The 57,671-nt window shown below is 63.6% G+C and carries 45 protein-coding genes, 2 tRNA genes, 1 other RNA gene and 1 pseudogene (1 of these 49 running past the window's edge); 26 read left to right on the top strand and 23 right to left on the bottom strand.

Features of this window, described 5'->3' with window-relative positions; all coding sequences use genetic code 11:
* The 7 genes from purS to HMPREF2874_RS00225 all read right to left on the bottom strand — a co-directional run.
* On the bottom strand, positions 1-75 hold the start of the coding sequence (gene purS / locus HMPREF2874_RS00255; protein WP_070648323.1) for a phosphoribosylformylglycinamidine synthase subunit PurS. 177 nt of this gene lie to the left of the window's left edge; 75 of the gene's 252 nt are visible here — the first part of the coding sequence; its start codon is at positions 73-75; its stop codon lies beyond the left edge, outside the window.
* Between the two features lie 122 nt (positions 76-197).
* Positions 198-1,148: a 3-methyladenine DNA glycosylase gene (locus HMPREF2874_RS00250; protein WP_070648322.1), complete on the bottom strand. Its 951-nt coding sequence runs from the start codon at positions 1,146-1,148 to the stop codon at positions 198-200.
* 43 nt (positions 1,149-1,191) lie between these two features.
* Positions 1,192-1,704 carry a PIN domain-containing protein gene (locus HMPREF2874_RS00245; RefSeq protein ID WP_246823725.1) on the bottom strand — a complete coding sequence of 171 codons (513 nt, stop codon included), beginning with the start codon at positions 1,702-1,704 and terminating at the stop codon, positions 1,192-1,194.
* Positions 1,705-1,828: 124 nt separating this feature from the next.
* On the bottom strand, positions 1,829-2,299 hold the full coding sequence (locus HMPREF2874_RS00240) for a helix-turn-helix domain-containing protein (RefSeq protein ID WP_070648571.1): 471 nt from the start codon (positions 2,297-2,299) through the stop codon (positions 1,829-1,831).
* A gap of 243 nt (positions 2,300-2,542) precedes the next feature.
* Complete coding sequence (locus HMPREF2874_RS00235; protein WP_049333969.1) at positions 2,543-3,838, bottom strand: aspartate kinase; 1,296 nt, start codon at positions 3,836-3,838, stop codon at positions 2,543-2,545.
* Positions 3,839-4,030: 192 nt separating this feature from the next.
* Complete coding sequence (gene recR, locus HMPREF2874_RS00230) at positions 4,031-5,170, bottom strand: recombination mediator RecR (protein WP_070648320.1); 1,140 nt, start codon at positions 5,168-5,170, stop codon at positions 4,031-4,033.
* Between the two features lie 222 nt (positions 5,171-5,392).
* Complete coding sequence (locus HMPREF2874_RS00225) at positions 5,393-8,077, bottom strand: DNA polymerase III subunit gamma and tau (protein ID WP_070648319.1); 2,685 nt, start codon at positions 8,075-8,077, stop codon at positions 5,393-5,395.
* Positions 8,078-8,314: 237 nt separating this feature from the next.
* On the opposite strand from HMPREF2874_RS00225, the gene ffs reads away from it, so the two are divergent.
* The 3 genes from ffs to HMPREF2874_RS00210 all read left to right on the top strand — a co-directional run bounded on the left by ffs (position 8,315) and on the right by HMPREF2874_RS00210 (position 9,237).
* An RNA gene (gene ffs / locus HMPREF2874_RS00220) (signal recognition particle sRNA small type) lies at positions 8,315-8,411 on the top strand.
* A gap of 290 nt (positions 8,412-8,701) precedes the next feature.
* Positions 8,702-8,790, top strand: a tRNA-Ser gene (locus HMPREF2874_RS00215).
* 117 nt (positions 8,791-8,907) lie between these two features.
* Positions 8,908-9,237, top strand: a complete 330-nt coding sequence (locus tag HMPREF2874_RS00210) for a type II toxin-antitoxin system VapB family antitoxin (RefSeq protein WP_049333972.1) — start codon at positions 8,908-8,910, stop codon at positions 9,235-9,237.
* A 166-nt stretch (positions 9,238-9,403) separates the two neighbouring features.
* On the opposite strand, the gene HMPREF2874_RS00205 is transcribed toward HMPREF2874_RS00210, so the two are convergent.
* Positions 9,404-10,102, bottom strand: coding sequence for a TetR/AcrR family transcriptional regulator (locus HMPREF2874_RS00205; RefSeq protein ID WP_070648317.1), 699 nt, complete (start codon positions 10,100-10,102; stop codon positions 9,404-9,406).
* A gap of 108 nt (positions 10,103-10,210) precedes the next feature.
* On the bottom strand, positions 10,211-11,179 hold the full coding sequence (locus tag HMPREF2874_RS00200; protein WP_070648315.1) for a hypothetical protein: 969 nt from the start codon (positions 11,177-11,179) through the stop codon (positions 10,211-10,213).
* Between the two features lie 281 nt (positions 11,180-11,460).
* Here HMPREF2874_RS00200 and HMPREF2874_RS00195 point away from each other — a divergent pair, with 281 nt between their 5' ends.
* From HMPREF2874_RS00195 to HMPREF2874_RS00170, 6 genes are all read left to right on the top strand, one after another.
* Positions 11,461-12,189, top strand: a complete 729-nt coding sequence (locus HMPREF2874_RS00195; protein ID WP_070648313.1) for a queuosine precursor transporter — start codon at positions 11,461-11,463, stop codon at positions 12,187-12,189.
* A gap of 111 nt (positions 12,190-12,300) precedes the next feature.
* Positions 12,301-13,758, top strand: coding sequence for an amino acid permease (locus HMPREF2874_RS00190; protein ID WP_070648311.1), 1,458 nt, complete (start codon positions 12,301-12,303; stop codon positions 13,756-13,758).
* Between the two features lie 216 nt (positions 13,759-13,974).
* Complete coding sequence (locus tag HMPREF2874_RS00185) at positions 13,975-15,480, top strand: amino acid permease (RefSeq protein ID WP_070483347.1); 1,506 nt, start codon at positions 13,975-13,977, stop codon at positions 15,478-15,480.
* A gap of 322 nt (positions 15,481-15,802) precedes the next feature.
* Positions 15,803-16,327, top strand: a complete 525-nt coding sequence (locus HMPREF2874_RS00180; RefSeq protein ID WP_070648309.1) for an acyl-CoA thioesterase — start codon at positions 15,803-15,805, stop codon at positions 16,325-16,327.
* 134 nt (positions 16,328-16,461) lie between these two features.
* Entirely contained in the window at positions 16,462-17,592 is a 1,131-nt protein-coding gene (locus HMPREF2874_RS00175) for a phosphoglycerol transferase (RefSeq protein ID WP_070648308.1), read from the top strand.
* 164 nt (positions 17,593-17,756) lie between these two features.
* Positions 17,757-18,443: a hypothetical protein gene (locus tag HMPREF2874_RS00170; RefSeq protein ID WP_070648306.1), complete on the top strand. Its 687-nt coding sequence runs from the start codon at positions 17,757-17,759 to the stop codon at positions 18,441-18,443.
* A gap of 117 nt (positions 18,444-18,560) precedes the next feature.
* On the opposite strand, the gene HMPREF2874_RS00165 is transcribed toward HMPREF2874_RS00170, so the two are convergent.
* From HMPREF2874_RS00165 to HMPREF2874_RS00145, 5 genes are all read right to left on the bottom strand, one after another.
* The gene (locus HMPREF2874_RS00165; protein ID WP_070483353.1) at positions 18,561-19,064 is read right to left on the bottom strand and encodes an SRPBCC family protein; all 504 of its coding nucleotides are present in this window, start codon (positions 19,062-19,064) and stop codon (positions 18,561-18,563) included.
* A 42-nt stretch (positions 19,065-19,106) separates the two neighbouring features.
* Positions 19,107-20,417: a tRNA guanosine(34) transglycosylase Tgt gene (tgt, locus tag HMPREF2874_RS00160; RefSeq protein ID WP_070483355.1), complete on the bottom strand. Its 1,311-nt coding sequence runs from the start codon at positions 20,415-20,417 to the stop codon at positions 19,107-19,109.
* 114 nt (positions 20,418-20,531) lie between these two features.
* On the bottom strand, positions 20,532-21,470 hold the full coding sequence (locus tag HMPREF2874_RS00155; RefSeq protein ID WP_070648304.1) for a Dyp-type peroxidase: 939 nt from the start codon (positions 21,468-21,470) through the stop codon (positions 20,532-20,534).
* 66 nt (positions 21,471-21,536) lie between these two features.
* Positions 21,537-22,802, bottom strand: a complete 1,266-nt coding sequence (locus HMPREF2874_RS00150; protein WP_083298875.1) for a glycoside hydrolase family 76 protein — start codon at positions 22,800-22,802, stop codon at positions 21,537-21,539.
* 86 nt (positions 22,803-22,888) lie between these two features.
* The gene (locus HMPREF2874_RS00145) at positions 22,889-24,097 is read right to left on the bottom strand and encodes a pseudouridine synthase (RefSeq protein ID WP_083309796.1); all 1,209 of its coding nucleotides are present in this window, start codon (positions 24,095-24,097) and stop codon (positions 22,889-22,891) included.
* A gap of 382 nt (positions 24,098-24,479) precedes the next feature.
* Here HMPREF2874_RS00145 and HMPREF2874_RS00140 point away from each other — a divergent pair, with 382 nt between their 5' ends.
* Positions 24,480-25,181 carry a TetR/AcrR family transcriptional regulator gene (locus HMPREF2874_RS00140; RefSeq protein WP_246823724.1) on the top strand — a complete coding sequence of 234 codons (702 nt, stop codon included), beginning with the start codon at positions 24,480-24,482 and terminating at the stop codon, positions 25,179-25,181.
* Positions 25,182-25,510: 329 nt separating this feature from the next.
* Here the strand turns inward: HMPREF2874_RS00140 and HMPREF2874_RS00135 are convergent, their stop codons facing one another.
* Positions 25,511-30,943 (bottom strand): DEAD/DEAH box helicase, encoded by a 5,433-nt coding sequence (locus HMPREF2874_RS00135; protein WP_070648302.1) that lies wholly within the window; start codon positions 30,941-30,943, stop codon positions 25,511-25,513.
* A 135-nt stretch (positions 30,944-31,078) separates the two neighbouring features.
* Between HMPREF2874_RS00135 and HMPREF2874_RS00130 the strand changes: the two genes are divergently transcribed.
* Positions 31,079-31,666, top strand: coding sequence for a malonic semialdehyde reductase (locus HMPREF2874_RS00130; RefSeq protein ID WP_070648301.1), 588 nt, complete (start codon positions 31,079-31,081; stop codon positions 31,664-31,666).
* A gap of 128 nt (positions 31,667-31,794) precedes the next feature.
* On the opposite strand, the gene HMPREF2874_RS00125 is transcribed toward HMPREF2874_RS00130, so the two are convergent.
* The 5 genes from HMPREF2874_RS00125 to HMPREF2874_RS00105 all read right to left on the bottom strand — a co-directional run bounded on the left by HMPREF2874_RS00125 (position 31,795) and on the right by HMPREF2874_RS00105 (position 36,586).
* Entirely contained in the window at positions 31,795-32,742 is a 948-nt protein-coding gene (locus HMPREF2874_RS00125) for a DUF4232 domain-containing protein (protein WP_070648299.1), read from the bottom strand.
* 2 nt (positions 32,743-32,744) lie between these two features.
* Positions 32,745-33,065 (bottom strand): 2Fe-2S iron-sulfur cluster-binding protein, encoded by a 321-nt coding sequence (locus tag HMPREF2874_RS00120; RefSeq protein WP_049333989.1) that lies wholly within the window; start codon positions 33,063-33,065, stop codon positions 32,745-32,747.
* A gap of 346 nt (positions 33,066-33,411) precedes the next feature.
* Positions 33,412-34,689, bottom strand: a complete 1,278-nt coding sequence (locus HMPREF2874_RS00115; RefSeq protein WP_070648297.1) for a cell wall biosynthesis glycosyltransferase — start codon at positions 34,687-34,689, stop codon at positions 33,412-33,414.
* Positions 34,689-36,278 carry a DNA repair protein gene (locus tag HMPREF2874_RS00110; RefSeq protein ID WP_070648295.1) on the bottom strand — a complete coding sequence of 530 codons (1,590 nt, stop codon included), beginning with the start codon at positions 36,276-36,278 and terminating at the stop codon, positions 34,689-34,691. Before HMPREF2874_RS00110 ends, HMPREF2874_RS00115 begins: the two co-directional genes overlap by 1 nt.
* A 232-nt stretch (positions 36,279-36,510) precedes the next feature.
* Positions 36,511-36,586, bottom strand: a tRNA-Arg gene (locus HMPREF2874_RS00105).
* A gap of 522 nt (positions 36,587-37,108) precedes the next feature.
* Between HMPREF2874_RS00105 and HMPREF2874_RS00100 the strand changes: the two genes are divergently transcribed.
* The 3 genes from HMPREF2874_RS00100 to HMPREF2874_RS00090 all read left to right on the top strand — a co-directional run bounded on the left by HMPREF2874_RS00100 (position 37,109) and on the right by HMPREF2874_RS00090 (position 41,427).
* Entirely contained in the window at positions 37,109-38,959 is a 1,851-nt protein-coding gene (locus HMPREF2874_RS00100) for a phosphoenolpyruvate carboxykinase (GTP) (protein WP_070648294.1), read from the top strand.
* A 326-nt stretch (positions 38,960-39,285) separates the two neighbouring features.
* Entirely contained in the window at positions 39,286-39,759 is a 474-nt protein-coding gene (locus HMPREF2874_RS00095; RefSeq protein ID WP_049333993.1) for an RrF2 family transcriptional regulator, read from the top strand.
* Between the two features lie 486 nt (positions 39,760-40,245).
* The gene (locus HMPREF2874_RS00090; RefSeq protein WP_070648293.1) at positions 40,246-41,427 is read left to right on the top strand and encodes an FAD-binding oxidoreductase; all 1,182 of its coding nucleotides are present in this window, start codon (positions 40,246-40,248) and stop codon (positions 41,425-41,427) included.
* A gap of 137 nt (positions 41,428-41,564) precedes the next feature.
* Here the strand turns inward: HMPREF2874_RS00090 and HMPREF2874_RS00085 are convergent, their stop codons facing one another.
* Positions 41,565-42,971 carry a phosphomannomutase/phosphoglucomutase gene (locus HMPREF2874_RS00085; protein ID WP_070648291.1) on the bottom strand — a complete coding sequence of 469 codons (1,407 nt, stop codon included), beginning with the start codon at positions 42,969-42,971 and terminating at the stop codon, positions 41,565-41,567.
* Positions 42,972-43,108: 137 nt separating this feature from the next.
* On the opposite strand from HMPREF2874_RS00085, the gene manA reads away from it, so the two are divergent.
* The 3 genes and pseudogenes from manA to HMPREF2874_RS00070 all read left to right on the top strand — a co-directional run bounded on the left by manA (position 43,109) and on the right by HMPREF2874_RS00070 (position 46,224).
* On the top strand, positions 43,109-44,296 hold the full coding sequence (manA, locus tag HMPREF2874_RS00080; RefSeq protein ID WP_070648290.1) for a mannose-6-phosphate isomerase, class I: 1,188 nt from the start codon (positions 43,109-43,111) through the stop codon (positions 44,294-44,296).
* A gap of 292 nt (positions 44,297-44,588) precedes the next feature.
* Positions 44,589-44,858, top strand: a complete 270-nt coding sequence (locus HMPREF2874_RS00075) for an ACT domain-containing protein (protein ID WP_049342690.1) — start codon at positions 44,589-44,591, stop codon at positions 44,856-44,858.
* Positions 44,859-44,867: 9 nt separating this feature from the next.
* Positions 44,868-46,224 (top strand): annotated as a pseudogene (locus HMPREF2874_RS00070) (PFL family protein).
* A 158-nt stretch (positions 46,225-46,382) separates the two neighbouring features.
* On the opposite strand, the gene HMPREF2874_RS00065 reads toward HMPREF2874_RS00070, so the two are convergent.
* Together HMPREF2874_RS00065 and tmk are read right to left on the bottom strand one after the other, a co-directional pair.
* Positions 46,383-47,522 (bottom strand): DNA polymerase III subunit delta', encoded by a 1,140-nt coding sequence (locus HMPREF2874_RS00065; RefSeq protein WP_070648288.1) that lies wholly within the window; start codon positions 47,520-47,522, stop codon positions 46,383-46,385.
* Positions 47,519-48,256 (bottom strand): dTMP kinase, encoded by a 738-nt coding sequence (tmk, locus tag HMPREF2874_RS00060; RefSeq protein WP_070648286.1) that lies wholly within the window; start codon positions 48,254-48,256, stop codon positions 47,519-47,521. The genes HMPREF2874_RS00065 and tmk overlap by 4 nt, the downstream gene beginning before the upstream one ends.
* A gap of 183 nt (positions 48,257-48,439) precedes the next feature.
* Between tmk and HMPREF2874_RS00055 the strand changes: the two genes are divergently transcribed.
* From HMPREF2874_RS00055 to rlmB, 9 genes are all read left to right on the top strand, one after another.
* Positions 48,440-49,642 (top strand): trans-sulfuration enzyme family protein, encoded by a 1,203-nt coding sequence (locus HMPREF2874_RS00055; RefSeq protein ID WP_070648284.1) that lies wholly within the window; start codon positions 48,440-48,442, stop codon positions 49,640-49,642.
* Between the two features lie 73 nt (positions 49,643-49,715).
* Entirely contained in the window at positions 49,716-50,033 is a 318-nt protein-coding gene (locus HMPREF2874_RS00050) for a DUF2516 family protein (protein ID WP_070648282.1), read from the top strand.
* A gap of 209 nt (positions 50,034-50,242) precedes the next feature.
* Complete coding sequence (locus HMPREF2874_RS00045) at positions 50,243-50,980, top strand: phosphoglyceromutase (protein ID WP_070648280.1); 738 nt, start codon at positions 50,243-50,245, stop codon at positions 50,978-50,980.
* A 148-nt stretch (positions 50,981-51,128) separates the two neighbouring features.
* Complete coding sequence (locus tag HMPREF2874_RS00040; RefSeq protein WP_049334004.1) at positions 51,129-52,265, top strand: sensor histidine kinase; 1,137 nt, start codon at positions 51,129-51,131, stop codon at positions 52,263-52,265.
* Positions 52,266-52,304: 39 nt separating this feature from the next.
* Positions 52,305-52,988, top strand: coding sequence for a response regulator transcription factor (locus HMPREF2874_RS00035; protein ID WP_070648278.1), 684 nt, complete (start codon positions 52,305-52,307; stop codon positions 52,986-52,988).
* A gap of 22 nt (positions 52,989-53,010) precedes the next feature.
* Positions 53,011-53,832: a 2-C-methyl-D-erythritol 4-phosphate cytidylyltransferase gene (gene ispD, locus HMPREF2874_RS00030; protein WP_080974969.1), complete on the top strand. Its 822-nt coding sequence runs from the start codon at positions 53,011-53,013 to the stop codon at positions 53,830-53,832.
* A gap of 47 nt (positions 53,833-53,879) precedes the next feature.
* Complete coding sequence (gene ispF / locus HMPREF2874_RS00025; RefSeq protein WP_070648276.1) at positions 53,880-54,362, top strand: 2-C-methyl-D-erythritol 2,4-cyclodiphosphate synthase; 483 nt, start codon at positions 53,880-53,882, stop codon at positions 54,360-54,362.
* Between the two features lie 71 nt (positions 54,363-54,433).
* Positions 54,434-55,852, top strand: coding sequence for a cysteine--tRNA ligase (cysS, locus tag HMPREF2874_RS00020; protein WP_049334007.1), 1,419 nt, complete (start codon positions 54,434-54,436; stop codon positions 55,850-55,852).
* Positions 55,853-55,949: 97 nt separating this feature from the next.
* Entirely contained in the window at positions 55,950-56,939 is a 990-nt protein-coding gene (rlmB, locus tag HMPREF2874_RS00015) for a 23S rRNA (guanosine(2251)-2'-O)-methyltransferase RlmB (protein ID WP_049342682.1), read from the top strand.
* Positions 56,940-57,671: the final 732 nt, after the last annotated feature.

Below are 57,671 nucleotides of genomic sequence, written 5' to 3'. Positions count from 1 at the left end.
CTCGTGAGAAATAGCCTTACCCTGCGGGTCAAGAATTTCGGGCTTGAGCATAACATCAACAACAATACGGGCCATGTGTGGGCACTCCTTGGGTGCGTGGGTTCTGTATGAGCCGTATCTCATCTTACCGTACTAACGACCGTAACGGGGGTATGCGTTCGGTTGGTGGATGCCCTAAGAGGCTCGAATCACGTCTTTTACGCCTCGAGGGGCGGAAGATAGCGCTCGCACACCGCAAGCAGGCGCTCGCGCAGGCCAATCGAACGCTCGGACAGCTCACGCTGAATACGCACGTACTCTGCCTTACCCTCGGCAGTCTCCACGGGAATCGGCTCGTAGCCCCACGCTCGAATCTCGTAGGGGGCCGCGCGCATGTCCAGCTCGCGAGCGTCCCAGGCCAGGTCGAAGCAATCCATGACCAGAGTTGAATCAACCAGCGGCAGCAGCTTGTACGCCCACTTGTACACGTCCATGTTCGCGTGCAGGCACGCCGGCTGCTCCAACACGCGCTGCGTCTCACGGGTGGGCTGCAGCTCGTTCATCGGCGCCGCCTGCGGCATGAAGAAACGGAACGCGTCAAAGTGCGAGCAGCGGATGCGGTGGCTTTCCACCACCCGGTCCGTGCCCTCCGCACCCAGGCGCAATTCCAAGTAGTCGTGGCGGATATTGTTCTCCACCGACTTGTACGCCATCGCCCACTCGTGCATGCCGAAGCAACCGAACTGGCCCTTCTTTGCGGCCGTATTGCGCAGAATCTCGTGGGTGAAGGCGAGGGCGGTGGCACGGCGCTCCACGAAGTCGGTGACGTCCACGGTGACGGCGGAGGCGGACTCCGCCTGGGCGCGCGCCTGCTCGGGGGTGCAGCCAGCGTCAAGGAGCTCCTGTTCGGTTGCGGGTCGGTAAAAACGCCAGGAGGCGCGCTCGGGGGCGTCCAGCAGAATGATGCCGGCGCCGGGGTGCCAGCGCTTGAACTGGCCGGGCTTGAGAGTGTAGTAGGTGAAGAGGAAGTCCTCAACGGGGTGCACCTCGTGGAGGGCGCGACGCTGCGCAAAGGGGTCGGCGTAGCGGCCGGCGCGCACCTCGTGGGCGGCTGCGGCAGCACGCCATTGACGGGCATCCATCACCTGGGAAAACACAACACTACTCATGCTTCTAGCCTAAACGATGCCGCGACAAGGTATGGCGTGGAATCTACCCACCGGAAGGTGGTGCGTAAAACTCACGTTCAAAATCGACAAACTGTGGGCTATTAATCACCACAGTCCGGAGATAACGGGCAAATTGACCCGCCCCAGCCCGTTCAAGTGCGCGAGGAATATCAATCTCCGTGAACCCCTTAGAACGAGCATAAGATTCCTGGACGAGATAAACCTGTGCGAAGAGAGAAGGGTGGGTGTATTCGGTAATCTGCATCAGAAAATCATCAGCGCTGAGCGTCTCGTAATTTTGGACATTCTGAGCTTCTTCCGTTGAAGCATAGCCGAGCAGTTTACGGTCATCGGTGACCAGCGCGTGCATGCCGCCATGTTGGGCTGCGGCATGCACGTGAAGATCGTCCGTATCGGGGAAGGAAGCAGGAGCTTCAACAGGAAACCCGGAGATGCATGAGATGCAGGACTTAATGATTTGTTGCTTCCAGTTTTCAATGACGGCGTCGCTTATCGCTGGATTGGCTCGACGAACGTGGTAGCCAAACTCATCCATAATTCCGCTGGAGACGTGAGGCGTAAAGAACTCGTATTCACTCTTCACCGCCAACAATAAAATCCAATCCCGAGAGTCTTGGACATCAGAATATTTGTACCCAGCAAAACAGGGTATTCGGCGGCTACCATGCGGGCCCTCCGAGGGTATCAACAAAGCCGTGTTCCTCCTCGAGCTCCCAGAGCTCTTTGAGGGCTTGCTCCTTCTGTGAAACAGTCTTTTTGAGTAGCTCCTTGCGGAAAGCGTCAGCATCCTCAGTACGGATACGGAAATGGGTACCCACCTTATGCGCCGGAAGGTCACCAGAACGAATAGCCTTCATGAGTGTCGGGCGGGAAACACCGATGCGCTGCGCCGCAATCGTCGTCGTCAAATCGTGAGGGACAACCTGAACATCGATACTTTGCCCGTTAGCCAGGGCATGCAGGACATGCTGAATGACCTGGTTGAGGGCATCGCCAAGCTGCTGGCTTTCTCGGCCCGAAACGGTCAGCTCAATGGTGGTTTCTTCAGAGTTCTTAAGGATTTCCCGTGCCTCTGCGCGAGCCTGATTGAGGGTATCTTCCTCCAGAGGGGTGGTTAGGGTTGTGGTCATTATCTTCTCCTTGGTGCTGTTGCCGGCAGAGCCAACGTCCGAAGATGCCACGCCGGTGGGGTGAATATCATTCGGTGAGAGGCTCATCCACGGTTGATACAACCCTACCCCTATCTGAAATAACTGTAAAGCATTTCAGTTATTTCACCTGTGCACTGATAAAAGGGAGGGGCGGCGCCGGACCAAACCGGCGCCGCCCCTTACCGAAGCGTACAGCTCGCGAACGAGCTAACCCTCTCAACCCTAGCGGCCGGTGCCACCGTACACGGTAGCCTCGCCCTCGGTGTCCAGGCCGAACGCGGTGTGCACCGCGCGAACGGCCTCATCCAGCTTGCTCAGCTCAGTAATCACCGAAATACGAATCTCAGAGGTCGAAATCATGTCGATGTTCACGCCCGCCGAGGACAGCGCCTCGAAGAAGGTGAACGAAACGCCGGGGTTGGTCTTCATGCCCGCGCCAACCAGCGACAGCTTGCCGACCGACTCGTTGTAAATAACCTCCTGGAAGCCCAGCTCAGCCTTGGCATCCTCCAGCGCCTTCAGCGCGGTGGGGCCCTGCGCCTGGTTCAGGGTGAAGGAAATATCGGTCACGCCGGGGCGGTCGGTGGGAACGTTCTGAACGATCATGTCCAGGTTTACCTTCGCCTCGTTAATCAGGCCGAACACCTTAGCGGCCGAACCGGGAACGTCCGGAACGCCAACAACGGTAATCTTTGCGCGGGTGCGATCGTGCGCGACACCGGAAATCAGGGGCTGCTCCAAGGGAATCTCCTTCAGATGAATGGGGGTCAGTTCCGCGGACTCCTCCGGAACCACGATAGTGCCTTCAAGGTCCGAGAACGAAGAACGCACGTGAAGCTTCAAGTTAAAACGACGAGCATACTCGACGCTACGCAGGTGCAGAATCTTTGCACCGTTCGCCGCCATCTCCAGCATCTCCTCGCTGGTGATGGTATCCAGCTTGTGCGCGGTCGGCACGATGCGCGGGTCGGCGGTGAACACGCCGTCCACGTCCGAGTAAATCTCGCACACATCGGCGTTCAGCGCGGCGGCCAGCGCAACGGCGGTCGTATCGGAACCGCCGCGGCCCAGGGTCGTAATGTCGCCACTCTGACGGTTCATGCCCTGGAAACCGGCCACAATCGCGATATTTCCGGCCTCGACGGACTCACGGATGCGATCGGGGCGAACCTCCACGAGGCGCGCCGAACCGTGCACGCCGTCGGTAATCATGCCAGCCTGCGAACCAGTGAAGGACTGCGCCTTAGCGCCCAGGTCGTTAATGGCCATCGACAGGACGGCGGTCGAAATGCGTTCACCGGCGGTCAGCAGCATGTCCAGCTCACGCGAGGGAACGACATTGCTGGTGACCTCTGCGGCAAGGTCGAGCAGCTCATCGGTGGTGTCACCCATAGCGGACACCACGACGACCACATCGTTACCTGCCTTCTGAGTGTCCACGACGCGGCGGGCTACGCGCTTGACGCCCTCCGCATCCGCTACGGAGGAACCGCCGAACTTTTGGACGATCAGGCTCATAGAATTCTCCAGGTCTGTTATATCTGTGCCGCCGGCAGAGCGCCGGCTCCTCACCTATAGTAGACGGCGTTCAGGCCGGGCGGCTAACTTGCCAGCCGTGTGTATTGACTTGTGGAATATTACCGAATGTTACGCGGGCCGTGGCGGGCCCGGGAGCGCGAACCCTACCGCGCACGTACTAGTGGTGGAAGGCTAGGTCCACGGGTTCACGTAAGTCACGCCCGGCAGCGGCGGGACGTCCGGCTTCGGGGTGCGTAACGGGGCGTTCTGAATCGAGCGGATGCGCTCCTCGTAGTCGGCGCTGCGGAACACCTCGTGAGCCTCCTCGGGCTCTTCGGGGTTCTCGGAGGCAGCGGAAGCGGCGGGGCCCTTGGAAACGGTGGGGTCCTCGGGGCTTTCGGGCGTTTCGGCGTTCTTTGCTGCGGGTTCCTTGGCGGTGGGTTCGGCCTCGGGGGCCTCAGCCTCGCCGTTTTCGGCGGCCGGAGCCTCCCCGCCGTCCTGCAGGACCCGCTCGATGAGCTGCTCATCCACCGTGGCCTGCACTCCGGCGGGCGCGGGAGCCTCACCGGCGGGAGCGCCCGGTGCCTCCAGGTCGTCGAACATACTGGAGTTCCAGCGGCGGCGGCTCTGCTTCGCCTCCTCGGCACGCACCGCGGCGGCCTGCTCGCGCTCCTGTTCTTCCTCGCGGTTAGCCCGCTCAAAATCCTCGGCGGCGGTGTGAACCGCGGCGGTGCCCTCGCTGATCACGCGGCGACCCTCCAGCGCGCGACCCAGGGTGATTTCGTCGGCATACTCCAGGTCGCCGCCCACCGGCAGACCCGAGGCGAGGCGCGACAGGCGCACACCCAGCGGCACGAGCATGCGCGACAGGTAGGTCGCGGTCGCCTCACCCTCAAGGTTCGGATCCATGGCCAGAATGATTTCTTGGATACGCTCATCGGCCAGGCGGGATACCAGCTCGCGGATGCGCAACTGCTCCGGGCCCACGCCCGCCAGCGGGTTAATGGCCCCGCCGAGCACGTGGTAGCGGCCGGTGAAGGAACGGGTACGTTCGATGGCCACGACGTCCTTGGACTCCTCGACCACGCACAGCACCGACGGGTCGCGGCGCTCATCGCGGCAGATGGGGCACAGCTTCGTCTCGGAAACGTTGCCGCACTCTTCGCAGAAGCTCACGCTGGTCTTCACCGTGGAAATCGCGTTGGCCAGGCGCGCCATATCGGCGGCGTCAGCGTTCAGGATATGAAAAGCGATGCGCTGAGCCGACTTGGGGCCCACGCCGGGGAGGCGTCCGAGCTCGTCAATGAGGTTTTGTACTGCACCCTCGTACATGCTTCTCCAATCTGCCGTGGTCCGCGGTGAGTGTCTAGGATACTCCGCGTTGGGGCCGCTTCGGTACCAGTGTGGCCCAACCCCCTGACAGCTTAACGGGGATTCGGGCAGAAAAATGCCCGCCGGCGCCGAAAATTCCTGTCATTCTCGGCGCCAGCGGGTGCGTTGGACGCGTTGGGCGGCTCATCGGAACGACGGACCGAAACGCGTGCCCTTGGGGGTCTAGCCCTGGTGCAGGGGGCGCTCGTCGATGACGGTGCCGCCAATAATCTTCTCGATGGCTCGCAGGCCGATGAAGGTGCTGTTTTCGACCTTCTCGTCGTCCTCCGAGATGTAGTCCTCCTCGGTCACGACGTGCACGGGCTTCGCGGGCACCACCTCGGATGAGGCGGGCTCGGCGGGAGGCTCGGGCTCGGTAACCGGTTCAGCAGCCGACTCATTGGCCGGCGCCGGGGCCAGCGGTCCCGCCGCCAGAGGACCGGCGGCCAGGGGGCCGGCGGGTGCAATCGGCTCAGCCGCGGGGGCCGCTACGGAGGTTTCGGGAGATACCGCCTCGGAGGTCGCCGCCTCGGGAGCCGCGGGCATTGCCTCGGCCGGTTCGTCGTAAGAGGGATCCGCATCATAGGGCGGCTCGTCCTCGAACGGAGGCTCCTGCGCATCGCTACGACCGGGGACCTCCTGCGGAACCCGGCTGCCGGAGGCCGCGAAGGAATCGCGCTCACCAAAGCCGCCGGCCGGAGCATCCGTGCCGGGCTGAGAGAGCGGTCCTGCGTGGGGGCTCGACTCAGGCTGGGCCGGAGGCACCTGGGCGGGGAAAGGCTCTGCGGGGGAGGGCCCCACGGCGGCCGCGGGCGTAGCCTCCTCGCTCTGCGGGATGGGTGCCACGTCCCAGGCGCCCAGGGGCGCATCCACGCTGGTGGCTGCCGGAGCCGCGGCGTCGTTCACTGGCTGACCGTGGCGACGCCACGCATCCTCACCGCCGCGGGGACCTTCCGCCAGGGGTGCGGTGGGCTGCTGGGGAGCCTGCGGCGCGGCGGGCTGAGCCTCCCGCTGGGGTACAGGGGCGCCCGGCTTGAGGGGCTCGCCGGGCTTGACGACCTCGGCGTGAATCGTCACGGGGCCGCGCAGGAACTCGCTCACGCGGGCGGTCAGCTCGGGGACGTAGCCCTTGACCGCGCGCAGGGTTGCGATGTCGGCGCGCACGTAGAGCACGGTGCCCTCCATGCGGGCGGGGTAAACCTTCGCCAGCTGCTCCGCGGAACCCGGAACGCTCATTCGGTTAAGGATGGCACGCCAATTGCCCTGGACCGCCGACAGCGGGTCATTCGGATTAAGCTTCAAAGGTGCTGAGGGAGTGCCCTCCGGAGCGGCATCAGCTGCAGGGGAAGCCGGGGCACTCGGCGCCACCGGAGCATTAGGTGCCGCCGGGGTGGTGCCCGCCAGGGGCGCACCAAGCGGAGCGGCAGGAACCCGAGTCGAAGGTGCCTGCGTTGCCGGGGCCAGGGGCGCAGAGCTAAGCGGCCCACCGGTCAGTGGGGGAGCACCCGCCCCCGCCTGCTGAGAAACGCCCTGCTGAGCCGCCTCCTGATCCGGGGCGCTAGGAGCCTGCGCATTAGGCGCCTGAGTCTTAGGGGTCAGGCCTGCCGCAGCCATGCCCGCCGCACGCGCGGCCGACATACCCGCCGGGGCCTGAGAACCGGTCTGCGCGCTCGCCGGGGCAGAACCACCGGCGGCCACGCGACGCTCCAACACCTGCAGGCGCGAGGCCAGCGCCGCAACCTCCGCGCCGTTCGCCGAGCCCTCCTCCACCGGCAGAAGCAGGCGGGCGCACAGCAGCTCCAGCTGAAGCTGCGGGTTAGCGGTGCCCGTCATACCGTTCAGCGCATCGTTGACGGTTCCCGCCGCCAGGGTCAGCTCACGCTCGGTCAGCGCCTGAGCCTGAGCGGCCAGGCGCTCCAGCTGATCCTGCGGAACACCCTGCAGAATCTGCGCGGCCGATTGCGGAACGGCCTTCACCACGATCAAATCGCGCAGACGCTCCAGCAGGTCCTCCACAAAACGGCGAGGATCCTGACCGGTTGCCACCACGCGAGACACCGCGCCAAACAGCGTTGACGCCTCCCTGGCACCCAGCGCCTCTACGACCTCATCCAGTAACTGGGCGTGCGTGTAGCCCAGCAGGGCCACCGCAAGGTCGTACTCAATACCCTTCTCGGAGGACGCACCAGCCATCAGCTGATCAAGAATCGACAGCGAATCACGCACCGAGCCACCGCCGGCACGAATCACCAGCTGCAGCACGCCCGGCTCCACCGCCACCTGCTCCTGGTCGCACAGGGACTGCAGATACGGCAAAAGAATCTCCGGCGGCACCAGGCGGAACGGGTAGTGGTGGGTACGCGAACGAATCGTGCCCAGCACCTTATTCGGCTCGGTCGTCGCGAAGATGAACTTCACGTGCTCCGGCGGCTCCTCCACAATCTTCAGCAGGGCGTTAAAACCCTCGCGGGTGACCATGTGGGCCTCGTCAATAATGAAAATCTTGTAGCGGTCACGCACCGGCGCCAGGGTCGCGCGCTCGCGCAGGTCACGGGCGTGGTCCACACCGCCGTGGCTCGCCGCGTCCATCTCAATCACGTCGAGGGAACCGCCGCCGTCACGCGAAAGCTCACGGCACGAATCGCATACGCCGCACGGGGTGGGGGTCGGGCCCTGCGCGCAGTTCAGGCAGCGCGCCAGAATACGGGCCGAGGTGGTCTTACCGCAGCCGCGCGGTCCGGAGAAAAGGTAGGCGTGGTTGACGCGGTTCTTCTCCAGGGCCGTCATGAGGGGCACGGTAACCTGCTCCTGCCCGATGACCTCGGCGAAGGTCTCGGGGCGGTAACGACGATAAAGGGCAGTGCTCACGGCAACCTCTTAAGCTCGGGGATGCGGATAGGACAGTCCCTACCATTTTAGACGCTTTACCCCGCGCCCGAGCGGCCCGCCGTCACCGCCCGGCGAACCCCCGCCGGAGGTTCGGGTGCGGTGTTTGCACGGGCTCTGTTCAAGGGTGCGCGACCGGGTGCCGCGAGGATGCGCCGGCCCGCAACCACCGCGCGTTCGCCCCGAGTTCCCAACGCGCCAAAAATCCGGTACACTGGTTCTTGCCTCTTACGTGGCGTTATCTTGGAAAACTCCCCCAGGACCGGAAGGTAGCAAGGGTATTCGAGCTATGACGGGTGCGTAAGAGGTTTTTCTATGCCCGAAAACAAGCCTTTCTCCTGAGAACGCGCACCCGTCATGTCCGTCTCACTGTCGTTCGACGGCTTCAACCCAGGATTTATATCCTCGCTCGCTCGGAATCCTGGGTTTCAGCGGGTGCGTAAGAGGTTTTTTCATGCCCAAAAACGGGTGCGTAGGCAGTCGGATACCCGCCACGCTCAGCAGTAATGTGCTTTCTATTACTTTTCCCTCATAAAGCTTGCGCGGCATCGCAAACCTGTAGTAAAGTCTTATTCGTTGCCTACGCAATGCGCAGGGAACATAGCTGGAGGATTCGCCTAGCGGCCTATGGCGCACGCCTGGAACGCGTGTTGGGTTAACAGCCCTCGGGGGTTCAAATCCCCCATCCTCCGCCACCGATCCCCGGTCTTAGATTCTAAGGCCGGGGATTTTTTGCACCCTTGCTACTATTTCCTCAGAGCCCCAACGGGCCCGCGCCGCCGGGCGCCCGCAAACCTGCAGAAAGCACCACCATGATTTTCAAAAAAGTAGGCGACAGCCGCCCCTATCCCCAGCACGGCATGACCCACGCCGACTGGGGCGGTATCGCGCCGCAGCAGGTGCGTCTCGACACCCTCATCACCACCCAGAAGACCCTCAACCTTGAAACGCTCCTGGCCGAGGACTCCACCTTTTACGGCGACCTCTTCCCGCACGTGGTCAAATGGGGCGGCGAACTCTACCTGGAGGACGGTGTGCACCGCGCGCTCCGCAACGCCCTGCACCGCCGCGCCGTCATGTACGCGCGGGTGCTCGACCTGGACTCCATCTCACCGGCGCTGTTGCCCGGGGCCCGCAACTAGGCAACGCCGGGCGGCTTTCCGAGCCCGGACCGCGCGGTTGCCCGCAGAACCGTACAACGCAGGTGCCGAGCCATTCTATGAACGGCTCGGCACCTGCGTTTTAAAGTTTTAACGTATATCTGCGCGACGGAACTCCGTCGAACACGCCACCGCGGTAGAAAGGGGCCTACGCGGCATCCTTCTGGCCGGAGTCGTCCTGCGCGAGGGCCAACTGGGGCGCGAGTTCCTCGGAGTCCAGGCGTACCGGGTTGCCCTCGGTATCGAAGCGGGCGCCCAGACCCATCTGAATAAAGCGAATCGTGTTGAGAATCTGGTGCTCTCGGGTCTGCTCGTCCGGCGCGTCCTCGGTGCGTCCCGCGCTCGAAGAAAGCGAGCCGTGCACCAGCATCGCCAGCTCGCGGATATCGTTCTGCGGAATGTACTTCTCGGCGATGGCCGCCGAAAGGATGTTCGCCAGGACCATCTGCAACTCCTGCACGTGCTTGCCGAGCTTCGCGTAGGACTCGGGGGAGAGCATGGAGCGCATGGCCGGGCCCGGGGGCAGGTGGCGGCGCGCCAGGTCGTTGATCTGCAGGCGGATGTACACGGCCAGTTGGTCGATGGGGTTCTCGATGCCCTCCAGACCTTCGCGTAGCTCCTTGAGGAAGCGTTCGGTCTCGTCCAGGGCGTAGGCGACCAGTAGTTCACCCATGTCGGCGAAGTAGTTGTACACGGCGGTGCGGCCGATGCCCGCGTTCTTGGCGACGTCGGTCATGGTCAGGCCGGGCAGGCCTCGGGTGTAAAGAATCTCGCCGAAAGAGTCCAGGATGGCGCGCTTGGTGTTCTCGCGCTGGGCGGCGTTGGTGGCTGCAGAAATACGTGGCATAGTGACACCTTACCGCAGAATGTCAGCAAATGACGAATATATCGAATGTGTCACCAAGAAATTTGCATAATCCATGCGAATTTTCGCGTTTATGACAAAAACAAGCCCCTACAGGAACCCCAAACGCGTCGCCGTCGCCAAATCCGCACCCACCAACGACGCAATCGGATACCCCGTATGGCCACGCCCCGGAGTCACCTGCAGGGCCGTGCGCGCGCCGAGCGCCTCGTAGAAGGCGATACCCTCCTGCGCCGCAATACGCGCCGACCAGCTACCCTCAGTGCTCGTCGCCATGCGCCGCCGAGCCGAAGGGGAACGCCCATCCAAAACACCCACGTGCCAGCTCATCAGCAGATCCTCATGCGAGGAAGGACTCAGCGCAGCCTGTTCACGCACCCGCGCAGGTATGCCGTCAGCGCCGCCTCCACCAATGAAGGTGGCACCGCCACCGTGAAGCCAGTCAATATCGTGCGACAGCAGCTCATAGCTGAGGAACTCCGCACCACCCGAATAGCCCGCAAGCCAGACGCGGCTCATATCCACCCCGTACGCCAAGGAAATCTCCTCAATCAGGGCGCGAACCATCCTGCCGTTTGAGCGGGCACGAACCCACCAGTTATAGGTCAGCGGAGGCGCATAAGAATCGGTGTCGGTAAGGCGCGGCTCCCGCAGACTACCCGGCGACAGCACCGGCACCGACAGCATATTGAACTCAGCCGCCACCTGCGCCAGTTCAGCGCGCAGGGAAGAGCGGCGGCGAAGCAGGCGGCTTCCGGCGCGTGAGATGTGGTCGCCGTCGAAGTAGAGGAGCAGCCCGGGCGCCCGGCCGGTAGCGGGGTTGCTGAGCAGGTTGAGGTTATCCACGCGGTAGTAGATAGTGCGCCCTCGGTGCGAGAACGGGCGGTAACCCACAATCTCCGAAGAGGCGAGTACGAGCGGCTCAAATACCGTGGCGGCCGCTCGAACCAGGCGCGCCGCGCGGGGGAGGAGCGGATGCAACCGCGGAATGTGCGCGCTGAGCCGCCGCTGGTTGCGGTGGATCAGCGGACGACGCAGGCGGTGGCTCAACCTCTTCATGGCTCCATTGTAGGCAGAGCCTCGAAGCCGGACGCCACCTCTCGCCGCGGGCCGAGACGCCCCGGAGGCGCATGGCGCGGCTGCGCCCGAGCGTCCGAACTTTAGCGCGGGCGGCCCCCAACCTGCCCGGCGCACGGTATATGGGTACTATTAGAGAGGCTCGGGTGGCAGACGAGCCCACCGAACGCGGTCCACGTGCCGCATTTGAAGTTTACGGTGGTCAACCCACCACACAACCACCACTAGAAACACAACGCATGAGAAAGAACCTGGGGAGAGTTATGGCTAAACCCGTTAGCGAGTCGAAGGCTCAGACGAGCACCGTGAAGGTGCCGTGGGCCGGTCGTCGCGGCTACTTTGATCTGTTGCTGGCTGCATCCTGCGTCATCCTGATTATCTCGAATATTGGCGCAACCAAGGGCGTGGAGTTCGGCCCGCTGCCCTTCGATCTGCCTGTCATCGGTAACACCATCGTGACCGACGGCGGTTTCTTCCTCTTCCCCCTGGCCTACGTGATTGGCGACCTGCTCTCCGAGGTGTACGGCTTCAAGCGCGCTCGCCGCGCCATCGTGGCTTCCTTCGTGGCAGCCGCCTTTGCCGCCGTGTGCTTCCTGGTCATCATGTACCTGCCGGCCGCGGGATTCTACGAGAACCAGAAGTCCTTTGAGGCCGTTCTGGGTCCTGTGTGGCAGATTTACGCCGGCTCTCTGCTCGGCTACCTGTGCGGTCAGACCCTGAACGCCTGGGTCATGGTGTCCATGAAGAAGGCTACCAAGGGTCGTTTCCTGTGGCTGCGCATGATTGTCTCCACCCTGGTCGGAGAGCTGGTTGACACCTTGATTTTCTGCTCGATTGCGGCTCCGGTGCTCGGCATCGAGACCCCCGAGGCTTTCGTGAACTACGTGCTGGTCGGCTACGTCTACAAGTGCCTGGTTGAGGTTATCCTCATGCCCATTAGCTACCCGGTCATCGGCTGGTTTAAGCGTCACGAGCTGGAGTACGTGGCCTAGCCCCGACACCGGACTGACGCACGGGGCCGCTCGATCGTTTTGTTCGGGCGGCCTTCCTCTATTCACACTTCATTTTTCGATACACAGCATTCCTAACGAAAGCGACACGTTATGTCTATACTGCGGGAGAATACCTCTGAGCAGTCGAAGGGCGACTCCCTGAGTCGTTCCCTGTCCCACGGTCAGCTGACCATGATTGCGATGGGCTTGGCGCTGGGTACGGGTCTGTTCCTGGGCTCATCCTCCGCGATTAAGATTGCGGGCCCGGGCGCTATTGTCTCCTACGCGATTGGTTCGATGATTGCGGCGATTATCGCCGCCTGCGCGGGCGAGATGTCCGTGCGTCACCCTGTTCAGGGTGGCTTCGGAACGATTGCGAGCCGCTACCTGAACCCGTTTAGCGGCTACATCACCCGCTGGGCCTATTGGGCCTGCACCGTGCCGCTGGCCGGTGCCGAGCTGGTGGCCGTGGGTCATTACGTGGCGTTCTGGTTCCCGCAGATTCCCCTGTGGGCTTCTGTGACGTTCTTTGGCGTGCTAATCCTGGTACTGAACCTGGTGAGCGTGAAGTCCTTCGGCGCGTTGGAGTTCCTGCTCTCCTCGATTAAGGTATCTGCGGTCATCGTGTTCATGGTGATTGGCCTGCTGCTGGTGTTCGTGGGCCTGCCGAACCACGGCGCTGCGGGCGTGCAGAACCTTGTCAACGACGGCGGTTTCCTGCCGAACGGCCCCATGTCGATTTGGATTTCGATGGCCGTGGTCATGTTCTCCTTCGGCGGTGTTGAGATGATTTCGCTCTCCGCCGCGGAGGCGAAGGATCCCGCCCGCTCGGTGGCCTCCAGCGTGAAGGCGATGATTTGGCGTCTGTCCACCTTCTACGTGGTGTCCATGGCGATTATTCTGTGCCTGGTGCCGTGGCAGACGGCGGCGCAGAACTCTGACCTGACCGAGTCCCCCTTCGTGATGGTCTTCTCAGAGATGGGTATTCCCTTCGCGGCCGACATCATGAACTTTGTGGTGCTGGTGGCAGCCCTGTCGGGTGCGAACGCCTCGCTGTACGCGGCAACCCGTCTGATGCACGCCCTGGGTGCCGATAAGATGGCCCCCTCGGTTGCGGCCCGCACGACCTCCCGCGGCGTGCCGATGGTGGCCCTGCTGATTTCCTTCACCGGCGTTGTCGTGGCGACCGTGATGGCCGTGGCCAAGATCGGTAACATCTTTGCCCTGCTGATGGCTCTGGTGACCCTGTGCATACTGATTGTGTGGATTATGATTCTGCTGACCTACCAGGCCTACAAGAAGGACCAGGGGGATGCCTCCTCCTTCACGGTGCTGGGCGGCCGCTTGACGGCGGGGCTGGCCCTGGTGGGCGTGCTGGGCACCCTGGTGGCCCTGTTCATGCTGGACGGCTCGGGCGTGCAGGAATCCATCATGGTGGGCGTGGTCTTCTTCGTGCTGATTTCTATCGGCTACGTGATTGCCTCGCGCCGCCTGGGCGGGTTCAAGCGCCCCGACCTGGATGCAATGCACGAGGCCGAGGAGCTACAGACCCGAGCCACCGAGTCTTAGTCTCAAGTTGAGGTTATAGGATGGGGCGTCGCGGGCAAGAGCCGCGGCGCCCCGTCGCATCCGGTAGCTCCCGCCTCTGCCGCAGGACGTGCGAACCGGCACCCGTACAATGGAATTATTCGCGCCCGCGACCCAGCGGTTTTGACCCCTCGGTTTCTGCAGCGCGAGCACACAGCACACATCACGCCCTCGGGCGTACTGAAGGAAGGCACAGCCGTGTCCCACAATGACAGCACCCGCGGCCCCGTCGCCGCGGGAACCGCCGAGCCTCGAACCCTTAAGCGTTCCCTGTCCCACGGGCAGATGACCATGATCGTGATGGGTTCGGCTCTCGGCACCGGCCTTTTCCTGGGGTCGGGCACCGCGATTGCCATGGCCGGCCCCGCGGTTATTCTGACCTACGCCATCGGTTCGGCGCTCGCTTCGGTGATTGGCGCGGCGACCGGTGAAATGGCGATTCGCTACCCGGTGCGTGGCGGCTTCGGCACGATCGCGACCCGTTACCTGGGGCCCTTCGCGGGATTCCTGACGCGCATCGCCTACTGGACGGCGACGGTGCTGATTGCCGGCGTGGAGCTCGTGTCGGTGGCGACCTACCTGAATTATTGGTGGCCGCAGCTGCCGCTGTGGGTGGGCATCGCGGCATTCGGCGCGGCGCTGATTGTGCTGAACCTGACGAGCGTGAAGTCCTTCGGCATGCTGGAGTTCTTCCTCTCCTCAATTAAGGTCATTTCGATTGTGGCCTTCCTGCTGGTGGGCCTGTGCCTGATTTTCTTCGGCCTGCCCGGCCACGCCGCGGTGGGTACCGCAAACCTCTTCAATGACGGCGGTTTCATGCCTAACGGCCCGGAGTCGGTGTGGCTGTCGCTGGCCGTGGTGATGTTCTCCTTCGGCGGTATTGAGATGATCTCGATCTCTGCTGCGGAGGCGAAGGATCCCTCCCGTTCGGTGCGTTCCTCGGCGAAGGCGATGATGATTCGCCTGGCGACCTTCTACGTGCTGGCCGTGCTGATTGTGGTGGCCGTTATTCCGTGGCGTTCGGCATCGGGCCTGGGCGACGCTGTGGATGCTTCCCCGTTCGTTCTGGTCTTTGAACAGCTGGGCGTGCACGGCGTGGCGCACTTCGTGAACTTTGTGGTTCTGATTGCGGCCCTGTCGAGCGCGAACGCGAACCTGTACGCCGGCGCGCGTCTGCTGCACTCCCTGGCGGTTGACGGTATGGCTCCTCGACCGCTGGCCGGGGTGAACCGCGCGGGTGTGCCTGCGCGTGCCGTGTGGCTGTCGACCAGCGGCATGGTGATTGCTATTCTGCTGGCGCTGTACAGCCCCAAGGAGGCGTTCCTCTCCATGATTTTTGTGATTATGGTGTGCGCGCTGACCGTGTGGGTTCTGATTCTTTTCGCCTACATCGTGTACAAGCGCGTTGAGCCCGCCGCGCACGGGTTCCGCCTGTGGGGTGGACGCTTCACCGCCGGCGTGGGCATTGTTCTGCTTTTCGCGGTGTGGGTGGCGCTCTTTAGGGTGCGCGGTTCCGCGATTCCCTCCGTGGTGGGCGTGGGCTACTTCGTGGTGCTGAGCGTGCTGTACTTCGCTCGTATCCGTCACAGCCACACGATTGACGACCAGACGTTTGCGGAGGCGCAGCGGGCGACGGAGGGCTACGACGCGGCGCAGCACGACGCCGACCACGCCCTCGAGACCGCGGCAAAGCTGGGACGCTAACCCCCCTCGCGGTTCTCCCGCGGCGCGAACGTCAAGAAACGAAAAATACGGAAGATTAAGGCTTCTGCCGTAATATAACCGTAAAAATAACGCAGGCCCTCGAAAGAGGTCTATTATAAATAGTGAACCGTATGATCTTGTATGCGTTCAAATGTCTGTGTGTTGGATGAGGCCTGAAAGCATCGTAGCTTTCGGGCCTCATCGTTTTAATTCGAGCCAATATTTTTAGTAGTGAAATTTCCGAAGAACATAGATTTTAATGTAAATATGTGTTTATGTGTGAATTTTCCGGAGTATTTCCGAAAGGAGTAGAGTTAAAGCCATGCAAAGCCACGAAAACCCTCAGAAAACCACTTCTGCGGCCGGCGCCTCCGTCGCCACGACCGCGGCCGATGAGCTGACCGTGTACGTCCCCGCCCGCTGGGGCGACATGGACGCCTACGGACACGTCAACAACGTTGCCATGCTCTCGATCATGGAGGAGGCCCGCGTGGCCCTCTTCGGCCCGCCGCCCTCCTCGGGACAGAAACCGACCGTGGCACCCAACCCGCCCATCCCGCTTTTCGACCTGGTGCCCGAGGGCGTTCAGGCCCTCATCGCCGAGCACGGCATCCGCTACCTCGCGCAGCTGCCCTACACCGGTGAGCCCGTGCCCGTACGTGCACGCGTGGAAAAGGTGAGCGCCGCATCCGTGCGTATCGGCTACTCGATTATCTCCCCGGTGGATCAGCGCGAGTGCGTGCGCGCCTTCACCGTGCTGGCCTTCTGGGACTCCGTGGCGGGGCGACTGACTCGACTCAGCCCCGAGCAGCGAGAGCTGCTCAAGTCCTTCCTGCCGAAGGAATAAACGCGGGAGGGTACGGGCCTGCGCAGCCCGGATGGCTTGCGCGCAGGCCCGTATTCAGGCGGTGTTCACGGGAAACGCGTATGCTTAAGGTACCTTCTGCAAAGGGTGCAAAAGGTACAGCCCAGGAGAGAACAATGTCGTTTCACCACACTCAGGTAGCCCCCGCAGGCTGGGGTCGCCGCACCGTGCGCGCCACCGGATGCGCCGCCGTCCTACTCCTCGCCCTGACCGGATGCTTCGGCGGCTCCCAGAGCACCGCCGAGTCCTCCCCGAACCCCACCGCCACGGCCTCACCCACCCGCCACCCGCTGCCTTCCTCCACGGCCACGCCGACTCCGAACACGCCGACGCCGCACGCAACGACCAGGCCGACCGTCACGGAAACTACGGCCCCCGCCTCAACCGCTGATTCCGTCCCCTCCGCATCCTCGGCGGTTGCTGAGACAAAGGCAACCCCCGTCGCGGATGCCAGCCCCGCCGCCGCTGAGACGCCGCGCGCGCCCGAGAAGGTGGAGGCCGAACGCGCCTCCGCCGGCGAGCGCTGCGGGCACATTGGCCGCAAGGGCTACCTGAAGACCGGCGCGGAAATCATGGTGCTGCGCGGCACCGTGGACTGCGCCCACGCCCTGGACGTGCTGACCGAATACGTCACCACCCCGCGGGCTGACGACAACCTGACTCAGAACCAGATCGCGAAGGTGCAGGACGCCACCTGCTACTGGAACCCGCAGTACGAGATGGTCGAAAACCGCCGCGAGGATCGCGGCGCCCCCGAGTGCGCCATCGGTGAGGACACCGCCTTCGTGGCTCGCCTGCAGAACCCGGATGCCCCCGAGATTCCGTTCCTCATGGAGCCTGCCCGCTACGATTCCGGTGCCGGCTACTACCGCTTCAAGAGCTACGACGAGCGCACCGTCTGCGAGCTGAACCCCGCCGAGTCCACCCTGGCCTGCGAGCGTCGTCTGGGCGGCCAGCTCACCGACGGCAACGGCGCGGTGGGCCGCACCTTCTCGGCACCGGTGCGCGTCACCCGCATGAACTTTGCCACGGGAGCCTACGACGAGCGCGTGGAGGATGTCGCCCCCGCGACCCTGCACGCCGAGAGCACGACCGCGAACACCCTCATGCTGCGACCGAATAACGTGACGGTGTTCCCCACCGATTCCGGCAAGCAGATTACCTGCTACGGTGAGCCGGAGGAGGGCGTGATGACCTGCCACGACGGCGGAACCTACTCGGTGCCCATTGGCGGCGGCCAGTTCTAGGTCGGAGTGAGATCCCGGGCGTGACGAATCGCGGAGGGGGCTCCCCGCAATGACGGGAGCCCCCTCCGCCCATACATAGCTTGTGGAGGTGCGGCATAGCCCCCGCACAGGCGGCGTTCTAGAATGGTTAAGGAACCCGGAACCAAAGACGCAGAAAGGTCACCATGCAACCGGCACAGACCCCTCACCCGCATCGCCGGACGAAACGATACGCCCCCGCAGCCCTTGGCGCGACGCTCCTGCTCGCCCTCGCGGCCTGCTCCGGAGGCGGCGGAACCTCGGCCTCGCCGAGCACCACCGCGACCCCCAGCCCCAGCGCGACGAGCGCGAAGGCAACTCCCACCCCCAGCCCCACTCGCACCGTGACCGTCACAGAAACCACCCCGACCCCCGGAACGGTGCAGACCGCGACCGCGGAGGCGACCGTCACCCCGGGCACCATCACGACCGCAAGCGCTACGGCTACCGCGAGCGCGCAGACCGGCGGTCAGGCTCAGGCTTCTTCGACGGCCCGAGCTTCTTCGGCCCCCTCGAGCACCGCCTCGCTCTCCTCCTCCGAGGTGAAGTCCGCGGGAGGCACCTGCGGCACCCTGGAGGCCACCGGATACCTGAAGCACGACGCCACGATTCAGGTGGCTTCGGGCGCGGTGGATTGCCTCTTCGCCAAGGAACTGATTCGCCAGTTCGTAGTACAGAACCCCGCCGAGGTCACCGACAAGGCCAATGGCGAGCGTACCGTCATGTCGGCACGCTGCTACTGGAAGCCGGGCGACGGCGTGGACCGCGCGACCCCCGAGTGCGTGTCCCTGGACGGCGGTAACACCGTCATCACCGCGAAGCTGACCAACTAGCCGGCATCTCAAAGCCCGCGCGATTCAAGAGACGGACCCTACAACACGAGCGCCGCGCTGACGATTGAATCGTCAGCGCGGCGCTCATGTTATTTCGAGAAGCCCGTGCGGTGGGGTCTACGCCTCGCCGCGGGTGGCGAGCACGTCGTCCAGGCGGGCGAAGGTCGAACGCCAGGTGGTGCGCACCTCCTCGTGAACCGAGGGAGGCATGGGGCCAATCTCCACGACGATACGGGTTCCGGACCCCACGCCGTCGGCGGTAATCACGGTCTCGGGGAAGAAACGGTGACGCTGGTAGACCAGCACGCTGCCGGGGTTGCCCAGGTGATCGGGCAGCTGCTCGGCGTACTCAATCTCCTTGAAGGGCTCGATGGCCAGAAAGCGGCTCTGCAGGATGCAAGACACCGAGGGGTCCACCTCGTTGATCATGGACAGGCGCTGCATGCCGCCCACCACGGGTTCAAGCACCACGTCGGTGGGGCGCACGTGCCAGCCGGCCGGGCCGTACCAACGGACCAGCAGCTCGGGGTCCATGTACGCGCCGAAGACGTCTTCGATGGGTGCGGCAATCTCGTGGTCGAAGACGAGGAGCTCCTCGTCGGGGACGCGGGTGATGCTCATGGTTTTCTCCTGATGAGGTCGTGGGCTGTGCGGTCGGCGGGCTTAGGGCTTCTTACCGGAGTAGTAGTTACCGAGGAACTCGTCGCGGTACTCGAAGTAGGTGCCGTCCTTGATGGCCTCGCGGGCGTCGTCCACCATGCGCACGATGAAACGCTCATTGTGGATGGAGGCGAGGGTCGCCGCCAGGCGCTCGTCGGCCTTGAAGAGGTGACGCAGGTAGGCGCGGGTGTAGTGGGTGCAGGTGTAGCAGTCGCAGCCCTCGTAGATGGGCGAGAAGTCCGCCTTGAAACGCGCGTTGGTGATGTTGTAGCGGCCGGTGGGGGAGTAGACGGCGGCGTTGCGTGCCACGCGGGTGGGGGAGACGCAGTCGAAGGTGTCTACACCGTTTTCGATGCCGACGAAGATGTCGTCGGGTTCGGAGATGCCGAGCAGGTGGCGGGGCTTGGATTCGGGCAGCTCTTCGGCGCACCAGCGCACGATGGTGCCGAGGTTTTCCTTCTCGAGCGCACCACCGATGCCGAAGCCGTCGAAGGGCATGGAACCGAGGTCCTGGCAGGCCTTGCGGCGCAGGTCTTCGTACTGGGCGCCCTGAATCACGCCGAACAGCGCCTGGTAGGGCTTACCCACGCGCTCTTTGGTGAGGCGCTGGTGCTCGGCGATGCAGCGCAGCGCCCACAGGCGGGTGCGTTCGAGCGCCTCCTCCTGGTAGCCGCGGGAGTTGTAGAGGGTGGTCAGCTCGTCGAAGGCGAACATGACGTCGGCACCGATCTGGTGCTGAACCTGCATGGACACCTCGGGGGTGAAGCGGTGAATCGAGCCGTCAATGTGCGACTTGAAGTTCACGCCGTCGTCGTCAATGTGGGCGAGGCGTTCCTTACCCTTTGCCACGTCGTCGTCACCGAGGGGGCGACCGTCGGCGCCCTTAGCGTCCGCGACGGTACCCATGTCGATGACCTTCTTGAAGCCGGAGCCCAGGCTCATGACCTGGAAGCCGCCGGAGTCGGTGAAGGTGGGTCCGTCCCAGTTCATGAAGGCGCCCAGGCCGCCTGCCGCATCCAGGATTTCGGGGCCGGGCTGCAGGTACAGGTGGTAGGCGTTGGAGAGCAGAGCCTGAGCGCCGAGCTCCTTCATGGATTCGGGCAGGACCGCCTTGACGGTTGCCTTGGTGCCCACGGGGGTGAAGGCGGGGGTCTGGATCTGTCCGTGCGGGGTGGTGATGACACCGGTGCGTCCACGGAACTGTCCGCCGTTGGCTTCTACACGTTCAGCGCTGGGAGAGGCGGTGTCCGCCAGGCGGCTGGTGATGGTGAAGCCAAAGTCCTCGGTGGGGAAAGAGTTATCTAGAACGCTCATTCTTCTCTCGATTGTTTGCTTTCCGTCTGAATGTCTACACCCTAGCCTACCGGAAAACCCCGCCTCTCTTGCCGGAGGCGGGGTTCACGAGAATTTAGCTGAGGGTAGCTGATTTTAGCCGGCGAAGTCGCCGAGCATATCCACAGTCGGCACGAAGAAGAGGGTGCCGGTCACCGCGGTGCTGAAATCCAGCAGTCGGTCGTAGTTGGCGCCATCCACTCCCATGAACATGTTCTTCAGCATCTTCTGAACGGTCGAGAAGGTGCTGGCGTAGCAGATGAAGTAGGTGCCCAGCTCGTTGTTACCCACGGTGCCGAAGGGCATGTTGTCGCGAATAACCTTGAAGTCGTCACCGATATTGGCGATAGCGGAGTGCGAGTTGGCGGGCTTTTCGTCCTCGCTCATCTCGATGTCGTCGTGCTTGGAGCGGCCGATGACCTTCTCCTGCTCGGAGACAGGCAGGGCGTTCCACGCGGTCATATCGTGGATGTACTTCTGTACGAACTGGTAGCTACCGCCCCTGTACATGGGATCGCTGTCACCGATGATGCCGAAGTATTCGCGTGCCGCGGGGGTCTGCGGGTTCTCGGTGCCGTCCACAAAACCGATGATGGCGCGGCCGTCCCAGTAGCGGAAGCCGTGTACCTCATCCAGTACCTCGGCAATATCGCGCAGAGCCGCGGTAATAGCGGACGCCATATCGTAGGCGACCGAAGGCTGAGTCGCGCGGATGTGGAAGTGCAAATCACCGGGAGTGGACACCGCGGTGTGCTTATGGCCCCTAATCTCCTCGAACTCCACAAGCTCCTGCGGCAGCGGCTTGGGCAGATCCAGGGTCAGCCACGCGCTGTGGCTGATACCCAGCACAATGCTGGCGTTCTCGGGCGAGTAGCGGTTTGCGGCGGTGTGGTTGAGGTTAATGACGAGCCCGCAGAGGTTCTGGAACCCCTCAATGAGCGCATCCTGGCTGAGGCCTTCCTTGAACTTCCACACCATGAAAATGGTGTTAGCGTTCGGGCTGGCAGTGACCTGTTGTGATTCTGAAGCAAGCATAAAATTCACCGTACGCCCGCGCGCACGCCCCCGCAATGAACCCAGCCCTAACATACCGCCCGGTCTCTAGTAGCCGCGGTGCGAAGCGATATCGCGAGCATGGGCCAGGCGCGCGGCGGTCTCGAGAATAATCCAGGCCTGCAGCTGCGTGGAGAACTCTACGGGCACGCCGGGCTTGAGCGCCTCGCTCGTGGCCTGCGTGAAGCGCGGGGAGAACTGCACGAGCGCCCGACCGCGAATCTCGTTGGGGTCGATGCCCAGCTCGTTCATCGGCAGGTTCGGGTCGAATTCGCGGCGGCCCTCCCACAGGGCGCGGGCGGTCGAGTAGATAAGGCTGGAGGCCAGGGCGCGGGCCTCGTCGCTCAGCAGGGGCGAGGATGCCGCCATGCCCAGGTAGCGCACCAGGATACCGGTGAAGAGGCCGCCATCGCCGTCGCCGTGCGAGATGAGGATGCGGCGGCGCGCTCCGGAGACAAATTCGACCTCCTCGGTCATGTGCTTCACGATGCCCACAATGAGGCGCTCCGCACGCTCGATAGGGTCCACCTCGCAGGGCACGCCGGAGGCGGCCAGGGTTAGCAGGGCACCCAGTGCGGTGCCCTGGTTGTAGGTGTACTCGCCGCGTTCGAGCTCGTACTCCTCGCCGCGAACGTTCACGCCGTCCATATAGAGCGAACGTTCTGCGTCCCAGAGGGTTGCGTTCATCCAGTCAATGAGGGCGGCGGCGGTGTGCGGGTCACCCGCGCGAGCGTATGCGATAGCTGCCGGTGCGGTGGCCGCGGCGTTCACGAAGTCGCGCTTGGACTTGCGCCAGCTCATGCCTCCGCCGGGCGCGAAGCCCTTGGCGAGCTGCTCGAAGAGGGCGGCCCCGGCGTCCTGTGCGGCCACGTCGTTTGCGCCGGTCAGCTCAATCGAGAAGGAGTTCATGCGGCCCACCGCGAGGGTCAGCCAGGCCATGTCGTCAAAGTAGTCGTTGGCGTAGCGGCCAAGGTTGCGCACGTTGATGCCGCGCAGCAGCGAGCGGGCACGGTGCAGCTGCTCCTGAGCCTCAGTGATGCGACCCTCGCGCAGGTGGCGCTGGCCGGCGTCGATGATGCACTCGAGCAGGTGGGCCTGCCACCAGTAGTGCCACGTGTTCAGGCGCTGGCTCAGCGGGCGGGGGTCGGGTACCTGAATGGATCCGATGAGCGCTCCGGGCACGCCGAGGATGCGGTGCACGAAGGTGTCGGTGACGCTGACGGCTGCGGCCTCGGCGTGGGAGGAGGTGCGTTCCGCGTACTCGCTCATAGATGCCGGGGAGTGCGCGGTGTGGGAAGACGGCTGGGAATTCACGGTGCCCTCTATATGTGTACGGTGAAGTCTTACTTCTGCATTATCGCATTTTTTGGTGCCGGGTCATCACCGGTCCCTCCGGGGGTTCAGCTTGCCTCCCACACCGCACTGTTCTTGCTCTCCCATGCACTTAATGTGCGACCGCTACGCAGGCTGATGGGCTCGCCGGTGATGGGATGTTCGAAGCTCAAAGTGTAGGCCAGCAGTTGCAGCGGGCGCTCGGGGCGGTCGGGTCCGTCGGGGAGCACACGCGGGTAGAGTACGTCCCCAAGAATCGGGGCGCCCAGCAGGTTCAGGTGCGCTCGCAGCTGATGGGTCTTACCGGTGTGCGGGGCGAGGTCGTAGAGGCCCCACGGGCGACCGGATTCGACGCCCCAGGCCTCGGCCTCGGCCGGGTTGGGGGTGAAGGTTTCCAGGATGCGCGCGGTGGTGAGGGTGTTCGGCTCCACGCCCCGCGCCACGCACTCCGTCTCTGAGAGCTGCCGGACCTGCAACACGTCGCGCACCTTCTGAATGTGTGAACGCACCCGCAGCCCCTCCGCGCTCAGGGCTTGTTCGGCGGCGGTGGGGTCGGCGGGCACCGGGGCCACAGCGCGGTAGGTCTTCGATACCAGGCGGTGCTGGAACATCATCTGGAAGGGGCGGCGCGCCTGAACGGTTTTGGCGAAGAGTAACACCCCGGCGGTGGGGCGGTCGAGTCGGTGAATTGGGATGAGCAGCGGGTTGCCCTCGCGCACGCGTAGCTTGGTCAGCGCGGTCTGCGCGATATAGGAACCGCGCGGGGTGGTGGGCAGAAAGTGGGGTTTGTCGATGGCCAGCACGTGCTCGTCCTCGTAGAGTACCGGCATGTCGGAGGGGAGTTCGGGCTCATCGGCGAGCTCGCGGAAGTACCAGATGCGCTCGCCGGGCGCGTAGGGGCTGGAGGCGGTCAGCACCGTGCCGTCATCCAGGCGCACCTCGCCGGTTTCGAAGCGGGAGTGAATAATCTGCGGGTCGTTCGGGTAGAAGCGCGCGATGAGGTAGTCGGCAATCGTAGCGGGGGCGCGTCCGCCGGGGGCGAGTTCCTCCGGGAGCTCCTCGGGGTGGGGGAGCACGAGCTGGATGGGGTCGATGCCGTTCTTCTGCGCCAGCGGAGGGGTCAGCAGGCGGCGATGCGTGCGGCGGGCGGGCTTGGCATGCCGCGCGGAGGTTTTCTGCACGGAGGTTTTCTGCACGGAGGCGCTCCGAGCAGAGGTGCTCAGCTCCGGGATGTTACGGGCCCTCGGCGTGTCGCGGTGGGAATCGTGGGTGGGCATGGCTCTACTGTACCGGTTGGTGCGGTGGCCTAGAGGAATCGCAGATTTATCTGACACTCATCTGCGCTTGTGGGAATAGGTGGGGATAAAAACGAAATACTCACACATTTTTGAAAATATTCGGGATTTAATTTAAAAAAATAAAGCTAATTTTACAAAAACAAATGAATATATACGTTATTTTCGAAAACCCTGTCAAACCATCAGTAATAAATACTTCATTTAGAGTATATAGCCCATTGCAGATTAAAAGATGTGAAGCGTATAGAGACCTGGTAGGCTGAATAGCCTACGTCATAAATACTTTTAAAAAGGCTGAGAAGCGCATTAAAGCGTTACGATTAAGACACAGAAGTTCGAAAAATCGAACGAAGGGGTCGAAATGGGACAGAAACAGCGTAAGGAAGCAGAGATTAAAGGAACTCCCCCGGTTGCACCGGTACAATCTGACACTTCACACGCACCTCAAGGCACAGTCGCCGAGGCTAAAGTTTCTGCGCCGTTCACCGAACAGGGCGCAGAACACCGCACCACGGGTGCGTTGCGAATGGAACCGCACGAGCGTGAAGAGCAGATTCTTCAGGTGGCTTCGGAACACTTTGCGCGCAAGGGCGTGCTCGGCGCGTCCATGAGCGCCATCGCCCGCGATGCGGGCATCACCCGCGCGCTACTCTACCACTACTTCCCCGGCAAGGACTCGCTCGCCGCGGCGGTCACCCGCCGCGAGGCCAAGGCGGTTCTCGAGGCGTTGGGCGAGCATCACGAGAACCCCGAAGAGGCTCTGCGCAACGCACTGCGCACGTACTTCCTCGTGGTGGCGGGCGTCCCCACCCCCGGCGGTGAGGACTTCCCCAATAACCCCACGGACTACCTCGAATGGATGCTCAAGCGTACCGGCATGCCGATTAACGACCGCACCCGCGTCATTCTCGGCGGCTGGTTGCAGCTCGTGGATTACTTCGCCCTGCACGTGGTGCAGCTCAATCCCCGCGACCAGCGCACCGTGCGCACCCGCGGTCTGGGGCTGGAAGAAGCCATTGACCTGTGCCTGGGTGCCGTCGATACCCTCACCGGAGGCTACTAGCCTCACGGTCCGCAAACTTCCCTCTCCGATGTTTGGTTGCAGGATTCGACGACAATGGGGCCGCGGATCCCCGGACGGATATTCCTCCGCCGGGCCCCCGGGCTCGAGCCGGTGGGCCGAGGTATCGCGCCACGGCCCACCGTCTCGAGGACCCCGAGAGCGCGGCGGATTCCGGGAATACCATCCGGTTTGTGAGTAGGGAACGCAGAGCGCCCCGCACCTCCCTCATGGGGAGGCGCGGGGCGCTTTGTCGTGCGCGGAAGGCCCCCTGCGGATGCCTCGCCGCGTCGGGGAGCTTAGGAGCCTAAACCGGTACGGGCGAGCCGGCGCTAGAGAGGTCGGCGCATGGAGAGCCCGCGCACCGTGGCGTAGAACCCCTGATGCTGCAGGGCGCGGCGCAGAATCTGCACCGGATCCTCACCCTGCCGGTTGAGGGTGGGGGAGTCGGTGAGAAGCTCCACGTCGTTGACCTTCTCAATCGAGATCTTATCCATGCCGCCCGAGTCCATCATGCGCGCGATGGCCGGGGCGGCCGCCTCGAGCAGAACCGGGTCGGTCGTAAAGATGAGCAGGGTCTTCGCGCCGCGCTCCAGGTAGAGCACAGGTGCACCATCCACGAGCACCACGCAGGCGCCGGCCTTGCGAGCCGGGCGGTGCCGCAGGGGTGCCGAGCCCTCCGAGAGCTTCGACAGCTCGGGCCAGGCGAGGGCGGCACCGTAGGGGTTGGCCGGGTCCGTGGTGGCCAGAAGCGTCACCGTGAACGTGCCGAACACCTCCTCGGTCGCGGTGCGGCGCGGTCGCTCATCGCGCGGGCCGAGGCGGTCGGCCGCCGAGCGTAGCGCATCCACCGTGGCGGGGGCCGCGAACTGTGCGGCGCCCAGGCCCTCGATAAAGTAGCCGCGGCGCACGAGCGCACGGTCCTCGGCCTCGGAGTAGATGCGGTAGAGCTGGCTGAAGCCGCCGGGGGAGTCCTCGCCCTGCAGGCAACCGCGCGTAAGCACTCCGTAGCGGTCCAAGAGCAGGTCGGCGCGCGCCAGAGCAGCCACCGTGGGGTCCAGAGGCTCGCCCAGTAGGGAGTCTATGCGAGAGAAGCGGCCGCTATCCTGCGGGGCCACCGGCGAGGGACCGCCCCCGGCGTACCCGCCGCGCAGGGAACGGCCCATCGAGGCTCGCGCCGCCGCGATGCGGCCGGCTCCGCGGCGACCCACCCGCGAGAGGCGAGGGGCGGCCGCCGGGGTCGGATGCGCGCTCCTGACCCCCGCAAGCGTCGCGCGAACCGGGCCGAAGGAATCGTTCGTCAGCACGCCGGCCCACACGAGGCGCCACAGGGCGCTCGAGAGCTCGGCGGCATCCGGGAAGGAGACCGTCTGGCCGGGGGCCGCCGCCCCACCGAGAATCTGAACGACCCGCTCGCGCAGGGCCGGCACGAAGAGGCCGCCGTGGGCGAGCGCTTCGTGGATTGCGTGCTCGAGGGTGCCGGGGGTCTGCAGGCGCTCGAGGAGCTCGGGCTCCTCCTCCCGCAGAAAATCCGCGGGGTAGCCGGGGCCCAGGGTGAGCGGCGCGCTCTCGCTCAGGTGCAGGCGAATCCAGCCGTCGGAGCGCTGGGAGGCGCCGCCGAGTCGACCGGCCCCGGTGAAGAAGACGCGGCCGGTCATCATGAGCTCGTCGAGCAGGTGCGGGCGGTAACCCTTCACACGGGCCGGCAGGATGAGCGTTTCCAGGGCGGAGGCGGGCATGCGCACGCCGGCCAGCTGGTCGATGGCGGTCAGCAGCTCCTCCTGCAGGGCGGGCTCGTCGAGGCCTTGTGCGCCGTTCGGCGCGCCGGCCTGTTCCTCCCGGGCGCTCTCGGGCGCGGCGGAAGTGAGGGGCGCGGGCGCCTCGTCGATAATTCGGGCCGTGCGTTGCGGCTCGAGGTATGCGCCGTAGGCGCTCGCCTCGGCCAGGGGTCGGGCCACGCGCACCGATAAAGAACGAACGTTCTGCCATGCGGGTAGGAAGAACCCGTAGGCCCGCGCGGGGACCGGTTCAATCTCCTGCCGTAGCGCCGCCAGCGAGCGGGCGCGAATCGTGCGCAGAACCTGCACATCCACCCACTCGGGGGAGCCGTCCGGCCCCTCGGCCCGCTCGGAGGCGCCCCGCAGCACCTCGGGCAGGAACTCGCCGGAGGTCACGCGCCGCTGGCGCTGCAGGCGCAGCAGCACGGGGAGAAGCACGCCGGTGCCCATCGGGGTCAAGCGCGAGAAGTGGGCCGCAGCCTCGTGCACTCCGAAGGGAATGTGGGTGCGGGCAAAACGGGAGACCAGGTCCTCGAGCGGTTCGGCCACCGGCTCCAGGAAGGCGAGCGGTAGCGCCGCGGCGGGCATAATGCCCAGGCCGTCGCGCAGGCGGGCCGCATCCTCAACCGCGGCGTAGTAGAGCTGCGGGCCGCTTTCCGGGGTCCCCGGCCCCTCGAAGGAATAGGCGCGCCGCGCGTGCACGAGTCGCTCGGCCAGCTCGCGGGCGTACTCCTCGCTCACCGGGGGTTCCGCGGGGCGGTGCTCGTCGGGTCGATCCGGAGTTGCTGGCTCGGGCTCGGCAGACTCCGGGCGGAGTCGCTCGGCCAGCTCGCGGGCGCTCAACGGGCCCAGCTGTCGCAGCAGGTCCGCCGCGCCCTCCACCCCGGAGGCCCGGTAGCGTTCGCCCGTGCGCTGCAGGCGGGCCAGGGTCTGCGTCAGCACCGCAGGGTCCAGCAGCTCGCGCAGCCCGGTTGTGCCCAAAAGCTCCGCGAGCATGGCCGGGTCCAGGGCTAGGGCGGCGGCGCGGCGCTCGGCGGCGGGCGCATCCGCATCGTAGAGGTGCTCGGCCACGTACTCGAAGAGCAGGGTGCGGGCGAAGGGCGAAGGAGCCTCGGTCTCCACCTCCATCAGGGCAATACTGCGAGACTCCAGGGCGCGGTGCACCTGCAGTAGGGCCGGCAGATCGTACACGTCTTGCAGGCACTCGCGGGCGGTCTCCAGCAGGATGGGGAACTCGGGGTACTTGCGGGCCACGTCCAGAAGCTGCGCGGCGCGCTGACGCTGCTGCCAGAGCGGCGTGCGCTTGCCGGGATTACGCCGGGGCAGTAGCAGGGCGCGGGCCGCGTTCTCGCGGAAGCGCGAGCCGAAAAGAGCCGAATCGGCCACGCTATCGGTGACGATGCCCTCCAGCTCTTCGGGGTCGAAGAGGAAGAGGTCGGCCCCTGGCGGAACGTCCTCCAACGCGGGCAGACGCAGGATGATGCCGTCGTCAGCCGCCATGACCGAGGCGTCCACGCCGTAGCGTTCGATAATGCGGGCGCGCACCGCGAGGGCCCAGGGGGCGTGCACCGAGTAGCCCAGGGGCGAGTGGAGAATCAGCCGCCAATCGCCCAGCTCGTCGCGGTGACGTTCCACGATGAGGCGCCGGTCGGAGGGAACGGCACCCGTGGATTCGCGCTGCTCGCGTAGGTAGGCCAGCAGGTTGTCCACGGCCCAGCGGTCCAGGCCGAGCTGCTCGAGCTGCCGGCGGGCGGCGGGTGCATCCGCGGCCTCCAGAGAGGCGAGGGCTCGGGTGAAGGCACCCGTTTGCAGGCCCAGGGCGTAGGGGCGTCCTGCGCGGTCGCCGTGCCAGAAGGGCAGGCGCGCGGGCAGGCCGGGGGCGGGGGTGACACGCACCGCGTCGTGGGTGATTTCCTCGATGCGCCAGCTGCTGGCGCCGAGGGTGATGACCTCGCCGGCCCGGGATTCGTAGACCATTTCCTCGTCGAGCTCGCCGACGCGCTTGGGGCCGCGTTCCTCGTCCCCGCCGACGAGGTAGACGGGAAAGAGACCGCGGTCGGGGATGGTTCCACCGCTCGTGACGGCGAGGCGCTGAGCCCCGGGGCGGCCCTCGATACTGCCGGAGGGTGCCTGCTCGGTGGGGGTTCGATCCCAGAGGATGCGCGGGCGCAGCTCGGCGAACTCGTCGGAGGGGTAGCGGCCGGCGAGCATTTCGAGCGTGGCGTCGAAGAGGGCGCGGGGCAGCTCGGAGTAGGGGGCGCTGCGGCGCAGGGCCTCGTACCAGGAGTCAACGCTGATGGGCCCAAGGGCGCAGGCGGCCACGGTCTGCTGGGCGAGCACGTCCAGGGGGTTGGCGGGGATTGCGAGCGGCTCGAGGGTGCCGCTGCGCATGCCCGCGAGGGTCACGGTCGCCCCGAGGAGGTCGCCGCGGTGCTTGGGATAGAAGACGCCGCGGGAGATATCGCCCACGCGGTGGCCGGCGCGGCCCACGCGTTGCAGGGCGGAGGCGACGGAGGGAGGCGCGGCCACCTGAATAACGAGGTCCACGTGGCCCATATCGATACCCAGCTCGAGGGAGCTGGTGGCCACCACGCAGCGCAGGGTTCCGCCTTTGAGTGCCTCCTCGATGAGGGTGCGCTGTTCCTTGGAGACAGAGCCGTGGTGGGCGCGGGCCAGGGGAGGCACGGCCTCGGGGGAGTTCACATCGGTCTGTGCGGCGTACTCCTCGGGGTCGACGCCGCGGCGGGCGAGCTCTCGGCGCAGGTGAATGTCGTTGAGCGCCGCGGTGAGCTTTTCGGCGAGCCCGCGGGAGTTCACGAAGACGATCGTAGAACGGTTGTTCTCGATGTGGTCGACGATGCGTTCCTGAACGCGGGGCCAGATGGAGGTCTCGGCGCGGCCCTCCGTCCCGCCTGAGGCCTCCGCGTAGGCCTCTGCGGGGTCAAGAACGGCGTTGAGGTCGAAGGATGCGAGCTCCTCCGCGCCCGTTCCGCCCGTTCCGTCGGTTTCATCCCCGGGCGCTCCGGGGGCCTCGGAGCCGGCCGAGGGCGCGGTGGGGAAAACCCCGATGGCATCCTCGAGGGTGTAGCCGGAGGGGCTTTCTGCGGAAGGGTTGGCGGAGGGAGCGGCAACGGGCATGGCGGCGGGAAAGGCCGGTTTCGGCGCGCCTCCAGCTGCCTCGCCCGGCCCGTAGAGCCCCTGCCCGTAATCGTTTGCCCCGCCGAGGGCCTCCATATCGGGAACGGGAACGCTCAGGCTCAGGTCCCAGCGCTTGGGTACCGGTTTGCTGACGATGTTCACGGGCTGCACGCCGCCCAGAAAACGGGCCACAGCGTCGGGGTTCTCGATGGTTGCGGAGAGCCCGATGCGCTGGGCGGGCTCGGGCAGGAGTGCGTCCAGGCGCTCGAGGGAAACGGCCAGGTGCGCCCCGCGCTTGGTGGCGGCTAGGTTGTGAATCTCATCCACGATGACCGTGGTGACGCCGGAGAGGGTGTCGCGGGCGGCGCTGGTGAGCATGAGGTAGAGGGATTCGGGGGTGGTGATGAGAATGTCCGGCGGGTTGCTGATGAGCTGGCGGCGCTCGCGGGCGGGGGTGTCGCCGCTACGCACACCCATGGTGATGAGGGGCTCCTCCGGCGCGTTTTCGGCGTCTGCGGCGCTCAGCCGCGTGATGCCGGCCAGCGGTGCCCGCAGGTTGCGCTCGACGTCGGCACCGAGGGCTTTGAGGGGCGAGATGTAGAGAATCCGCGTGCCGCGCGGAGGCTGTGCGGCGCCGGCGGCCCGCTCGCGGTGTTCGCGGTAGAGGGCGTCGAGGGACCAGAGGAAGGCTGCGAGGGTCTTGCCCGAGCCGGTGGGCGCAATGATGAGGGTGTTGCGGCCCTCGCGGATGCTCTCCCATGCGCCTTCCTGCGCGGCGGTGGGCGTGCTGAAGGCGCGGCGGAACCACTCGCGTACGGGGGCGGAGAAGTGGGAGAGTGCATCGGTCATGCTTCAATTATGACGCGTGTTACGGGTCACTTGATTTACGGGTGGTGCGGGGGTGATGATGACTTGACAGGTAACGCACGGACCCCACAATATTTTACTTGTAAAATAATTTAAGAACTCAGCAAAGGAATCATCATGACCCGCCTGAACGAAGAACAGCTCGTCGCGCTCTTCCACGAGCCTCGCACCGCCTACTCCTTCACCGACGAGCCCGTCACCGACGAACAGCTGCGCCGCATCCAGGAGCTCACCTTCTACGGCCCCAGTGCCTTCAACAGCCAGCCCCTGCGCATCACCTGGATCAAGAGCCCCGAGGCCCGCGAGCGCCTCATCTCCCACCTGGTGGACGGCAACAAGCCCAAGGCCGAATCCGCACCCATGATTGCATTGCTCTCGGCAGACCACGGCTGGGTCGAGAAGGCCGACACCTTCAACCCCCGCTCCGCGGAGTTCATTAAGGGCTACTACGCTGACGAAAATCTAGCTAAGCCCACCGCCGACCTCAACGCACACGTCCAGGCTGGCTACTTCATCACCGCGATTCGCGCCCTCGGTCTAGACGCCGGCCCCATGACCGGTGCAGACTTTGAAGGCCTGAAGAAGGAGTTCCTGGCCGGTACCAACGAGCAGCCCTTCCTGGTCGTCAACATCGGCCACGGCATCCCCTCCGGCCACGATCGTTCCGCACGCTTCAGCCACGAGGAAGCCACCCGCTCCGTCTAAGGCGCATAACCTTGAGCCTAAGAATTAGGCTTAGAAATAGTTCAAGGGCGGTTCCCCGTGACGGGGAACCGCCCTTGAACTATTTACGCGTTTAACGTCTTACCGCGCTGCCTGCTGGGTCGCGCTACCTAGCGTGCCCCAAACTGGCCCACGGACAGCTGCGGAACCGAAGAGGAACAAGCTGTCGTGTCGAAGGGCACGGTAACGCCGTCCCGATCGCCGGCGAGGCCCACCAGGAAGCCCTCCACCTGTCGCGCGCCGCAGTTATCGCCGAAGCGGTTCGTGTTGATGGAGCGCATTACCACCGTGGTGCTATCACCCGGGGCGATGGTCACACCGGCGGGGTTCATGAACTCGGAGGAGTTAGATGCCTCTCGCCCCACCCAATTACCCGAAGAGTCCGCGTAAATCACGCGCGGGTAGCCGCGCAGGGAACAGGGTGAATCACTGGAATTCTGGAAGTACAGCGTGAGGGTGCGTGCACCGGGGGAATTGTCCGTCACGGAGACCGAAACGTTCAAATCATCCATGGAGCATTGCGAGGGCCCCTCGGCGTTCTTCTGGCCGGAATTATCGGATCGGCTCGAGCTACCGTTGTTATTACCGTTGCTGTTGCCGCCGGAGGAATTCGAAGAACTCGAGTTTGAGGAAGAGGAACCGGAATCCGAGGAAGAACCCTGACGGTTCCCGGAATCGGAGTCATTGCGCTCTTCGCCGTTATTGCTCTCGCTATTCTCCGGGGGAAGGTCCTCGTGCTTTGCCTCGCTCGAGGAAGAAGACGAATGTTCGTGCTTCGACTCGTGATTCTCCGAGCTAGACTCCTCGGCGTGAGCGGAGGAAGAATCCCCGTGCTCCGGGGACCCGCTGTTGACAACTGTGATGGAGCCCGGGGCCACCGAAGCGCTGGGGCTCTCGGAGGCCACACTAATCGTGCCGGGCTTCACCGATGCGGAGGCACTCGGGTGTGCCGAGGTGTCCTCTGCATCCTGACCGGCCTGGGACGCGCCGCATCCACTGAGCGCGAGCACGCCGCAGAGGAGGGTGGTTGATGCGAGTACCTGAGCCGATTTAAACATTGTTACATCGCCGCCTGCATTTGGATTTCTGCTCCGTCCATACCGGGGGCGTACTCAACCTGGCAGCACAGGCGGGAATATTCGTTTGCGACATCATCAACCATGTCGAGCAGGTCCTGCTCGGCCTCGGTGCGCTCACCGGAAGCCGCGTAGTGCTCGGGGTCAATGAAGGCGTGGCAGGTTGCGCAGGATGCGTTACCGCCGCAGGTGGCGAGGACCGGCACGCCGTTGGCCTGGAGGGTCTCCAGGAGGGTGTGGTGGTCTTCCCACTGAATATCGTAGTGTTCGCCTGCTTCGTCAGTGACCTTAATCGTTACGCCCATGCGTTCTCCTTCTTCTGTAGTGATGCGTTTCTATTGTAGAGGCAGGGGCCGGTATTAACCCCACCGGTGTGATACCCTGAACTTTAGCGTCACGCATCCTGCGGGAACGCATATTAATTTTTATGCTGAAGAGCACGTATAGCTCGCTTCCAGTCTACCCTTTGATCCCTTGACAAGCGGGGAAAGACCCGTCATTTACTCCTGCCCCGGCGTGCAAATAAATACCTTGGGGAGCATAAAGACGCAGGGGCGGGGCACCGGGAGCACAGCCCCCGAGCCCGCCCCCTTCTGCGGATGCACGGTCTAACGCGCACCGGGTCTGCCAACCCCGGTCTATACGCACGGGCTATTCGGCCCGCTCACCCTCGGAACGCTGCCCTTCAGCTTTCTTGCTCGCGCTATCCGCGGGCTGCTTGCCGTCCTCCTGCGCGGAGCCCTCCGCCGGGAGCGCATCCTTTGCGGGGCGGGTACCCCGCACGATGCCGCGCACGCTATCGCGCGGATCGGCGTAGCGCAGATCAACACCGAAGGTATTGCGAATCTGACGCGCAGAATTCAGGTGCCAACGCTGCGAGTCGGAGGGAGTCACCGACGTGACGGCCTTCTGCCCCGGAGCCAGTGCCTCGTGGCGGATATCGTAGTGCTTACCGCCCATCGTCACCGTGAATCCGTGCTCCTGCAGCAGCTGGACGAACTCGTCCACGTCGTGCGGGATCTTGCGGCCGCGCTGGCGCTTGCGTCCGCTCATGCGCGGCTGAGACTCAAAGGGATTGCGGTTTGCGGCGACACCGCGCGCAATGCGAATGACCTGCTGATCGGAGTGCGAGAACTCCACCTGGTAACCGTTGAGGGAGTACACGGTGCGGCTCGTACCAGGAATGGGCTGGCGGTTATCGGCCTCATCCAGGATGCGCGTAATGTACTCGCTCGTCAGGCCCAGCGCCTTGAGCTGGCTCTGAGCCTCGAGGGAGAGCTGGTAGCCGCCGGCCGAGGCCTTGAGCGGGCGCAGGGCCAGAACCTCCACGGTGAGGGGGTTCAACACAACCTGGTAGCCCAGATCCTCGTGGGTGTAAAGGGTGACCTCGCGGCCGTAACGGTTTTCCTCGGCGGTCTCCTCACGCACCACACTCTCGGGGGATTCGATAATCTCGAGCAGCAGAGCGTAGCCGAGGTCGTGGCGCATCATGTAGTCCATGACGCCGGGCAGCACCCCGTAGATGCGGCGGCTCTCCGGCACATCGCCGTAAAACTCCTGCTCGATGCGCGCGGCGATACGCTGATTCTCGAGCGGCACCTCGGTCAGCGGGATGAGCCGCTGGTTGGAGGGACGAATCTTTGCGCGCGCCGCGGCGGGCTTGGGGGTCTTGCGGTAGGCCTCCACGAGGGCCTGCTGCTGCTGCACGAATTCGTGGGCGATGAGCGGCATCAGGGTGAAGTAGAGCTCAGCGGCCTCGGGGCGAATCGCGCCACGCTCATCGAGCAGGGAGGCGCCCTCGTCGTTGGTGAGGTCCCAGGTGCGCTCCGCTGCTTCCTCAGCCTCGCGGTAGCTGTAGCCGGCCAGGGAGGCAAGCTCCTGCAGGCGCACGTACACCTCGAGGGGAACGGTAATCTGCTTGGCCGACATTACTTCTCCTCCTCGGCGTTCTGAGCGTTCTGGTGCTTGGGCTGTTCGGATGTGGCGGCCTCGGCCTGCCGGTTAATGGCATCGCTGAGATCCTCAATCTGCGCGCGGCGCAGGCTCTCGGCGTGCAGGGCCTGGAAATCGGGGGTCTTGGTCAGGGAGAGCACGGTCCGCTGATCCGGGGAGATGGTCATCTCCAGTCCCTCCGCGGCGTAGATGCGGGTCCAGCCCTCACCCATGCGCACGCTTTCGGGGCTCTCGAGCGTGCGGACCATAAGGTCGAAGACGAACTCGGGGTTCTTGGAGAGGAAGACGCGGGCGCGCTCGCTGAAGGCCATTTCGAGGGCGTTGAGCGGGGTGTACTCGCCGCGGGCCAGGGTGGTATTGGCCCCGTCGTTGCACTCGGCTTCGTACTCGTCGACGACGGTAATTAGCTCGGCGGAGGCGGTGTTGACGTCCACGCGGTAGTCGTCATGTCTGAAGCGAATCGTCCAGTCGTTGACTCGTTCCGCTGCGCCCTCGCGCAGGACGGTGCGCACGAGGTCCTCGGTGAGTCCCTCGCGCTCCATGCGCTGACGCAACCCGGGACGGATGCGGTAGGCGCGCTCACGATCTTCCGCGGTGACCCCTGCGGGGCGGGTGGGAGCCTCGGGCGCAACGTTCTTCGTCGCGGTCCGCGCGGCTCCGGCGGAGGGCACGGGCATCGGCGTCGGGGTGCTCGGGGTGTCCGAAGCGATGTTTTCGGGGGCGGCGTTCTGCTCAGTGGCCTGCTCTGCTGCCTGCTGCCGGGCACGCAGGCCCTGCAGGTACTCCTCGATCTGCGGCGGACGGTAGGTGAGCGACGCCTTGCGGAACATGCTGGGTGAGGGGGCCGCGGAGGGCGCCGGCGGCTTCGGCGCGGCCGGGCGCGTCTCGGAGGAAGCCTCGAGGGGCGCGGGGGCAACCGGTGCGCTGGGCTTCGGCGGGGCAGGTTTGGGGGCTGCAAATTGGGCGGCGGAGGGCTTGGGTGCGCTGGGCTTCGGGACGCTGGGCTTGGGGGCCTCCGAGGGGGCGAGACCCTTCTCCTCGACCGTCTGCTCTCCGGGAGTCTCCTGCTCGGCTACCGGTCGGGCGCGGCGAGCCATCAGCGCGGGGGAGGGCTTGGGCTTCTCCGCAGCCGGTGCAACGGCCTCCGCCGCTTCACTCGTTTCTTCGCCGCTCTGCACGACGATTCCCTCGGTAGCTTCCCCGGCCTCGGCAGCGGTTTCTGCGTCGTTGCCCTCTGCGCCGGTGTCTTCGGGGCCTTCTGCGGTGTCATCTCCTCGCAGGAGGGCGGCCATAAGCTCCTGACGCGAGGTGTACGGGATGATTTGGTCGGGCGTATCGATATAGCGCGGGAAGTTTTCGTAGAGAATTTTTGCGGCGCTTTCGAAGAGCTTCTCAACGCTCGGCACCTCGGCGGGGGCGCAGGGGCAGAGCAACTCGCGGCGTTGATTGTCGTAGAGGGCCCAGTGCGCGCATCGCTCGCTGGGGGCGAAGTAGTCGAGTGTTCCTAGATCTGCAATATCGATAAGCGCACCTATGAGGGATTGCGGGATGGATAACTGAGCCATGGTGCTCCTTCGCGTGATGTGTCCCTCCAACTTGGGCGTGGAAGGTCTTGTTTCCATCCTATGCGTTTTTTCACCGGTGTGCGCCGGCGCACGTCATATTGTGCGGGTGAAATGCGGATTTTTGGTGAGGATGCACCCGCCGCGCCCACAATAGGCGGGGGAAGGTGACCCCGTCCGGGCTCACATGTCCGGGGATACAAAAAATCCCCGGTTCCGAAGAACCGGGGATCGGTGGTGCGCCCGAAGGGATTCGAACCCCCAACCTTCTGATCCGTAGTCAGATGCTCTATCCGTTGAGCTACAGGCGCATGTTCCTCGCTTCGGATTTCTTCAATCCGTCGCGGCAACAGGTAATACTATACGGAGGTTACGAGGGGCCTGCAAGTCGAAAAACTCAAAAGGGTCCCATTTTTGGGTCACCGGAGTGTTGTAATGCCTTGTTTTACCGCGAAATTCCGGGGTTTTTGGTTCCCGGAAAATTTTTTAAAATATTTTTTTGTGCTGCTCCGAACGGGAGGTGGGGATCCCCTGCGAGAACCCTCCGCCCCGTACGATTCTTACCCTCCGGCCCTCGAATTTCTCATTGATTACCCTCGGTGTCTTCCTGCTGAAGGTGTGACGGGCGGAACGTAAGAAATAACGTCATAGAAGGATGTTCGGGTCGTTAATGCGTTATTCTGTAAGCATCACGAGGAAGTGGCTTCTGTCCAAGCGTGCATATTCACCATTATTTGCACGCTTGTAGTTTTTAACTGCTTCTTCGCTACCGCAGACCTATCGCGGATCAACGTAGTATCCGCGGTATTTACCGATTGAAGGGGAAAACGTCAATGGCTGACACCTCAACTCGTACTCTCTCTGCCGAACTCGAAAAGGAGCTGCAGAGCGCACCCACCACCCACCAGGGTCTTCTGGAATGGGTTCGCGAGGTTGCCGCGCTGACGCAGCCCGACCACATCTACTGGGTGGACGGCTCCGAGGAAGAATATAACCGCCTTGCGCAGGAGCTGGTGGACGCCGGAACCTTTGTCCGCCTGAGCGATCACGAGTTCCCGAACTCCTACGCCGCTTTCTCCGATCCCGACGACGTGGCACGTGTCGAGGAGCGCACCTTCATCTGCTCCGAGACCGAAGAGGGCGCCGGCCCGACCAATAACTGGCGCGATCCCGTCGAAATGAAGAAGACCCTGACCGGTCTGTTCGAGGGTTCGATGCGCGGCCGCACCATGTACGTCATTCCCTTCGTCATGGGCTCCCTGAAGGCTAAGAACCCCAAGATTGCTGTTGAGCTCAGCGACTCCGCATACGTTGTCTGCTCCATGCGCATCATGGCAACCATCGGCAAGGACGTTCTGGCCAAGCTGAACGAGACCAATGGCTTCTTCGTCAAGGCCCTGCACTCCGTTGGTGCACCCCTGGAGCCCGGCCAGAAGGATGTTTCCTGGCCCTGCAACCCCGAGAAGTACATCGTCCAGTTCCCCGAGACCCGCGAAATCTGGTCCTTCGGTTCCGGCTACGGCGGCAACGCACTGCTGGGCAAGAAGTGCTACGCACTGCGCATCGCATCCGTCATCGGTCGCGACGAGGGCTGGATGGCAGAGCACATGCTCATCCTGAAGATGACCAACCCCGAGGGCAAGGTTCGCTACATCTCCGCAGCGTTCCCCTCGGCTTGCGGTAAGACCAACTTCGCAATGATGGAGCCCACCATTGACGGCTGGAAGGCTGAGATGGTCGGCGACGACATCGCTTGGATTGAGTTCGACGAGAACCACCAGGCACGCGTGGTCAACCCCGAGGCAGGCCTGTTCGGCGTGGCACCGGGTACCGGTTACTCCACCAACCCGAACGCTATGAAGGCTATCGCCAAGGGCAACACCATCTTCACCAACGTTGCACTGACCGACGACGGCTCCGTCTGGTGGGAGGGCAAGACCGACGAGGCTCCCGCACACCTGATTGACTGGACCGGCAAGGACTGGACCCCCGAGTCCGGCCGCCCGGCAGCTCACCCGAACTCCCGCTTCTGCACCCCCGCATCCCAGGTGGATATGCTCGCTCCCGAGTACTACGACCCCGAGGGTGTGCCGCTGAGCGCCATCGTTCTGGGTGGCCGTCGCAAGACCACCGTTCCGCTGGTGTCCGAGTCCGACAGCTGGGAGCAGGGTGTGTTCCGCGCCGTCACCCTGTCCTCGGAGACCACCGCGGCCGCTAAGGGCGCCGTCGGCGTGATTCGCCGCGACCCGATGGCTATGCTGCCCTTCATTGGTTACAACGCCGGTGACTACTTCCAGCACTGGATTGACCTGGGCAAGAAGCACGGTGCAGAGAACATGCCGAAGATTTACTACGTCAACTGGTTCCGCCGCACCCCCGATGGCGGTTTCGCATGGCCCGGCTTCGGTGAGAACTCTCGCGTTGTGAAGTGGATTTTCGACCGCCTGGATGGCAAGGCCGACGGCGAAGAGACCTTCCTGGGTACCGTTCCCACCAAGGAAGATCTGGACCTGACCGGTCTGGAGATTTCCGACGAGGAGCTGAAGGCTGCCCTGGCGGTCTCGAAGGACGAGTGGGCCGCTGAGCTTCCCGGTATCGACGAGTGGCTGGCTAAGTTCGGCGACAAGCTGCCCGCCGAGGTCCGCGAGCAGCGTGATGCTCTGGCCAAGTCCCTGGAGGACTAATTTGGTGAGGCTAAATCGCTAACTCTTTGAGCGGTTGGAGGGGCGGAATCTCAGTTGAGGTTCCGCCCCTCGCCTATCTACCGGGCACCGAGCGCGCGAATTTGAAATGTAAAGCTATGCACCGCAAAAGATAATGCGAACGAGCCGAAGAAATATTTGGACACCTTCAATCGAGTGGGGAAGAGGCCTCTAACTTTCAGCACATGGAGCGCATCGATACAATGCCTGTGTATGTTTTTGACGCGCCCCGGTCGGTCGATGCGGTGCGCGTGCCACCGGATGCTCGGCGGGTTCCCCGCTGAAGGCGAAGTAGTGAAGGAGTATCCATGCGTTTGACAGCTTTCTCGGATGTCTCGCTCCGTGTGCTGATGCTCCTGTCTGCCCTGGAGCCGGGACAGAAGCTGTCGACCCAGAAGATCGCGGAAGGCGTGGATACCCCCTACAATCACGTGGCGAAGGCCGTGGCGTTCCTGGTGAACCAGGGGTATCTGGATTCGACGCGCGGTCGCTCCGGAGGCGTAATGCTCTCGGAATCCGGGCGTTCGGTGACGGTGGGCACCATCCTTCGTGCTACTGAGGGTGACATCCCCATGATTGAGTGTGAGGATGAGAACGGCCACTGCCCCCTGGATAAGTTCTGCCGCCTGCGCAATGTGCTGGCGAGGGCTCGCGAGGCTTTCTATGCTGCCGTGGATTCGGTGACGATTACCGAATTGACCGCGGGCGCCAGCCCCGTGGGTCCGATCCTTCTGGAACTCGGAATGGCTCCTCCGGAGAACGCGATTCCCGCTTTTTCGTAGGTCATCTGGAGGCTCGGCGGAGAGCCTTGCCGACTAGTTCCGGGACGACTACTCGGGGCTGTAAACGTGCACTATTTTCGAAAATATGCAGATTTGAGCTCACGGTATAAAAATGTGAGCAGAGTCATTATTTCATGAGTATGCAAACTTTCTCGTGAAAATATATATTCATTGCAGAATTTTTATGCATACACCGTCGCTAGTCACTCGCGAAATCAGCTTTTCTAACGCAAATATATTGTGTCTCACTTAGTTGACACTTCAGGTCTAAACAAACCTTAAGTACCCGTGAGTCGGGGTGCACCCGGCACACAGTACGCCCTGAGAAAACGCAAACATAGGTCAAAGTGTTAGGGTAGGGGTGTTTTATAAACACTTTGTCACCAACGGGGTGGACCTTCGGGGCACCTCGCGGCCGCCACCAACGTCGGCCCGCAACGCTTCCGGATCCCGTGGGTGACCGTCACAGGAAGAAGGCATACACCGATGCTCTCCGAAAAGTCCCGCCCGGTTATCGAGGCGACCCTGCCCATCATCGCCGAGCGCATTAACGACATCACCCCCGACTTCTACCGTCGAATGTTCGCCGCCCGCCCCGACCTGATGGACGGCATGTTCTCCCGCTCCTCCCAGCTCGAGGGTACCCAGCCTCGCGCACTGGCCGGCTCCATCGCCGTGTTCGCTTCCTACATTGTTGAGCACCCGGATTCCTACCCCGACGAGGTCCTCTCTCGCGTGGCACACAAGCACGCCTCCCTGGGCCTGAAGGAAGAAGAGTACCCCACCGTCTACAAGTACCTCTTCGAGGCTATCGCCGCTAACCTCGGCGACCTGGCCACCCCCGAAATCGTCGACGCCTGGACCGAGGTCTACTGGCTCATGGGCAACGCCCTCATCAAGCTGGAGAAGGGCCTGTACGCTTCTCAGGCCAACGATGTGACCCGCGCACCCTTCAAGGTTGTGGACCGCAAGGAGACCGGCGAGAACGTCGTCGTGCTGACCTTCGAGCCCGCCGATGACACCCCCATGACCGAGTCCAAGGGCGGTCAGTACGTCTCCATCACCGTTCCCGCACGCGACGGTCTGCGCCAGGCACGCCAGTACACCCTGCTGCCCAGCGAGAAGAACCAGCGCCGCATCGGCGTGAAGCTCGACCCCAACGGCGAGATGACCTCCATCCTGCACGAGCTGAAGGTCGGCGACGTCGTTGAGCTCTCCAACCCCTACGGCGACCTGACCCTGGAGGGCTTCGGCGACCCCGAGGCACCCCTGTACCTCTTCTCCGCGGGCATCGGCACCACCCCCATGCTCAGCTTCCTCTCCGAGCTGGTTGAGAAGGGCTCGACCCGCCCCGTGACCGTGGTCCACGCAGACCGCCGCCTGGACACCTGGCCCCTGCGCGAAGAGCTCGTCGAGCTCGTCGGCAAGCTGCCCAACGGTCGCCTCGTCTCCTTCATCGAGGGCGAGGGCGGCGACTACACCGGCCGCGTGGACGTCTCCAAGCTGGGCGTTCCCTCCAACGCCAACGTGTACCTCTGCGGCCCGCTGCCCTTCATGCAGGGCGTGCGTTCCGCACTGGTGGATGCGGGTGTCCCCGGCAAGAACATCAACTACGAGATCTTCGGCCCGGACCAGTGGATGCTCCACGACCAGGCACGCGAAGCGTAAAAACCTCGCAAGCCGGTTCGTCGACTGGGTTCCCCTGTTTGACAGAAAAACTTAGTCGGAATCAGCAATCAAAATAAAAAATCCCGCCCCGCAGACATATTCTGCGGGGCGGGATTTTTAGTAGCTAGCGGAAGAGCTTAGCCCTGGCGAACCAGAGCCAGAACCTCGTCACGGACGCGCTCCATAGTCGCAACATCCGGTGCCTCAAGGTTCAGGCGCAGGAACGGCTCGGTGTTCGACGGACGCAGGTTAACCCACCAGCCCTCTTCGGTGTTGGTGAAGGTGGTGCCGTCGGAATCCTCAACAACCACGGGAGCGTTAGCGTAGTGTGCACGCACGCGGTCCACAGCGGCAGCCTTGTCTTCAATCTCGGAGTTAATCTCGCCGGAGGCAACGTACGGGGAGTACTTCGCGCTGATCTCGGAGAGGGGCTTGTCGTCGCCACCCAGAGCTGCCAGCACGTGCATAGCGGCCAGCATACCGGTGTCGGCGTTGAAGAAGTCCTTGAAGTAGTAGTGAGCGGAGTGCTCGCCACCGAACACGCCGTTCTCCTTAGCCATGACGGCCTTGATGAAGGAGTGACCAACGCGGGTCTTCACGGCGCGGCCGCCCAGCTTCTCAACGAGCTCGGGAACAGCCTTCGAGGTGATCAGGTTGTAGATGATGACGGGTTCTTCGTTGCCCTCAGCCTTGGCGCGGGCAATCTCGCGCTCGGCCACCAGAGCGGTCACGGCCGAGGGGGTCACTGCGTTACCCTTCTCGTCAATCACGAAGCAGCGGTCGGCGTCGCCGTCGAAAGCGAGACCGATGTCTGCGCCGTGCTCCACGACAGCCTTCTGCAGGTCGACCAGGTTGGCCGGCTCCAGCGGGTTGGCCGGGTGGTTCGGGAAGGTGCCGTCCAGCTCGAAGTACAGGGGGACGATTTCCAGGGGCAGGCCCGGCAGGATGGTGTCGCCCAGAACGGCGGGGGTGGGCATGCCGCCCATGCCGTTACCGGCGTCCACCACGACCTTCAGCGGGCGGATGGAGGAGAGGTCCACGAGCTTGCGCAGGTACTCTGCGTAGGGCTTGAGGATGTCCTTCTCGGTCACGGTGCCGACCTTCTCAACCGAGGGAATCTCGCCGGCGTCCAGGTACTTCTGTGCCTGGTCGCGGATGTCAAACAGACCGGTTTCGGAGGACACCGGAACGGCGCCGGCCTTAGCCATCTTCATGCCGTTGTATTCGGCAGGGTTGTGGCTAGCGGTAAAGGTAACACCGGCGGCGTTTTCAACGCCACATGCAAAGTAAAGAACGTCGGTAGAAATCAGACCGATCTTTTCAACGTTTGCGCCGCGAGCGGTTGCACCCTGGGCAAATGCATCCATGAATTCGGGAGAGGAGGGACGCATGTCGCCGCCGACCAGGACGGTCTGGCCCTGCAGTCCCAGAACATCGACAAATGCCGCGCCGGTAGCGCGAACAGTCTCTGCAGTAATGGTCTCGCCGACGATGCCACGCACGTCGTACGCCTTGAATGAGTCATGTAGATTAATAGTAGTCACGCCTTTTATTTTAGCGGTAAAGAAGTCTACTAAGCCCCTATAATGGGCAGGTAAAACCTTATAAATTCCGCTGAATATATGGGTTTTTTATCACGTCGCTTACATCAAACAGCCCCCGGCGAGAGGTATTTTTCCCCATGGGTGAGATTTTTTCCCTTAAAAACCAGATTCAGAATTATGCGTGGGGTTCACGCGAAATTCTAGGACGTATGCGTGGCGTGCCCGTACCCACCGAACAGCCCGAAGCTGAGGTGTGGGTGGGTGCGCATCCGGCTGCGCCCTCGCGCGCTACCGTGGACGGCTCCGAATCCCCGCTGAACGAGCTGATTGTGGAGAATCCCTCCCGCTTCCTGCGCCCGGACCGAACCTCCGACTGGTTCCCCTTCCTCTTTAAGATCCTCGCGATTGACGCCCCCCTGTCCATTCAGGTGCACCCCACCCCCGAACAGGCCATCGCCGGCTTCGAGGACGAGCAGGCCCGCGGTATCGCGATTGATGCGCCCTACCGCAACTACAAGGACCGCTACTCCAAGCCCGAGACCGTCATCGCACTGAGCCCGATGCGCGTGCTCACCGGCGTGCGCCCCGTCGAACAGCTCAAGACCCTGGCCGCCGCATTCGGCGCCGCCTGGCTGGCCGAGCGTGCCGAGCTCAGCCCCAAGCAGCTTCTGACCGAGATTATCCGCCTGCCCGAGGAGACCGCCTCCGCCGCAGTGCAGCACCTGGTAGACACCGCCGCCGGGCTGCTGGGCGCCTCGAACGATGTGGTAGCCGACGCCGCCGAGCTCGTGCGCATCGTGGACGGCAAGTACCCCGGTGACCGCGGTCTGCTCGTGGCCTTTGTGATGAACCTGGTGCACCTTGCCCCCGGCGAGTCCGCCTTTACCCCCGACGGCCAGGTGCACGCCTACGTTTCGGGTACCGCCATTGAGCTGATGAACCCCTCCGATAACGTGATGCGTGCCGGCCTGACCGCCAAGCATATCGACACCGAGGAGCTCATTAAGGTGCTCGGCGAGAAGCAGGATGCACCCGTCATTCAGCGCCCCAACCCCGAGGACGGACCCCTGGGCACCTACGCCATGTGGGATGAGCGTATGAGCGTGACCCGTGTTCGCGTTGAAGAGGGCAAGCCGCTGAACTACACCTTCAAGGGCATTAGCGCGGCCCTGAGCGTCGCGGGTAAGGTGACGATTCAGGCCAAGGACGGCAACGGCACGGACGAGTTCGTGCTCGGCGCCACCGAGTCGGTACTGCACGTGGGCGAGCCCTCCGAAGCCGTGCTGAGCGGTAGCGGCGAGCTGTATATCGCATCCTACGTTTAATATCTAAGTTCCGTTAGGGGCTTTAGATACACAGACTTATAAGAATCCGCGGTTTTTTCGATATCTATATCGGTGAAGCCGCGGATTTTTTATTCTCGGTTTTGAAGGTTTGGGGTGCGGCTTTGCAAAATAGTGCCCGTTCCCCTGTTATCTGTGGCCTGGGTAACCTATACTTATTGGCATAAGTATGCATAGGTTCGTTCTTCTATGCATAAAACCCGGGTGATTCCGCCCGCCGCGGCAGCTGGACGCATCCGCCGTCAGTATTCGCACCATCCCCAAGGAGAGCACCGTGAAGATCATCATCACCGTTACAGGCATCGACCACGAGGGCATCATCGCCGCGGTCACCACCGCCCTGGCTGAGCGCAAGGTCAACGTCCTGGACGTCTCCCAGACCATCATGGGCGAATACTTCACCATGATTATGCACTGCTCCTTCAACAAGGACGAGCAGAACCTCATCGACCTGCAGGAAGCCATGGTCGGCGTCGAGCGCGAGCAGAGGGTGCAGATCCGTATTCAGGCCGAGTCCATCTTCAAGGCAATGCACACCCTCTAGGCGGCCACCATGATGAACAGCAATATTCTCGAAACCATCCGCATGATCGAGGAAGAAAAACTCGATATCCGCACTGTCACCATGGGCATCTCCCTGCTCGACTGCGCCGACTCCGACGGCGAAGTAGCCCGCCGCAAGATCTACGAGAAGATCACCACCCGCGCGGCAAACCTCGTGAGCGTCTGCGAAGGCATCGAGGCCGAGCTCGGCATCCCGATCGTCAACAAGCGCATCGCCGTCACCCCCCATCGCGCTGGTGGCCGGTGCATCCGATGACGAGGACTACGTGGAGTTCGCCCGCACCCTCGATGCGGCGGCCAAGGCCGTGGGCGTGAACTTCGTGGGCGGCTTCAGCGCCCTCGTCGATAAGGGCATGACCCCCGCCGACGAAAAGCTGATTCGCTCCATTCCCCGCGCCCTCGCCGAGACCGACGTGGTCTGCTCCTCCGTGGACATCGGCTCCTCCCGTGCCGGCATCAATATGAGCGCCGTCAAGCTCATGGGCGAAACCATCCGCGCCACCGCCGACCTGACCGCCGATACGCACGGCTTCGGCTGCGCCAAGCTCGTGGTCTTCGCCAACGCCGTCAGTGACAACCCCTTCATGGCCGGCGCCTTCCACGGCGTGCAGGAGGCAGACACCACCATCTCTGTGGGCGTCTCCGGCCCCGGCGTGGTGCACCGCGCCCTGCAGAAGGTGCGTGGAGCATCCTTCGACACCTGCGCGGAAGAAATTAAGAAGGCGGCCTTCAAAATCACCCGCGTGGGTCAGCTGGTCGGCACCCTCGCCGCCGAGCGCCTGGGCGTGCAGTTCAACATCATCGACCTCTCCCTGGCACCCACCGCCGAAATCGGTGACTCCGTGGCTCACATCCTCGAGGAGATGGGTCTGGAAACCGTCGGCACTCACGGCACCGTCGCGGCCCTCGCGCTGCTCAACGACGCGGTCAAGAAGGGCGGCCTCATGGCCTGCTCGAACGTCGGCGGTCTCTCCGGCTCCTTCATCCCGATTTCTGAGGATATCGGCATGATTGAATCCGCCGCCGCCGGCCAGATTACCCTGGACAAGCTCGAGGCCATGACCGCCATCTGCTCCGTCGGCCTGGACATGGTAGCCGTTCCCGGCGACACCTCCGCCGCAACCCTCGCCGCCATGATTGCGGACGAGGCTGCCATCGGCGTGATGAACCACAAGACCACCGCTGTGCGCGTTATCCCGGCCGTGGGCCTGGGCGTGGGCGATATGGTCGAGTTTGGTGGCCTGCTGGGCCGCGCGCCGGTCATGCCCACGCACACCCCGAGCGCGGAGGCGTTTATCGCCCGTTGCGGCCGTATTCCCTCGCCGGTGCACGGCTTCCGTAACTAGGCGGGTGCCGGTTCGCCCGGGCTGACGCGAGCCCGCGGTACCGGGCGAAAAAATCGCTGTATAAAAGGCGGGGGCCGCTATTCAAAGAATGTTTGTTCTCTGAATAGCGGCCCCCGCCTTTTAGTTTTGTGCGGCGCTGCGTAACCTCGAGTGCGAGCCTACGCGACGAAGCGGCTCATGAGTGCCTCAAGGGCCAGGCGCGCGTTCGCGTTCGTGCGCAGGCGGCGCAGGGTAATCTCTATCGCCTGCACGTCCTGCAGGAGCCGCTCGGGGGAGCGGCGCTCGCACCACGCGGTCAGCGGCTCGCGCAGGTGCTCGTTAATGAGCGGCAGCTGTGCCGAAAGGGAGAGCGTCAGTGCATCGCGAAGTACGGTCTGCACCTGGGCCACCGAACGCAGCAGCGTATCGGAGGCTACGCGCTTGGCCCGGCGCTTCTGCTGGTCTTCAAGCCGGCGCACCTGGGCGCGCAGGGTCGGGGCCACGCGCTCGCCCTCACGGATGCCCAACAGCGCCATCAGCTCGGCGCGCTCCCGCTCATCCTTTGCGGCGGAGACCGCCTGGGCATCCTGTTCTGCCAGGTCGGTGAGTTTTTCCGCCGCGCTAAAGGCCGAAGAAATAGAACGGACGTTCAGAATGAGGGAGGTGGTCATCTCCCGGCGAGCCATGGCCTGCTCATCGGTGGCCAGGCGGTACCCCTCCTCGGCATCGCCCATGGCCAGGCGTGCCGCGCGGCGCGCCAGCGGGTCGGCCACACCGCGCGAGAGAAGATACCCGTGCACCTGCTCCTCCGAGGGAACCGGCAACTGCACCGGACGGCAACGCGAACGAATCGTGACCAGCACATCCGTGGGGGAGGGGGCCGTCAACAGCCAGATGGTGTGCGGAGGTGGCTCCTCGATGGCCTTGAGCAGTACGTTCGAGGTGCGCTCGGGCATGCGCTCGGTGTCCTCGAGCAGAATCACACGCCAGCGACCCACCGTCGGGCGGTCCTGGGCTTTCATGACCAGCTCGCGCGCCTCCTCGATGCTGATGTTCGTGGCCTCGGTCCTAAAGTGCGTGAAGTCCGCGTGCGAACCGTTCATCACGGTCACGCAGCCCTTGCACTCACCGCATCCGCGGTTCTGCGGTTCGGGCTGCTCGCAGAGCAGGGCCGCGGCAAACACCTTGGCCGCCTCGCGATGGGGCGCGCCGGCCGCGCCCGTAAACAGCCAAGCGTGGGTCGGGCGTGAGGAAGCGGCATCACGGCGCAACTGGTCGCGCTCGCGCTCAGGAATCAGCAGAGAATCCCACAGGCTCATGCATCCCCCTCGGTCTTCTGCTCGGTCACCCGCGGCGCGGCGGAACGATCGAGGATACGTTGGCTCAGTAGAGGCTCCACCACCTCAAGGACGCGGGCGTGCACCTCTTCAATCGTTCCCACACCGTCGACGATGCGGTGCGAACCGTTGGAATCCTCGCGAGCAATCCGCTCAAAGGCGGAGTGGATGCGCGCCTTAAAATCGGCGCCCTCGGCCTCGATGCGGTCCACGGTGCCGCGCTCGGTCATGCGCTCCTGCTCGGCGCGCAGGGGCACGCTCAGAAGCAGGGTTGCGTCCGGCACCAGGTCTTCGGTGGCCCAGCGGCTCAGGTCAACAATAGTATTCACCCCGAGGTCGCGGCCCACGCCCTGGTAGGCGGCGGAAGAATCGATGTAGCGGTCGCAGAGCACGATCGCTCCCTCGGCGAGCGCGGGGCGAATCAGCTGAGCCGCGTGCGCGGCGCGGGAGGCCGCGAAGATGAGCGCCTCGGTGCGGTCGTCAATAGCACCCTGGCCCGCCTCGAGCACGAGGGCGCGTAGCTTCTCGCCGATTTCGGTGCCGCCCGGCTCTCGGGTGGTGACGACCCGGTAGCCTCGGGCACGGAGTGCCTCATCCAGCAGGGTGAGCTGGGTGGTTTTGCCGGCGCCGTCGCCTCCTTCGACCACGATGAAGAGCCCGCGGCGGTTGGCGGGGTCCGCGGAATCGGGGAGGGGGGTGTAGCTGAGAGTATCCATCACCCCTTAAGGGTACCGGGTTCGCCGTGGGCCTGCGGTGCGCGTCGGCGGCCTGCTGGTGGGAGCCGCAACGGCCTTCGCGCGGGGCTCGGCAGCGCCCCCGCGTAAAAAGCGTGTTAATCCTGAGCGGAAAGTGCTGGATGAGGTATGCGTTCGAGGCCTCGGTGTGCCAGGCTTAAAGGCATGAGTGCAGATAACCATGACATGAACTATTCCGCTGAAACCTATGTAGTCGCCGGTGGCCGCCCCGCCCACGAGCACGATGCGCCGGTGAACCCCCCGATTGTTCTGACTTCCACCTACCGCGGCGTGGACGCCGTCAACATTGAGCACGACCGCGTGTACGCCCGTTTCTCGAACCCGACCTGGGAAGGCATGGAAGAGGTTGTCGCTAAGCTGGAGAACGCTTCCCAGCCCGGCCTGCTGTTCCCCTCCGGCATGGCCGCCGTTTCCTCCGTGATTGACCTGGTGCCGGTGGGCGCTATCGTCCTGATTCCTAAGCACGCCTACATGGCGTCCGTGACCCTGTGCAAGGACCTGGAGCGCCGCGGCATCATCGAGCTGGTGCGCGTGGACATTGAGGACACTGCCAGCGTTATCGCAGCCATGGAGGACGCCGCATCCCGCGCCGGTGTGACCCCGGAAAACGTGAACTACTCCTCCCCGAAGGTCCTGGCCTGGCTTGAGAGCCCCACCAACCCCATGCTTGAGGTGGGAGATCTTCCCGAGATTCTTGCCGCAGCCCGCCGCCTGGGCGTCGTGACCGCCGTGGACAACACCTTCGCCACCCCGATTCTGCAGCGTCCGCTCGACCTGGGCGCCGACGTCGTGGTGCACTCGGCCACGAAGTTCCTGGCCGGCCACTCGGACGTGCTGCTGGGCATGACCCTCACCTCGAACGAGGAGCTGTACAAGGCGATGCTGCACTACCGCATCACCAACGGCGCAATTCCCGGCCCCATGGAGGCCTGGCTGGGTCTGCGCGGCCTGCGCACCCTGGCGCTGCGCGTGGAGCGTGCGGTGCAGAACGCGCAGGTGCTGGCCGAGCGTCTGAGCGAGCACCCCTTCGTCTCGGAGGTGCGCTACCCGGGCCTTGAGAGCCACCGTGGCCACGAGGTCGCGAAGAAGCAGATGTCCGGCTTCGGCGCGATTCTGTGCATCACGCTGGACACCGACGCGCAGGGCGCCCGCAACGTAGTTGAGGCACTGAAGGTGTGGACCCCCGCCACCTCCCTCGGCGGTGTGGAATCCCTCGTGGAGCGCCGCCGCCGCCACGGCAGCGAGCCGGAGTCGATTCCCGAGTCGATGCTGCGCCTGTCTGTGGGTATCGAGAACGTCGATGACCTCTACAATGATTTGGTCGAGGCCTTCAAGGCCGTTCGATAAGGCACCGTTAGCTACGGTAGTGTGCTAGGGTACTGGGTACCCGGCTATACGGCCGCTCGAGTGAAGGAATACAATGTCTCCTATTGTCCTGGTCCTCTACGCGACCTTTCTGATTAACCTGCTGCTGTCGGCCGCCGGTGCCGTGATCGGCGTTCTGGCGCTGTACCGTGCATGGACCGCGCCGGCCAACGCCTACGAGTTCGCGGGCAAGCGTCCTAAGAACACCTGGCTTGCCCTGACCGGCGTCTCCGCCGTGGTGCAGGGGCTGGGCGTCTTCTCGGCCTTCACCGGCGCGGGTAACACGATGCTGATGCTGCAGCTGATGGCTGCCGTGGTGAGCGGCGTGTTCCTGGCCGGCGTGTGGCCCGTCGTGGGTGGCCGTCGCTTCTAGGAGGTTTTCAGCGAAGCATCCGCGCCCACCTTGTGGCCGCCGCAAGCGCATACGGTGAGCCCCGCATACCGCGTTCCGGAACGATTTCCGGGCGCGGGGTGCGGGGCTTTCTGTCAGCTGAGCGGTGCATCCGGCAAGTTTTTGGGAGAACCCGTATTTTCTGCCCTCGAAGGCATGACAAACCGGCGGGTAAATGAAAAAATAGAAGCATGACTTACAAACTAGTACTCCTGCGCCACGGCCAGTCCGAGTGGAACGAGAAGAACCTGTTCACCGGCTGGGTGGACGTCAACCTGACCGACAAGGGCCGCGCCGAGGCTAAGCGCGGCGGCGAGTTGCTGGCAGAGCGCAACATCCTCCCCGATGTTGTGCACACCTCCCTGCAGCGTCGCGCCATCAACACCGCAAACATCGCCCTGGATGCAGCGGACCGTCTGTGGATTCCCGTCAAGCGCACCTGGCGCCTGAACGAGCGTCACTACGGTGCTCTGCAGGGTAAGAACAAGTCCGAGATCCGCGAGGAATACGGCGACGAGAAGTTCATGACCTGGCGTCGTTCCTACGACGTTCCGCCGCCCCCGCTGGATGACAACGACCCCTACTCGCAGGCACACGACCCCCGTTACGCCAACGTTGAGAACGCTCCCCGCACCGAGTGCCTCAAGGACGTTCTGGGCCGTATGCTCCCCTACTGGGAGTCGGATATCAAGCCCGACCTGGCAGCAGGCAAGACCGTTCTGGTGGCAGCGCACGGTAACTCCCTGCGCTCGCTGGTGAAGCACCTCGAGGGTATCTCCGACGAGGACATCGCCGGCCTGAACATCCCGACCGGTATCCCGCTGTACTACGAGCTGGATGAGAACTTCAAGCCCGTTAAGGCTGGCGAGTACCTCGACCCCGAGGCTGCTAAGGACGCCATCGCAGCCGTGGCAAACCAGGGTAAGTAATTACCTCTCGCGAGGTTCGCTCTGCGGAGCGCCCGCGTGATGATGAGCCGCTCACCGTTTCGGTGGGCGGCTCATTGCGTGGGCTGATCTCTCGGGCGTGCGGCTGTTCAATATACTTGTGGAAGATACCCACGCAGGAGGAGAACGTATGGATGCCGGTCTGATCGCCTTCATCGCGGGCATGATAGGTCTGCTGGTCGGCGTCCTGAGCATGAACGCGGTGGCCCGTAGTGAGCGTGAGCGTGAGCGCAGCCTCGTATCCGCGCCGACGCTGCGTGATGGTGCGGCTCAGGTGTTGGCGGTGATTGGCCGCGCCTACCTGGTCATCGACGAGGTGGGGGGAGTGGTTCAGGCCTCGCCGGGCGCCTACGCGATGGGCCTGGTGCGCGGGCATACGGTCACCTCGCCCGAGCTGGCTAGCATGATTCGCACGGTGCGCCACCGCGGTATTTTTGCCGAGCAAAGCTTTGAGATTGACCGCGGCGAGAGCGAGGCACTGGTCCTGGATGTTCGCGTGGCCTCCCTGGGCGACGAGTACATCCTGGTGCTCGCCGACGACCGCACCGAAATTTCTCGCGTGCAACGCATGCGTAACGACTTCGTGGCGAACGTGTCGCACGAGCTGAAGACACCCGTGGGCGCGGTGAGCCTGCTCGCGGAAGCGATTGAGCAGGCTAGCGATGACCCGGAGGCGATTGAGTACTTCGTGGGCCGCCTGCACAAGGAGACGCGCCGCCTCTCCGCGCTGGTGCGCGACATTATCGAGCTCTCACGATTGCAGTCGACCGACGTGATTGCCCGCGGCGGCCCGGTGTCCGTGCCCACCCTGGTGGCGGACGCGATGGATCGCTCCCACCTGGCCGCCGAGGAGAAGGACATTCAGGTTTCCAGCCGCATTGAGGACGCCCCCGAGGTGTACGGCGACGCCGAGCTTCTGGGTATGGCCGTGCAGAACCTGGTGGAGAACGCGATTCGCTACTCGCCCGAACACACGAAGGTGGACATTCTGGTGCACCGCGTGGCCGATCAGCTGCTCATTGAGGTGTCGGATCAGGGCGTGGGTATTCCCGAGGATGAGCAGAAGCGCATCTTTGAGCGTTTTTACCGGGTGGACCCGGCTCGCTCGCGTCAGACCGGCGGCACGGGACTGGGCCTGAGCATCGTGAAGCACGTGATGACTCAGCACGGCGGCAGTGTGACGGTGCGTTCGATGCCGCAGGAGGGCTCGACGTTCACGTTGGCCCTGCCGCTGACCGAGGCGCCGGAGGCACCGCTCACAGTGTAGTGTTAGCGGTATAGGTTTTATGGGAATCAAGGATAAAGTATGTCGAAAATTCTGATTGTTGAGGACGAAGAGGCCCTGTCGGATCCCCTGGCCTTCCTGCTGGGGCGCGAGGGTTTTCAGACGGTCGTGGTGGATAACGGCCTGGACGCGCTGCCCACCTTCGAACGCGAGGGCGCCGACCTGGTACTGCTGGACGTGATGCTTCCCGGCATGCCGGGCACGGAGGTGTGCCGTAAGCTCCGCGAGGTGTCCTCGGTACCGATTATCATGCTGACCGCCAAGGACTCCGAGCTGGATAAGGTGTTTGGCCTGGAACTGGGCGCCGATGACTACGTGACGAAGCCGTACTCAGCGCGCGAGCTGATTGCACGCATCCGCGCGGTGCTGCGCCGCCGTTCCGCCGAGCCCGACATGCCGACGGATGCGGTTCTTACGGGCGGCCCCGTGCGCATGGACATCGATCGCCACGTGGTGACGGTCAACGGCGAGGAAGTACCCATGCCGCTGAAGGAATTCGAACTGCTGGAGATTCTGCTACGCAACGTTGGTCGCGTGATGACGCGCGGACAGCTGATTGAACGTGTGTGGGGCGCGGACTACGTGGGTGACACGAAGACCCTGGACGTGCACATTAAGCGCCTGCGTTCCAAGATTGAGCCGGATTCTTCGGCACCGCGCTACGTGGTGACGGTTCGCGGCCTGGGCTATAAGTTCGAGAATTAGCGTTGAGCCGAGGAGAGTACGTATGAGCTTTACCGCTGATTCCGTGACCGCCGAAGCCAACGCACAGAACCGCTTCGCGCAGAACCAGCCCGCGCAGAACCGGCAGAGCAAAGACCCCTCGCGCGTGGCCATTATCGTGTTGGGCGCAGGTTCGGGAACGCGCCTGGGTGAGCCGATTCCGAAGGCCGCGGTCCGCGTGCAGGGGCGTACGCTACTCGACCACGCCCTGCAGGGCGCCCGCGAGTCGCGGATTGCCGAGCACGTGGTGGTGACGGTGCCCGCCGGGTGCGAGAGCCTCTGCCCGGAGCTTCTTGAGGACGCGCACCGCGCTGAGGCGCTGGTGACGGTCGGCGGTGACACCCGCACCGCATCGGTGGTGGCGGCTCTTGACGCGCTTCGCGAGGCCGAGATTGCGGTGGATTACGTGCTGATTCACGATTGTGCCCGCTCTTTCACCCCGCCGGAGGTGTACCACCGCGTGCTGGAGGGCCTGGGCACCCGCGTTGCCGCGGGGACGGTGCGCGCGGTCATTCCGGTGTTGCCGGTGGTCGATACCATCAAGACGGTGGATGCCTCCGCGGTGGTTACGGGAACCCCGGCTCGCTCGAGCATGCGCGCCGTACAGACTCCGCAGGGATTTGAGGTGGCGGCGCTACTGGCGGCGCACGAGCGTAGCCGAGCCCTGCCTCCCGAGGAAGCTGAGCTACTGACCGATGACGCGATGGCGATGGAGGCGGCCGGTGAACCGGTGCTGACGGTGGCCGGGCACGAGGACGCTTTTAAGGTGACCACCCCCATGGATCTGAAGGTGGCGCGGGCGCTCTTTGGCGGAACGCGCCCCTGAGTATCCCCTCTTCTTCTGTCTAATATCTATTGAGCGAAGGACCCATCATGACTGTTATTCCGCGCGTCGGCACCGGCGTTGACGTTCACGCTTTTGGCCCGGAGGGCACGCCCCTGCACATCGCCGGCCTGCACTGGCCGGGGGAGCGGGGCCTGAGCGGCCACTCCGATGGCGACGTGGTGGCTCATGCCGCCGCGGATGCGCTCTTCGCCGCCTCCGGCACGGGGGACCTAGGTTCGAACTTTGGTGTGGACCGCCCGGATATGAAGGGCGCCTCGGGTGTTCGTATTCTTTCGGAGGCGGCGGCGATTGTGCGTGCGGCCGGCTTCGAGATTGGCAATGTGAGCGTTCAGCTGATTGGTAACCGCCCGAAGTTCTCGCCGCGTCGTGAGGAGGCGAACCGCGTACTCAGTGAGGCGGCGGGTGCCCCGGTGACGGTGATTGCGACGACTACCGACGGTTTGGGTTTGACCGGTCGCGGAGAGGGCGTGGCGGCGATTGCGACGGCCCTGGTGTATGAGCGTCACTAGGCTTATGCTCGGCTTGACCCATTCCGTAACCTATCGCCCCGGTGTCTGGACCGACCCCGTAAAATGAGAGTGTGACTATGCGTTTTTATGATTCAGCTTCCGCAACTATCCGCGAGTTTGAGCCCGTCGTGCCCGGTGAGGCGCGTATCTACTATTGCGGTGCCACGGTGCAGGGTGAACCGCACCTGGGCCATATCCGTTCTGCGCTGGTGTTCGACCAGCTGAGCCGCTGGATGCGCTACCGCGGCCTGAAGGTGACGACGGTCCGCAACGTCACCGATATTGACGATAAGATTTTGGCGAAGTCCGCTGATTCCATGCAGCCCGGTTTTGAGGGTGAGTTCCCGAATGAGCAGTGGTGGGCGCTCGCGTACCGTTTTGAGAAGGTGTTTGCTCGGGCCTACGCGGCGCTGGGCATTGACCCGCCGACCTATGAGCCGCGCGCGACCGGCCATATTCCGGAGATGTTTGCTCTGATTCAGCGCCTGATTGACCGCGGCCACGCCTACCCGGCGCTGGATGATTCGGGTGACGTGTACTTTGATGTGCGTTCCTGGGAGAAGTACGGCTCGCTGACCAACCAGAGCATTGACGATATGCAGGATTCGGCGGATGCCGATCCGCGCGGTAAGCGCGATCCTCGTGATTTTGCGCTCTGGAAGGGTTATAAGGAGGGCGAGCCGCTGACCGCTTCGTGGGAGTCCCCGTGGGGTCGTGGCCGCCCGGGTTGGCACCTGGAGTGCTCGGCGATGGCCGGTAAGTACCTGGGTTCGCGCTTCGATATTCACGGCGGCGGCCTGGATTTGCGCTTCCCGCATCACGAGAACGAACTGGCCCAGTCGACGGCGGCCGGCGATGATTTTGCGAACTTCTGGATGCACAACGGCATGGTCACCTACGAGGGTGAGAAGATGTCGAAGTCTATCGGTAACACGATTTCGCCGGCGCAGATGCTGGAAATGGCTCGTCCGCTGGTGGTTCGCTACTACCTGGGTAGCGCGCATTACCGTTCGGTGCTGGACTACCGCCCGTCCTCCCTGCAAGAGGCGGCAACGGCTATTGAGCGCGTTGAGTCGTTCCTGGCCGCAACTCAGGATTTGCTGAAGCCCGACCGCGAGGTGCCCGAGGCTTTCGCCGAGGCGATGGATGACGATATGAACATTCCTCGTGCCCTGGCGGTTCTGCACGAGCAGACTCGCGCGGGTAATGCAGCGCTCGCTGCCGGTGAGGACGCTTCGGAGGCCGCTAATGCCGTGATGGCGATGGCTGAGGTGCTGGGCCTGGCTCAGCTGATGAGCTTTAATGCTGAGGGCGCCTCGGATGCTGAGCACGAGGCTCTGGACTCCCTGATTCAGGCGGTTCTGGCGGAGCGTGCGGATGCGCGTGCCCAGAAGGATTGGGCAAAGGCTGATGCGATGCGCGACCTGCTGTTCTCCGCGGGTGTGAAGGTGCGTGACGGCGCTGAGGGTTCGAGCTGGAGCATCGCGTAGGTTGGTGACGTGCCCCGCGTTATGCGGTGGGGGGCTTAGGCGTTGCGGGTCTTCTCGCGTAGACTCGTATTCAAAACTTTGACGAAGGAAGAGAAGAATGGCTAAGGCAGGTTCGCGCCCGGGCGCTACCAGCAAGAAGAAGGGTGCTACTAAGGGCACCGGCGGTCACGGCCGTAAGGCCCTTGAGGGTAGGGGCCCGACTCCGAAGGCTGAGGATCGCGTCTACCACAAGGCGTACAAGATGAAGCGTGCGGCTGAGCGTCGTGCGGCGACCGGTACGAACCGTAAGTTCCAGACTCGTTTGGGCGGTAAGCGTGCCAGCGATGAGCTGGTGACTGGTCGTAATGCGGTGTTGGAGGCGCTGCGTACCGAGATTCCCTCGAAGCACCTGTATATTATGAGCCGCATTGAGGTGGATGACCGCGTTCGCGAGATCATGACGATTGCGAATAAGCGCAACATCCCGATGCTGGAGATTCCGCGTAGCGAGCTGGATCGTCTGACCGATGGTGCGGTGCACCAGGGCGTGGCGATGCAGATTCCGCCGTACAAGTACCCGGATGCTACCGATCTGGTGCTGGATACGATGGAGCGCTGGCACTCGGGTAAGCTGTCGACTCCGCCGCTGTTTGTTGCGCTGGATGGCATTACCGATCCCCGTAACCTGGGTGCGATTATCCGTAGCGTGTCCGCGTTTAGCGGCGACGGCGTGATTATTCCCGAGCGTCGTTCTGCTGCGGTGACCGCTGGTGCGTGGAAGACCAGTGCCGGTGCGGCTGCTCGTATTCCTGTTGCGATGGCGACTAACCTGACTCGTGTGATTCAGCAGGCTAAGGAGCAGGGCATCTTTGTGATTGGCCTGGATGGCGGTGGCGATATTGAGCTGCCGGCTCTGGAGCTTGCGAATGAGCCGCTGTGCGTGGTGGTTGGTTCGGAGGGTAAGGGCCTGTCCCGCCTGGTGACTGAGAACTGCGATCAGATTGTGTCGATTCCGATTGATTCGGCGATGGAGTCGCTGAACGCGGCGATGGCTGTGGGCATCACTCTGTACGATGTGTCCCGTCGTCGTGCGGTGGCTGCCGAGTAGGTTGTCGCGATAACCGTTCTGTAGGTTTATGAACGTATGGGGGAGGGCGTTCCGTGAGGGGCGCCCTCCCCCTTTTGCTCTTGATGGCGGGTGCGCCAGGTAACCGGGTTGAGGAACTGGTCGAGGAGCGGAAACGTAAGGATGCGGGGGAGGGGCGGTAGCCCCTTCCCCCATCTTTTCTTCGTTTCGGGGGCCTTTTGCGCTTCCGTAGGGGGTTTCCGGAGTGATTTTGGGGGTTTTCGGGCTTTCGTGGGGATTTTTAAGATTTTTTCGAAGATTTTTTGAGGCCTTTACCCCGCATTGACTAGGGGTTTTGTTCCACTGTTCAGGTCAGAATGAACCTAAACCCCCGTATTTGTGTTCTACTTCACCCGTATTCGGGTTGCGGGCCTGTATTCGGGTCTGTATAGTTGTATGAGTCGCCGCGGCGAGGAGGAAAAAACGAAGGGTTTCTTCGGTGTTTCTCCTAGTCAGAAGCGGTTGAACAGTTTTCAATTGTAGAGTGTTTCGGTTTCTTGCTTGAAGGAATTCTTGGTCATCGTGTGGTGATTGTGGAGGATTTTAGGAAAGAAACTTTGTGGTGTGAATCACGGAAATTGGATTTGCATGGCGAATGAAACGCTGGTATAGTTGATTGGGTTGCCGCGGGAACGCGGTAACAATGAAAAGAGAATGACCGTTCAGCGGTGAGATTCCTTCGGTTTGGAGGGGTTGAGGTGTTGAATCGGTGTG

The sequence above is a fragment of the Rothia sp. HMSC068F09 genome (assembly GCF_001812775.1).
Taxonomy (GTDB): domain Bacteria; phylum Actinomycetota; class Actinomycetes; order Actinomycetales; family Micrococcaceae; genus Rothia; species Rothia mucilaginosa_A.
This window is presented reverse-complemented; position numbering and strand designations above follow the sequence as displayed.

Coding starts and splice junctions, on each gene's coding strand:
- HMPREF2874_RS00250 (WP_070648322.1), bottom strand. CDS start 1,148: ATGAGTAGTGTTGTGTTTTCCCAGGTGATGGATGCCCGTCAATGGCGT.
- HMPREF2874_RS00245 (WP_246823725.1), bottom strand. CDS start 1,704: ATGGATGAGTTTGGCTACCACGTTCGTCGAGCCAATCCAGCGATAAGC.
- HMPREF2874_RS00240 (WP_070648571.1), bottom strand. CDS start 2,299: ATGACCACAACCCTAACCACCCCTCTGGAGGAAGATACCCTCAATCAG.
- HMPREF2874_RS00235 (WP_049333969.1), bottom strand. CDS start 3,838: ATGAGCCTGATCGTCCAAAAGTTCGGCGGTTCCTCCGTAGCGGATGCG.
- recR (WP_070648320.1), bottom strand. CDS start 5,170: ATGTACGAGGGTGCAGTACAAAACCTCATTGACGAGCTCGGACGCCTC.
- HMPREF2874_RS00210 (WP_049333972.1), top strand. CDS start 8,908: ATGATTTTCAAAAAAGTAGGCGACAGCCGCCCCTATCCCCAGCACGGC.
- HMPREF2874_RS00205 (WP_070648317.1), bottom strand. CDS start 10,102: ATGCCACGTATTTCTGCAGCCACCAACGCCGCCCAGCGCGAGAACACC.
- HMPREF2874_RS00200 (WP_070648315.1), bottom strand. CDS start 11,179: ATGAAGAGGTTGAGCCACCGCCTGCGTCGTCCGCTGATCCACCGCAAC.
- HMPREF2874_RS00195 (WP_070648313.1), top strand. CDS start 11,461: ATGGCTAAACCCGTTAGCGAGTCGAAGGCTCAGACGAGCACCGTGAAG.
- HMPREF2874_RS00190 (WP_070648311.1), top strand. CDS start 12,301: ATGTCTATACTGCGGGAGAATACCTCTGAGCAGTCGAAGGGCGACTCC.
- HMPREF2874_RS00180 (WP_070648309.1), top strand. CDS start 15,803: ATGCAAAGCCACGAAAACCCTCAGAAAACCACTTCTGCGGCCGGCGCC.
- HMPREF2874_RS00175 (WP_070648308.1), top strand. CDS start 16,462: ATGTCGTTTCACCACACTCAGGTAGCCCCCGCAGGCTGGGGTCGCCGC.
- HMPREF2874_RS00170 (WP_070648306.1), top strand. CDS start 17,757: ATGCAACCGGCACAGACCCCTCACCCGCATCGCCGGACGAAACGATAC.
- HMPREF2874_RS00165 (WP_070483353.1), bottom strand. CDS start 19,064: ATGAGCATCACCCGCGTCCCCGACGAGGAGCTCCTCGTCTTCGACCAC.
- tgt (WP_070483355.1), bottom strand. CDS start 20,417: ATGAGCGTTCTAGATAACTCTTTCCCCACCGAGGACTTTGGCTTCACC.
- HMPREF2874_RS00155 (WP_070648304.1), bottom strand. CDS start 21,470: ATGCTTGCTTCAGAATCACAACAGGTCACTGCCAGCCCGAACGCTAAC.
- HMPREF2874_RS00145 (WP_083309796.1), bottom strand. CDS start 24,097: ATGCCCACCCACGATTCCCACCGCGACACGCCGAGGGCCCGTAACATC.
- HMPREF2874_RS00140 (WP_246823724.1), top strand. CDS start 24,480: ATGGGACAGAAACAGCGTAAGGAAGCAGAGATTAAAGGAACTCCCCCG.
- HMPREF2874_RS00135 (WP_070648302.1), bottom strand. CDS start 30,943: ATGACCGATGCACTCTCCCACTTCTCCGCCCCCGTACGCGAGTGGTTC.
- HMPREF2874_RS00130 (WP_070648301.1), top strand. CDS start 31,079: ATGACCCGCCTGAACGAAGAACAGCTCGTCGCGCTCTTCCACGAGCCT.
- HMPREF2874_RS00125 (WP_070648299.1), bottom strand. CDS start 32,742: ATGTTTAAATCGGCTCAGGTACTCGCATCAACCACCCTCCTCTGCGGC.
- HMPREF2874_RS00120 (WP_049333989.1), bottom strand. CDS start 33,065: ATGGGCGTAACGATTAAGGTCACTGACGAAGCAGGCGAACACTACGAT.
- HMPREF2874_RS00115 (WP_070648297.1), bottom strand. CDS start 34,689: ATGTCGGCCAAGCAGATTACCGTTCCCCTCGAGGTGTACGTGCGCCTG.
- HMPREF2874_RS00110 (WP_070648295.1), bottom strand. CDS start 36,278: ATGGCTCAGTTATCCATCCCGCAATCCCTCATAGGTGCGCTTATCGAT.
- HMPREF2874_RS00100 (WP_070648294.1), top strand. CDS start 37,109: ATGGCTGACACCTCAACTCGTACTCTCTCTGCCGAACTCGAAAAGGAG.
- HMPREF2874_RS00095 (WP_049333993.1), top strand. CDS start 39,286: ATGCGTTTGACAGCTTTCTCGGATGTCTCGCTCCGTGTGCTGATGCTC.
- HMPREF2874_RS00090 (WP_070648293.1), top strand. CDS start 40,246: ATGCTCTCCGAAAAGTCCCGCCCGGTTATCGAGGCGACCCTGCCCATC.
- manA (WP_070648290.1), top strand. CDS start 43,109: ATGGGTGAGATTTTTTCCCTTAAAAACCAGATTCAGAATTATGCGTGG.
- HMPREF2874_RS00065 (WP_070648288.1), bottom strand. CDS start 47,522: ATGAGCCTGTGGGATTCTCTGCTGATTCCTGAGCGCGAGCGCGACCAG.
- tmk (WP_070648286.1), bottom strand. CDS start 48,256: ATGGATACTCTCAGCTACACCCCCCTCCCCGATTCCGCGGACCCCGCC.
- HMPREF2874_RS00055 (WP_070648284.1), top strand. CDS start 48,440: ATGAGTGCAGATAACCATGACATGAACTATTCCGCTGAAACCTATGTA.
- HMPREF2874_RS00050 (WP_070648282.1), top strand. CDS start 49,716: ATGTCTCCTATTGTCCTGGTCCTCTACGCGACCTTTCTGATTAACCTG.
- HMPREF2874_RS00045 (WP_070648280.1), top strand. CDS start 50,243: ATGACTTACAAACTAGTACTCCTGCGCCACGGCCAGTCCGAGTGGAAC.
- HMPREF2874_RS00040 (WP_049334004.1), top strand. CDS start 51,129: ATGGATGCCGGTCTGATCGCCTTCATCGCGGGCATGATAGGTCTGCTG.
- HMPREF2874_RS00035 (WP_070648278.1), top strand. CDS start 52,305: ATGTCGAAAATTCTGATTGTTGAGGACGAAGAGGCCCTGTCGGATCCC.
- ispD (WP_080974969.1), top strand. CDS start 53,011: ATGAGCTTTACCGCTGATTCCGTGACCGCCGAAGCCAACGCACAGAAC.
- ispF (WP_070648276.1), top strand. CDS start 53,880: ATGACTGTTATTCCGCGCGTCGGCACCGGCGTTGACGTTCACGCTTTT.
- rlmB (WP_049342682.1), top strand. CDS start 55,950: ATGGCTAAGGCAGGTTCGCGCCCGGGCGCTACCAGCAAGAAGAAGGGT.